The organism is Acetobacter oeni (genome assembly GCF_011516825.1).
Taxonomy (GTDB): Bacteria; Pseudomonadota; Alphaproteobacteria; order Acetobacterales; family Acetobacteraceae; genus Acetobacter; species Acetobacter oeni.
On record NZ_WOTA01000005.1, the window covers coordinates 1 to 57,498 of the forward strand.

Annotated in this window: 51 protein-coding genes, 2 tRNA genes and 1 pseudogene; 19 read left to right on the forward strand and 35 right to left on the reverse strand. The window is 58.0% G+C overall.

The window, feature by feature from the left end; all coding sequences use genetic code 11:
- Together GOB90_RS04615 and GOB90_RS04620 are read right to left on the reverse strand one after the other, a co-directional pair.
- Positions 1-135 (reverse strand): annotated as a pseudogene (locus GOB90_RS04615) (IS5/IS1182 family transposase); the annotation flags it as partial.
- 74 nt (positions 136-209) lie between these two features.
- Positions 210-1,382 carry an acyltransferase family protein gene (locus GOB90_RS04620; RefSeq protein WP_146886510.1) on the reverse strand — a complete coding sequence of 391 codons (1,173 nt, stop codon included), beginning with the start codon at positions 1,380-1,382 and terminating at the stop codon, positions 210-212.
- Between the two features lie 96 nt (positions 1,383-1,478).
- Between GOB90_RS04620 and GOB90_RS04625 the strand changes: the two genes are divergently transcribed.
- A complete protein-coding gene (locus tag GOB90_RS04625) occupies positions 1,479-1,946 on the forward strand; it encodes a DUF4112 domain-containing protein (RefSeq protein ID WP_242011798.1) in 468 nt (155 codons plus the stop codon).
- A 4-nt stretch (positions 1,947-1,950) separates the two neighbouring features.
- Here the strand turns inward: GOB90_RS04625 and uraH are convergent, their stop codons facing one another.
- The 16 genes from uraH to GOB90_RS04705 form a co-directional block, all read right to left on the reverse strand.
- Positions 1,951-2,304, reverse strand: coding sequence for a hydroxyisourate hydrolase (uraH, locus tag GOB90_RS04630; RefSeq protein WP_146886512.1), 354 nt, complete (start codon positions 2,302-2,304; stop codon positions 1,951-1,953).
- Positions 2,301-2,828, reverse strand: coding sequence for a 2-oxo-4-hydroxy-4-carboxy-5-ureidoimidazoline decarboxylase (gene uraD / locus GOB90_RS04635; protein WP_146886514.1), 528 nt, complete (start codon positions 2,826-2,828; stop codon positions 2,301-2,303). Before uraD ends, uraH begins: the two co-directional genes overlap by 4 nt.
- Positions 2,825-3,739: an allantoinase PuuE gene (puuE, locus tag GOB90_RS04640; RefSeq protein WP_146886516.1), complete on the reverse strand. Its 915-nt coding sequence runs from the start codon at positions 3,737-3,739 to the stop codon at positions 2,825-2,827. The genes uraD and puuE overlap by 4 nt, the downstream gene beginning before the upstream one ends.
- Complete coding sequence (locus GOB90_RS04645) at positions 3,736-4,992, reverse strand: pyridoxal-phosphate-dependent aminotransferase family protein (protein ID WP_146886518.1); 1,257 nt, start codon at positions 4,990-4,992, stop codon at positions 3,736-3,738. The genes puuE and GOB90_RS04645 overlap by 4 nt, the downstream gene beginning before the upstream one ends.
- Before the next feature lie 17 nt (positions 4,993-5,009).
- Positions 5,010-6,323 (reverse strand): allantoate amidohydrolase, encoded by a 1,314-nt coding sequence (locus tag GOB90_RS04650; RefSeq protein WP_146886520.1) that lies wholly within the window; start codon positions 6,321-6,323, stop codon positions 5,010-5,012.
- Positions 6,317-7,912, reverse strand: a complete 1,596-nt coding sequence (locus GOB90_RS04655) for a gamma-glutamyltransferase family protein (protein WP_146886661.1) — start codon at positions 7,910-7,912, stop codon at positions 6,317-6,319. Before GOB90_RS04655 ends, GOB90_RS04650 begins: the two co-directional genes overlap by 7 nt.
- 5 nt (positions 7,913-7,917) lie before the next feature.
- Positions 7,918-9,285, reverse strand: a complete 1,368-nt coding sequence (locus GOB90_RS04660; RefSeq protein WP_146886523.1) for an AtzE family amidohydrolase — start codon at positions 9,283-9,285, stop codon at positions 7,918-7,920.
- Entirely contained in the window at positions 9,282-9,503 is a 222-nt protein-coding gene (locus GOB90_RS04665; protein WP_242011799.1) for a DUF4089 domain-containing protein, read from the reverse strand. Before GOB90_RS04665 ends, GOB90_RS04660 begins: the two co-directional genes overlap by 4 nt.
- Positions 9,504-9,775: 272 nt before the next feature.
- Complete coding sequence (locus GOB90_RS04670; RefSeq protein ID WP_146886525.1) at positions 9,776-11,230, reverse strand: NAD(P)-binding domain-containing protein; 1,455 nt, start codon at positions 11,228-11,230, stop codon at positions 9,776-9,778.
- Between the two features lie 255 nt (positions 11,231-11,485).
- Positions 11,486-12,472, reverse strand: coding sequence for an aldo/keto reductase (locus tag GOB90_RS04675; RefSeq protein WP_146886527.1), 987 nt, complete (start codon positions 12,470-12,472; stop codon positions 11,486-11,488).
- Between the two features lie 233 nt (positions 12,473-12,705).
- Positions 12,706-13,485 carry a DNA polymerase beta superfamily protein gene (locus GOB90_RS04680; protein ID WP_173571929.1) on the reverse strand — a complete coding sequence of 260 codons (780 nt, stop codon included), beginning with the start codon at positions 13,483-13,485 and terminating at the stop codon, positions 12,706-12,708.
- A 162-nt stretch (positions 13,486-13,647) separates the two neighbouring features.
- Positions 13,648-14,664 carry a GTP 3',8-cyclase MoaA gene (gene moaA / locus GOB90_RS04685; protein WP_146886531.1) on the reverse strand — a complete coding sequence of 339 codons (1,017 nt, stop codon included), beginning with the start codon at positions 14,662-14,664 and terminating at the stop codon, positions 13,648-13,650.
- Positions 14,665-14,823: 159 nt separating this feature from the next.
- Positions 14,824-15,006: a DUF3553 domain-containing protein gene (locus GOB90_RS04690; RefSeq protein ID WP_260175819.1), complete on the reverse strand. Its 183-nt coding sequence runs from the start codon at positions 15,004-15,006 to the stop codon at positions 14,824-14,826.
- A gap of 25 nt (positions 15,007-15,031) precedes the next feature.
- Positions 15,032-16,441, reverse strand: a complete 1,410-nt coding sequence (pgmG, locus tag GOB90_RS04695) for a phosphoglucomutase/phosphomannomutase PgmG (protein ID WP_146886533.1) — start codon at positions 16,439-16,441, stop codon at positions 15,032-15,034.
- Positions 16,438-17,319, reverse strand: coding sequence for a UTP--glucose-1-phosphate uridylyltransferase GalU (gene galU, locus GOB90_RS04700; RefSeq protein ID WP_146886535.1), 882 nt, complete (start codon positions 17,317-17,319; stop codon positions 16,438-16,440). The genes pgmG and galU overlap by 4 nt, the downstream gene beginning before the upstream one ends.
- Before the next feature lie 240 nt (positions 17,320-17,559).
- A tRNA-Leu gene (locus GOB90_RS04705) sits at positions 17,560-17,645 on the reverse strand.
- A 56-nt stretch (positions 17,646-17,701) separates the two neighbouring features.
- Between GOB90_RS04705 and lipB the strand changes: the two genes are divergently transcribed.
- Positions 17,702-18,457 (forward strand): lipoyl(octanoyl) transferase LipB, encoded by a 756-nt coding sequence (lipB, locus tag GOB90_RS04710; RefSeq protein WP_146886537.1) that lies wholly within the window; start codon positions 17,702-17,704, stop codon positions 18,455-18,457.
- Positions 18,458-18,563: 106 nt separating this feature from the next.
- Here the strand turns inward: lipB and GOB90_RS04715 are convergent, their stop codons facing one another.
- Both GOB90_RS04715 and GOB90_RS04720 read right to left on the reverse strand, forming a co-directional pair.
- Entirely contained in the window at positions 18,564-19,754 is a 1,191-nt protein-coding gene (locus tag GOB90_RS04715) for a phosphoserine transaminase (protein ID WP_146886539.1), read from the reverse strand.
- A gap of 18 nt (positions 19,755-19,772) precedes the next feature.
- A tRNA-Leu gene (locus tag GOB90_RS04720) sits at positions 19,773-19,856 on the reverse strand.
- A 278-nt stretch (positions 19,857-20,134) separates the two neighbouring features.
- Here GOB90_RS04720 and GOB90_RS04725 point away from each other — a divergent pair.
- Positions 20,135-21,271 (forward strand): glycosyltransferase family 4 protein, encoded by a 1,137-nt coding sequence (locus tag GOB90_RS04725; protein WP_146886541.1) that lies wholly within the window; start codon positions 20,135-20,137, stop codon positions 21,269-21,271.
- Positions 21,272-21,286: 15 nt separating this feature from the next.
- Here the strand turns inward: GOB90_RS04725 and grxB are convergent, their stop codons facing one another.
- A complete protein-coding gene (gene grxB, locus GOB90_RS04730; protein ID WP_146886543.1) occupies positions 21,287-21,934 on the reverse strand; it encodes a glutaredoxin 2 in 648 nt (215 codons plus the stop codon).
- Between the two features lie 34 nt (positions 21,935-21,968).
- Complete coding sequence (argC, locus tag GOB90_RS04735; protein WP_146886545.1) at positions 21,969-22,910, reverse strand: N-acetyl-gamma-glutamyl-phosphate reductase; 942 nt, start codon at positions 22,908-22,910, stop codon at positions 21,969-21,971.
- 169 nt (positions 22,911-23,079) lie between these two features.
- Between argC and GOB90_RS04740 the strand changes: the two genes are divergently transcribed.
- From GOB90_RS04740 to GOB90_RS04750, 3 genes are all read left to right on the forward strand, one after another.
- On the forward strand, positions 23,080-24,459 hold the full coding sequence (locus GOB90_RS04740) for an amino acid permease (RefSeq protein WP_261765926.1): 1,380 nt from the start codon (positions 23,080-23,082) through the stop codon (positions 24,457-24,459).
- A gap of 504 nt (positions 24,460-24,963) precedes the next feature.
- Positions 24,964-25,764 (forward strand): dienelactone hydrolase family protein, encoded by an 801-nt coding sequence (locus GOB90_RS04745; protein WP_146886547.1) that lies wholly within the window; start codon positions 24,964-24,966, stop codon positions 25,762-25,764.
- 142 nt (positions 25,765-25,906) lie between these two features.
- Entirely contained in the window at positions 25,907-26,671 is a 765-nt protein-coding gene (locus tag GOB90_RS04750) for a hypothetical protein (protein WP_146886549.1), read from the forward strand.
- Positions 26,672-26,710: 39 nt separating this feature from the next.
- Here the strand turns inward: GOB90_RS04750 and GOB90_RS04755 are convergent, their stop codons facing one another.
- Positions 26,711-27,154: a MarR family winged helix-turn-helix transcriptional regulator gene (locus GOB90_RS04755; RefSeq protein WP_146886551.1), complete on the reverse strand. Its 444-nt coding sequence runs from the start codon at positions 27,152-27,154 to the stop codon at positions 26,711-26,713.
- 56 nt (positions 27,155-27,210) lie between these two features.
- On the opposite strand from GOB90_RS04755, the gene GOB90_RS04760 reads away from it, so the two are divergent.
- Together GOB90_RS04760 and GOB90_RS04765 are read left to right on the forward strand one after the other, a co-directional pair.
- Positions 27,211-28,326, forward strand: coding sequence for an FAD-dependent oxidoreductase (locus GOB90_RS04760; RefSeq protein WP_146886554.1), 1,116 nt, complete (start codon positions 27,211-27,213; stop codon positions 28,324-28,326).
- 114 nt (positions 28,327-28,440) lie between these two features.
- Positions 28,441-28,950: a hypothetical protein gene (locus GOB90_RS04765; protein WP_261765927.1), complete on the forward strand. Its 510-nt coding sequence runs from the start codon at positions 28,441-28,443 to the stop codon at positions 28,948-28,950.
- A gap of 248 nt (positions 28,951-29,198) precedes the next feature.
- Here the strand turns inward: GOB90_RS04765 and GOB90_RS04770 are convergent, their stop codons facing one another.
- From GOB90_RS04770 to GOB90_RS04780, 3 genes are read right to left on the reverse strand one after another with little or no spacing between them, the layout of a single operon-like run.
- Positions 29,199-30,767 carry an efflux transporter outer membrane subunit gene (locus tag GOB90_RS04770; RefSeq protein ID WP_146886672.1) on the reverse strand — a complete coding sequence of 523 codons (1,569 nt, stop codon included), beginning with the start codon at positions 30,765-30,767 and terminating at the stop codon, positions 29,199-29,201.
- A 38-nt stretch (positions 30,768-30,805) separates the two neighbouring features.
- Complete coding sequence (locus GOB90_RS04775; RefSeq protein ID WP_146886556.1) at positions 30,806-31,990, reverse strand: efflux RND transporter periplasmic adaptor subunit; 1,185 nt, start codon at positions 31,988-31,990, stop codon at positions 30,806-30,808.
- Positions 31,990-35,163 (reverse strand): efflux RND transporter permease subunit, encoded by a 3,174-nt coding sequence (locus tag GOB90_RS04780; protein ID WP_146886558.1) that lies wholly within the window; start codon positions 35,161-35,163, stop codon positions 31,990-31,992. Before GOB90_RS04780 ends, GOB90_RS04775 begins: the two co-directional genes overlap by 1 nt.
- 284 nt (positions 35,164-35,447) lie before the next feature.
- On the opposite strand from GOB90_RS04780, the gene GOB90_RS04785 reads away from it, so the two are divergent.
- From GOB90_RS04785 to GOB90_RS04800, 4 genes are read left to right on the forward strand one after another with little or no spacing between them, the layout of a single operon-like run.
- Positions 35,448-36,620, forward strand: coding sequence for an ABC transporter permease (locus GOB90_RS04785; RefSeq protein WP_146886560.1), 1,173 nt, complete (start codon positions 35,448-35,450; stop codon positions 36,618-36,620).
- 14 nt (positions 36,621-36,634) lie between these two features.
- The gene (locus GOB90_RS04790) at positions 36,635-37,495 is read left to right on the forward strand and encodes an ABC transporter ATP-binding protein (protein ID WP_146886674.1); all 861 of its coding nucleotides are present in this window, start codon (positions 36,635-36,637) and stop codon (positions 37,493-37,495) included.
- Complete coding sequence (locus GOB90_RS04795) at positions 37,485-38,471, forward strand: MlaD family protein (protein ID WP_146886562.1); 987 nt, start codon at positions 37,485-37,487, stop codon at positions 38,469-38,471. The genes GOB90_RS04790 and GOB90_RS04795 overlap by 11 nt, the downstream gene beginning before the upstream one ends.
- Before the next feature lie 53 nt (positions 38,472-38,524).
- A complete protein-coding gene (locus GOB90_RS04800) occupies positions 38,525-39,121 on the forward strand; it encodes a PqiC family protein (RefSeq protein ID WP_146886564.1) in 597 nt (198 codons plus the stop codon).
- A 17-nt stretch (positions 39,122-39,138) separates the two neighbouring features.
- On the opposite strand, the gene GOB90_RS04805 is transcribed toward GOB90_RS04800, so the two are convergent.
- A complete protein-coding gene (locus GOB90_RS04805) occupies positions 39,139-40,482 on the reverse strand; it encodes an NAD(P)/FAD-dependent oxidoreductase (protein ID WP_242011800.1) in 1,344 nt (447 codons plus the stop codon).
- A 259-nt stretch (positions 40,483-40,741) separates the two neighbouring features.
- Here GOB90_RS04805 and GOB90_RS04810 point away from each other — a divergent pair, with 259 nt between their 5' ends.
- Entirely contained in the window at positions 40,742-41,689 is a 948-nt protein-coding gene (locus tag GOB90_RS04810; protein WP_146886566.1) for a hypothetical protein, read from the forward strand.
- Positions 41,690-41,832: 143 nt separating this feature from the next.
- Positions 41,833-42,189 carry a hypothetical protein gene (locus tag GOB90_RS18950; RefSeq protein WP_146886568.1) on the forward strand — a complete coding sequence of 119 codons (357 nt, stop codon included), beginning with the start codon at positions 41,833-41,835 and terminating at the stop codon, positions 42,187-42,189.
- On the opposite strand, the gene GOB90_RS04815 is transcribed toward GOB90_RS18950, so the two are convergent.
- From GOB90_RS04815 to GOB90_RS04845, 7 genes are read right to left on the reverse strand one after another with little or no spacing between them, the layout of a single operon-like run.
- Positions 42,131-43,822 carry an ArnT family glycosyltransferase gene (locus GOB90_RS04815; protein WP_146886681.1) on the reverse strand — a complete coding sequence of 564 codons (1,692 nt, stop codon included), beginning with the start codon at positions 43,820-43,822 and terminating at the stop codon, positions 42,131-42,133. The two genes, GOB90_RS18950 and GOB90_RS04815, sit on opposite strands and share 59 nt — an antisense overlap.
- Positions 43,816-44,592: a glycosyltransferase family 2 protein gene (locus tag GOB90_RS04820; RefSeq protein ID WP_242011801.1), complete on the reverse strand. Its 777-nt coding sequence runs from the start codon at positions 44,590-44,592 to the stop codon at positions 43,816-43,818. The genes GOB90_RS04815 and GOB90_RS04820 overlap by 7 nt, the downstream gene beginning before the upstream one ends.
- A 14-nt stretch (positions 44,593-44,606) precedes the next feature.
- Entirely contained in the window at positions 44,607-45,110 is a 504-nt protein-coding gene (atpF, locus tag GOB90_RS04825) for a F0F1 ATP synthase subunit B (protein WP_146886570.1), read from the reverse strand.
- 41 nt (positions 45,111-45,151) lie between these two features.
- On the reverse strand, positions 45,152-45,751 hold the full coding sequence (locus GOB90_RS04830) for a F0F1 ATP synthase subunit B family protein (protein WP_146886572.1): 600 nt from the start codon (positions 45,749-45,751) through the stop codon (positions 45,152-45,154).
- A gap of 17 nt (positions 45,752-45,768) precedes the next feature.
- Positions 45,769-45,993 (reverse strand): ATP synthase subunit C family protein, encoded by a 225-nt coding sequence (locus GOB90_RS04835; RefSeq protein WP_146886574.1) that lies wholly within the window; start codon positions 45,991-45,993, stop codon positions 45,769-45,771.
- Between the two features lie 53 nt (positions 45,994-46,046).
- Complete coding sequence (locus GOB90_RS04840) at positions 46,047-46,796, reverse strand: F0F1 ATP synthase subunit A (protein ID WP_146886576.1); 750 nt, start codon at positions 46,794-46,796, stop codon at positions 46,047-46,049.
- 30 nt (positions 46,797-46,826) lie between these two features.
- The gene (locus GOB90_RS04845) at positions 46,827-47,132 is read right to left on the reverse strand and encodes an AtpZ/AtpI family protein (protein WP_146886579.1); all 306 of its coding nucleotides are present in this window, start codon (positions 47,130-47,132) and stop codon (positions 46,827-46,829) included.
- A gap of 325 nt (positions 47,133-47,457) precedes the next feature.
- Between GOB90_RS04845 and GOB90_RS04850 the strand changes: the two genes are divergently transcribed.
- Both GOB90_RS04850 and GOB90_RS04855 read left to right on the forward strand, forming a co-directional pair.
- Positions 47,458-50,763: a Hint domain-containing protein gene (locus GOB90_RS04850; RefSeq protein ID WP_146886581.1), complete on the forward strand. Its 3,306-nt coding sequence runs from the start codon at positions 47,458-47,460 to the stop codon at positions 50,761-50,763.
- 93 nt (positions 50,764-50,856) lie between these two features.
- Positions 50,857-52,869 (forward strand): glycosyltransferase, encoded by a 2,013-nt coding sequence (locus tag GOB90_RS04855; protein ID WP_146886583.1) that lies wholly within the window; start codon positions 50,857-50,859, stop codon positions 52,867-52,869.
- 242 nt (positions 52,870-53,111) lie between these two features.
- On the opposite strand, the gene GOB90_RS04860 is transcribed toward GOB90_RS04855, so the two are convergent.
- Positions 53,112-54,071 carry a lysophospholipid acyltransferase family protein gene (locus GOB90_RS04860; protein ID WP_242011802.1) on the reverse strand — a complete coding sequence of 320 codons (960 nt, stop codon included), beginning with the start codon at positions 54,069-54,071 and terminating at the stop codon, positions 53,112-53,114.
- Between the two features lie 347 nt (positions 54,072-54,418).
- On the opposite strand from GOB90_RS04860, the gene secD reads away from it, so the two are divergent.
- From secD to GOB90_RS04875, 3 genes are all read left to right on the forward strand, one after another.
- A complete protein-coding gene (gene secD / locus GOB90_RS04865) occupies positions 54,419-55,975 on the forward strand; it encodes a protein translocase subunit SecD (RefSeq protein WP_146886686.1) in 1,557 nt (518 codons plus the stop codon).
- A gap of 11 nt (positions 55,976-55,986) precedes the next feature.
- Complete coding sequence (secF, locus tag GOB90_RS04870; RefSeq protein ID WP_146886585.1) at positions 55,987-56,919, forward strand: protein translocase subunit SecF; 933 nt, start codon at positions 55,987-55,989, stop codon at positions 56,917-56,919.
- An 84-nt stretch (positions 56,920-57,003) separates the two neighbouring features.
- Positions 57,004-57,348 (forward strand): hypothetical protein, encoded by a 345-nt coding sequence (locus GOB90_RS04875; protein ID WP_146886588.1) that lies wholly within the window; start codon positions 57,004-57,006, stop codon positions 57,346-57,348.
- The last annotated feature ends 150 nt before the right edge of the window (positions 57,349-57,498 follow it).

Below are 57,498 nucleotides of genomic sequence, written 5' to 3' on the forward strand. Positions count from 1 at the left end.
AGCGCGATACCGATACAGCACCGCTTCCACAAACAGACGGTTATCCGCGGCCGTCCCGCCCACATGGCCTTCCCGGCCCGGAAGAAGATCCCTGATCTGCTCCCACTGACTCTCACTCAGAGCATACCGGCGCATCCACATATCCCCCCTGAAAACAGGAAGAAAACATCATGCATCGGACAAAAGTACAAGGCCCAGACCAGCAGGCGCTAACTGACGACACGCCCTAGTGCATGCCTGCGATTTTTCACCCTTTTTAATATCTCCCGCCCGATGCGATGCGATGGCCGTTCGACGAATGTGTAAAGCAAGAAGGCAACTAAAAAACAGAAAATTGTCACTACAGTAAGCAATACTATGCCCATAAATAAATTCTGATTCGGTAACCACGATAAGGTCGCCCAATAAATGAGTTGAATAACTATATAATGGATGATGTAGAACGAGAATGAAATGCGACCCATAAATAAAACTAAAGCTGAGGAAAGAAACCGACAGATTTCGCCCTTCTGATAATAGAGTCCAAAAATTAAAGCTGAAAAACTAAAGACCTCCAGCACTCCCAACACTGGAATAAAAATCGTTGCAATAAGAAAGCAGACCGCAGCCAGGTTAGTATATGAAGTCACTTTTGCTATGTCGTCGGGTAAAATACCACATGCTCTGTTGATTGTAATTCCTGCACAAAAACAAAAAAACATTCGAACAGCACCAAAGACCCCCGTCGGATTATTGTTTGCATGGTGCCCGAGAATAAGAAGGAAAGTCAGGATCGTAAGGCTTGTCACCGCTAGGAAAAGATTTGTTGTTGCAGATTTTATCTTGCTTGCAAGGTATGCAAGAGTTGGAAACATCAGATAACCGAGCACTTCAGCACTAAGCGTCCACGAAACGATATTCCATGTTCCCAGTTTAGCAAAAGTCCACGTCTGCACGAGCAGAAGTGTCTGGATGAACCCGAGCAATGAAAAACTATTCGCTTTATATGAAAAAGCAAAGTCCGTGTAAGAGCGTTCAAAAGAAACGTAACCCGGAAGAAGAATAACTATCGGAAGAAGACAAAAAAGAACAAACGTATTCAAAGGGTAAATGCGAAAAAATCGAGCAATAAAAAAATCCTCAATCGCACTACGATTTATTATTTCAAATTGTTTTTCATGAGCATGCATGAGAATGAAGCCGGACAGAACAAAAAAAAGATCAACAGCATGAAAGCCCAGAAAAAAAAAAAGATCAACAGCATGAAAGCCCAGAAAAAAAAATGAAGATCGTGCAACCCCATCACTATGCAGCGCAACAGCTGCCAGTTTCTGAATATGCGAAAGAAAAACCCAAAGCGCCGCAATGCCACGAACGCCGGTAAGTTCCGGAATATTCTTCATGAGCGTCGTCCGTGATAAAAATTGTCTGATAAAGACAATTTACTTACGATTTTTGTATTTATATTTAATTAACATATTTATGCCCTGCTGGCAAATTTGATCGAAGCGGATCGTATTGACCCAAGTGTCGGGAATGTTGCAATCACCTCGACTCATGCCCATTTCTGTCTTATGAGCACAAACGCTATATTTTCAGATGATGTTTTCCTGTCAATTGGCGCATCGCGCCTGTGCAGGCTCGAACGCCTGAAGCGTCTTGCCTGGCTATTAGACGCTTCATTCCAGATCCCAGGAACAAATTTCCGAATGGGCCTGGATGCTGTCATCGGCCTCGTGCCAGCCGGAGGCGCCGTTATCACGGCGCTGTTTTCACTCTATATCGTTTGGGAAGCTCGCGGGCTGGGCGCGCCCGTGTCCGTGCTTTTACGCATGCTCGCCAATGTCGCTGTTGAAACTGTTATAGATTGCATCCCCATCGCAGGTGATCTCGTCGACGCTGCCTTCAAGGCCAATCTACGTAACGTCGCCCTTCTCGAAGATTACCTGAACAGCAAATTACCCTGAACCATCAGCTGCCCCGATAGGTTGAGAACCCGAACGGCGAGACCAGCAGCGGCACGTGATAATGGCACCCCTCACCGTCGTCCGAAGATTCCGCAATACCGAATGCAATCGGAACCATATCCAGAAATGGCGGCTCACTCAGTGTTACATCCTGCGCCCGGAAATATGCCGCCACAGCGAACTCCAGCCTGTAAGCTCCGGCTTCGATTGATCCGATCTCTTTTAGTTCCGGGCATCGGCCATCATCATTCGTTACTCCGGAAAACAGAACAGTCTCACCGCGCCAGAGTGTAACCGCCACCCCCCTTGCAGGCTTACCGGAAACGAGATCAAGCACATGCGTCGACAGTGTACTCATGATTTGCTCTCCAGGTTCTTCAGCACATCAGTGCAGCGTAACGCTGCAATCTTATCAATCTCGGTCAGCGCCGTTCGCAACTCCGCTTCAGTTGTATTCTTTCCCCTTCGCGCCATCTCCGACAAAATCAGAGACTTATCGCTCCGGCGCACACAGATCACGAACGGCATCGCAAATCGCTCCCGGTAAGCATCGTTCAGCATATTGAACCGCACATATTCTTCTGGCGTCAGGCGATCCAGGCCAGCCGAAGCCTGTTCGGCCTGAGATGCCCGTGTGAGCGTTTCATCCACACCTGCCCGCCTTGCAAGTTCAGGGTGCTCCCTGACCAGAATAAACTGTTTTTCTTCCGGAGCTTCCGCAACAATTTGCCGGAATGCTGCCAGCAGCCTCGTTCGGTCGGTAAACGGTCCCTTGCTAAACGCCTCACGCGCAATCCATGGTGAGTGCTCATAAAGCATGCCAAAAGTCTGGATAAAGGAGACCTCATCCATCCTGTTTAAGGTAGCGAACACATCCGTCATGCCGGATGAACCTCCAGCCAGTGTCGTGCAATATCCAGCCGTGTCGCCACCCAGACCTGTTGTCGCGCCATTACATGATCCAGGAATCGCGCTACCGCTCGTGCCCGTCCCGGACGTCCTGCAATCCGGCAATGCAGTCCTACTGACATCATCCGGGGCTGTTCTTCACCTTCGTCCCACAGCTGATCAAACGTGTCCCGGAGATAGCGGTAAAACTGTTCCCCTTCCGTAAACCCGTTCAGCGCCACGATCTTCATATCGTTCGCATCCAGCGTATACGGCACGATCAGTTGCGCTCGGCCTGTTTTTGCCTGCCAGGTCCGGTCGTAATACGGCAAATCATCCGCATAAGAGTCGGCGTCATAAGTGAACCCTCCCTCTTCGGCGACCAGCCGCGCCGTATCAGGGCTTGTCCGTCCCTGGTACCAGCCCAGCGGACGTGTTCCGGTCAGCGCGGTCTGAATCGCTATGGCCTCGGCGATATGCTGTCGCTCCACGTCTGCCGGAACATCCTGATAGTCAATCCAGCGTAGCCCGTGGGATGCAATCTCCCATTCCGCCTTCATCATTGCATCGACAGCATCAGGGTTGCGCGCCAGCGCAAGTGCCACGCCGAATACTGTTACAGGCATCCGGCGCTCCGTAAATAAACGGTATAACCGCCAGAAACCGGCCCGCGAACCATATTCGTACAGGCTTTCCATCGCCATGGCCCGCACCCCGGGAATCGACCTCGCACCCACCATCTCGGAAAGAAATGCCTCGGACCCGACGTCGCCGTGCAGGACGCTGTTCTCGCCACCTTCCTCGTAATTGATGACAAACTGAACAGCGACACGAGCGGCGCCTGGCCACCGAGGTTGTGGCGGCAAAGCTCCGTAGCCGGTCATGTCACGAGGATAATCCTTCATTTCCGGATCGTCTCATCAGCTGCACCGGCATCCCACGCCATCAACGCCGCATCAACAGCCTCTCCACGCGGCATGGGATACCCCTGCCCGGCCAGAACCACCTCCAGCGCCCCCAATGTAATCAGCACTTTATGCTTCATAGCATTGTAGCCCATCGCTCCGATCCGCCAGATCTTCCCGATCAGTGGTCCGAATGCCGTGCCAATCTCAATTTCGAAGTCTTCGCGCATCCGCAGGCGTACCGCCTCGCCATCAACTCGATCTGGAATCCATACTCCTGTCACATTCGCCATGCGATACGCGTCATGACCGAATACCCGGAGCCCCATCGCCCGAAGCCCGGCCGTTACGGCAGCACCTGCCCTGCGATGCCGGTCAAACCGTGTCTCAAGCCCTTCCTCCAGCATGATCCGTGCGCATTCCCGTGCTCCGTAAAGCATTGTCGTCGCTTCGGTATGGTGATTCAGTCGTTTTTCGGACCAGTAGTCCATGACCATAGCCAGATCGAAATAATTTGACCCGATCCGTACGCCCTGCCCGTCCTGCGTCCCTGCTACCCGGATGCCCTGTTCGACATGGCGGCGCGAGAAAATGAACTCCGCCGCCTGCTCGGAAATCGTGATCGGCGCTGATCCCGGCGGTCCGCCCATACATTTCTGCAAGCCGGCCGAAACCACGTCGATCCCCCAGCCATCGACATCCACCGGATTGCCACCCAGCGTCGCCGTCGCATCCACATAGGACAACACGTCGTATTTCCGGCAGAGCGCGCCAACACCTTCCAAGGGTTGCGCCATTGTTGTCGAGGTGTCGCCATGGATACAGGCGAACACACGCGGACGATGCTCCTTTATCGCCGCTTCGATCTGCTCCAGGCTTGCTACCTCACCCCATTCCAGATCGATCGTGCGAATATCTGCCCCGATTCGCCCCGCGATCTCCGAAAGCAGCAGCCCGAAGCGACCCGCCCGGACAATCAGTATCCGTGTTCCCGGCTCCACCAGAGAAACCAGTGCTGCCTCAATCCCCGCGCGCGCCGTGCCGTCAATCAAAAATGTCCGACGATTATCTGTCATAAAAACCTGACGATACAACGCCATCGTTTCGTTCATGTAAGCCGTCATTTCCGGGTCAAACTGTCCCAGCATGTCCATGCTCATAGCCCGCAGGACACGCGGATACACGTTGATCGGGCCTGGTCCCATCAGAAGACGCTGCGGAGGATCAGTCGGCCCGAAAAAAGCTCCGGTCATTGTGTTTTTTCCTCTTCTCAGTCGGAGTGCTTTGAAACAGTGTCTGAGTTTTCCGCCGCAGCCAGACGTCTTACAAAATCAGTCAGCGCCCCAATGGCAATATCCACATCCTCCGCACGTACCGCCTCCGCCGGATTATGGCTGATGCCCCGCTCACACCGGATAAACAGCATCGCCATCGGGACCAGCCGCGCCATGATCATCGCATCATGGCCTGCTCCGCTCACCAGCACTCGCGCCGGGCTTCCGGTTACATCCGCTACCGCTGCCTCAAGCAACGCCAGGAGCCGTGGATCGCACGGCACACCCGCCAGATTTTCCCGAGGAATAATCTCCGCCCCGATCCCGCGCCTGTCTGCAATATGCCTGATCTGCTCAAGCACTGAATTGATCACGAGATCCCGGATCAATGCTGATCCGGCTCTTACATCAATCGTAAAAATCACATCGCCGGGCACAACATTGACCACATCTGGCCAGACCCGCAACGACCCGACCGTCGCCACAAGACAATCTCTGCCCTCGTACGCCCTTGCCGTCGCTTCGATCGCCAGCACCATTTCAGCGGCTGCCGCAAGAGCATCCTGTCGCAGCGCCATAGCCATGGTCCCGGCATGACCAGCCGTGCCATGCAGTTTCACCTCATACCGACGTTGTGCCGCGATCCCGCTGACGACCCCGATCGCGCGGCCTTCGGCCTCCAGCGCGGGCCCCTGTTCGATATGGGCTTCTACATAACCGATAAGTTCAGAGGCCTCCCGCCCCGCGCGCGCCATCCCTCGCGCCGTCAGCCCTGCCGCGTTGAGCGCCTGGGCGACTGTCACTCCGTCCACATCCTGCAGATCTGCAAAGGTTGTGCCGGGATCATCCTCTTCCAGGACGCCGGCCACAGCCCGCGTCGTTAGCATCGTGACCGGAAAGCGAGAGCCTTCCTCATCCCCGAAACCGATGATTTCCAGTGCAAAGGGAAACCGTTCGCCCCGCTCATGAAAAGAGGATACGACCTCGATCGCCGCGATCACGCCCAGAATCCCGTCATATCGCCCGCCATCACGCACGGAATCCAGATGGGAGCCGAACAGCAGCGCCGGCGCCCCGGGGATCAAACCCTCGTACCGCCCGATCATATTGGAGGCACTGTCCTGTCGGGCATCCATTCCCGCCTCGCGCATCCAGTCAGCAACTGTCTCGACTGTCGACTGAAAGCCTGGCCCCAGCCATGGCCGAAACAGCAGACCAGCTTCATCGCTGAACGGCTTATCACCCAGCCGGTCACAACGCGCCACAGCACGTTCGCCGCGCGACAAAAACTTCTGCTCTTCACTCACCATGCAGCAACACTCCCATCACTGCGCGGATCGCTCGCTCCCTCAATCACTCCGTCAATATGACTCACCAGCGCTCCGGCATGACCCATTATTGAGGTAAATGGTGCTACACGCTCCAGCGCGTGGCCCGCCGCCCCCAGATACCCGATCAGTTCCGATGCAAACCGATCCTCATATTTGAGTGTGACACTTTCATCACCCCAGGTCTTGCCAAGCAGCCAGCGCGGTGCCGTCACAGCCGTCTGCAATCCCATCCCGTACCGAGCGTAACGAGAGAACACAGCCGCCTGAGTCTGCGGTTGTCCCTCACCGCCCATCGTGCCGTAAACCATTACCCGCCCGTCATCGAACTTTGCCGCCGCCGGATTGAGAGTATGAAAAGGCTTCCGCCCCGGACGCAGTGCATTCCACCCATCTTCCGCCAGCCGGAAACCCGCTCCGCGATTCTGCCAGACAATCCCTGTCTGCGGCAGAACGATTCCTGAGCCAAACTCGAAATACGTGCTCTGAATCACTGAGACCGAAAGCCCGGACGCATCTGCAGCTCCGAGCCAGACTGTATCACCCACCTGAGACGGGTACGGCCAGGGCATTGCCCGTTCCGGATCGATCGAGGCTGTCATCGCGTCCAGTGCCGCCGGATCATCGAGAACGTGCTGCGCCTCAATACACATGTAAGCGGGATCACCCACATGTGTGTCCCGATACCGAAACGCCTGTTTTGTCGCCTCAATCAGTCCGTGAATATGCGCGAAACTCTCGCCCTCATCCGCCTTCAGCCGGTCGAACAACGCCAGGATCAGCAATGAAGCGACCCCCTGAGTCGGCGGTGCCATATTGAACAGTCTCGCGTTCCGCACCCGGACTGACAGCGGATCACGCAGTTGTGCTTTATGCCCGGCGAGATCCGCCGCACTCACCGGACTACCCGCCGTCGCCAGATCCTCCGCGATCCGCTTCGCCAGCACGCCCTCGTAAAAACCCGATAGTCCGCTGGAGGACAACTCCCGAAGCGTCACTCCAAGAGCTGGATTCCGCAGGATTTCACCTTCGACAAGAGGCCGTCCATCTGGCTCGAAAACCGATGCATAACCCGGCACCGTTTTGAGTTCTGCCGATTTCTCCCGCGCGATCGCCGCACCACCCGCCGTCATCGGCACACCCTCTTCCGCGTACCCGATCGCCTCGCCAAGAATCTGCGCCAGTGACAATGTTCCGCCGCGCTCAGCCTTCGCCCGCTCAAGCGCCAGCGCCCAGCCCGATACCGTACCTGCCACCGTATTCGCCGCCAGCGGTCCCCGCCAGGGCACGGCAGTCAGCCCCGCCCTGCGATATAGTGCCAGATCTGCAGCAGCAGCCGCTCCGCCGCAGGCGTCGATCGTCTCCACTCGTCCGTCCGGCCAGCAGATCAGCCAGAACCCGTCTCCGCCGATTGAGGTCATATGCGGATAAACGACAGCCAAGGTTGCCGCCGTAGCCACTGCGGCTTCGATCGCGGACCCGCCGGCCCGCAGCACTTGCAGTCCGGCCTGAGACGCAAGATGATGCGGCGCCGTTACCATACCGCGCAAAGACCGGGCCGTATGCAGCATCATCGTCAGTTCTCACCTTGTCCAGCAGCACCACGCACCGGATAACCAAGCAGCCCGGCATGTTCCAGAGCCGCTCCCAGTGTGAACAGCGCCTGTTCCTGCCCGGGGGCTGCAATAATCTGCACCCCGAGTGGCAGCTCCGCGACAGGTTCCGCACCCGGCGCTATCGGCGCGGCCAGGATCGGGAAACCCGCCAATGTCAGTGGCTGCGTAAACAACCCCAGATTGGCCCGTGCCGACACAGCCTCTCCACCCACCGTAATCGTCGGCTGATCGATCCGTGGCGCAGGTCCGACCGTTGCCGGTGCGATCAGAATGTCTGTTTCCCGAAATACCTCATGTAGATGCTCCCGAAACCAGTTCCGCAATCGATGCGCCTGAATGATTGGAGACGCCGGCAACAGCGCGCCGGCCATCAGCCTGTCCCGCGTCGCCGGATCGTATTCCGGTGCCTGGTGTCGCAGTCTCGGCAAATGCAGATTTCCTCCTTCAGAGGCTGTAATAATAAACGCTGCTGCCCGTGCCCGCGCTACCTCTGGCAACCCGACAGTTTTCGTGGAGGAAAGAAACCCCATAATCCGGTCAATGCCGTCGATCAGCCCGGGCGCCAGATCACGCTCGAACCAGCCGCCAAGACGTGCTACACGTAACGCTCCGACATCGGGCTCCTCGCCTCCGGCCTTGCCATCCATCGCCTCAAACGCAAGTTTCAGATCGGTGGAATTCCCGGCAAAAGGTCCGATGGTATCGAAACTTGCCGCAAACGGATAAATTCCTTCAAGCGGTAACCGTCCCTGAGTTGGTCGCAAACCCCAGACACCACACAGGGCCGCAGGAACCCGGATCGATCCGTTTGTATCCGATCCGAGCGTTACTGGCAGCATTCCCGCTGCCACCGCTGCCGCCGATCCACCTGAGGATCCGCCGGCCAGCCGTTCCGTATCGCGCGGATTTCTTGTCGTTCCGTAATGAGAATTTTCGGTCGCAAACCCGTATGCGAACTCATCCATGTTCAGCGTCGCGACCGGAATCGCTCCGGCCGCAACCAGCCGTCGGACCACCGCCGCGTCCCGCACTGCCGGAGGATTTTTCTTTAACACAGTGGAGCCCGCCGTCGTGACAATCCCCTCCATATCGAAAAGATCTTTCACTCCGAACGGTACCCCGACCAGCGGCCCTACCGGCTCACCATTCGCAATCCGTGCGTCAATCAACCCGGCTGCCCTCAACGCCCGATCCGCCAGAAGCCGCGTTACACAACCATAAGCCTGATCATGTGTTTCCAGCGTATGCAGCGTAGTCTCAATGACCTCCCGCGCCGTACGCAGGCCAAAACGAATATTGTCCGCCAGTGTAGCTGCGCTCAGCGTCATGGCACATATCCAAATGCAGGCTCGCAGTCATCCGGAAGAACCAGTCCGTCAACCAGCGCAACATAACCACGCAGAGTTTCGATGTTGAATATCACACCCGGCAGACAGTCATCAGGAATTACAAGATCAACCTGGCGCGCCAGAACAGCCACGTCCCGCGCCATCTCCAGAACTGCGGCGCGCTCCTTATCGTCATCGTCGGACCGGATTCCTGCCATGGTCTGCATCTCCCTGTGTCGGTGCTTTTTCCAATATAACGCAGCATCATGTCTCTCACGATCCCCGCTTTGGATCATCACATAAAACAGGTTCCCGGAAACTGTTTCAAAAGCATCTCTGTATGTAAACCAACGCGCTTTCTTGCACTTTAATGCTTACGCACGCTCGGGTCGTATTACCTCAAAACATAAAAATACGAGCAATGAGTTCTTCGTCCGCCGCAATACCTGAAACACTCCTTCAATCTTCAGAAGTCGAACTCTGATGATCATTATTCAACGGGTGGTTCAGTGCTCACAAGCTCAGGCGTATTATAGGCCAGCAAACTGTCGAGATGATACTGTCCATCCGTCACAAACAGATCCCGTGTCAGTCCGCGTACCAATCGCTCCACACCAAAGCGCATTCCGCTGATCGACGACCCGGACAGCCCCATGCTCGGCGTCGCCGAAAATGTGAAATTATGAATCGCTGCCAGCATTGGCGCCTTCGGATCAGAAGCTGTTTTGGGCAGAAACTGATAGACATCGCCAAGATAGGGGTGCGCGGCGATTGTCGCATGCCACTCGCCCTCCGGCGGTGCAAACCGATCTCTCCAGAGCGCGACAGAGGATGCAAAGGACGCTGTTTCCGGACGCTGCGCAAGATCAACCGTAAAGCCGGTACCGATGATCACAAAATCATATCGCTTCTGGCCCAGAGGCGTAGACACCACGATTTCGTCATCTTCCATCCGCACGGCATCCCAGGAACATCCTGTATGAAAAGTAAAATTCTTATGTCGTCGACAGCGCCAGAACGTATCCTGCGGCGGCGGCTGATTCAGATCATAGATATGCGCCATAAACCGCCAGCGCAGCAGATCCGGAAGTGCAGCGAACTGTGACAGAAAGCCTGTATTTTCCATCCAGCGATACGGATTAACTGACGGCACAACTTTGCGACGCAGACACAGATCGACCGACCCGACGCCCGCCTCAAGCGCAGTCGCCGCGTTGTCAAAAGCCGAAGCCCCCGCCCCCAGAACACCGATCCGCTTTCCACGCAGTGCTTCGAAATCAATTGCCTCTGACGTATGTGCGAAACGCTCACGCGGCAGCGCCTCCCGAATGAATGCCGGCGTGTTCCAGCATCCACCTCCGTCAATCCCGGTTGCTAGCACCAGTTTACGCGCATAACGCACAGCCTCATTCCCGGCTGAATCTGCAAAAGTCAGCTTCAGAACACCGTTTTCCCAGGCCACATGCTGAAAACTGCGATCATTCTCTACTGGCAGTCCGAGTGTGTCACGATACCAGTCAAGATAAGACTGCCAGTCATGCCGCGAGATTTTGTTCAGATCCTCCCATGCGTCATTCCCGTAACGTGCTTCAAACCACGCCCGCGGCGTCAGGCTGGGCACCCCAAGATCCGGACCCGTCACATATTTTGGTGTTCGTAGTGTAATCATGCGGGCAAATGTTACCCACGGCCCCTCGCCACCACGATGCGCCCGGTCAAATACGCAGACATTATCGATATTAAGCCGCTTAAGAGCAAAAGCCGCAGCCAGACCACCCTGGCCTGCTCCGATGATCGCAACATCCAGCACCGGCTGTCCGTTATGTTCCGTGCGCTTCATCCAGTCCGTCCGCGGATAGCGGATCAGATCAAGATCGCGTTTCGCCTTCTCTGCCAACGCCTTCAATCTGGTCTCATTATGTCGGGTTTCAGCAGGTCCGGCCATTTTTACACCCTCAGATCGTTCTGAATTCGCACCATACACAATTCACGGACGGCATGCTGCGTTTTGGAACGGATGGTCGCGCCCCCCGACGCGACCGAGTGATTCCCCCACTCGCACCATCCTGAGATCGAAACTAACGGCTTTCCCCAGTGCATCGTCCAGTACAATATTCTGACCAGACCGTTGTCATTTCAGCAACAGGCAGCTCATACGGAAGGCGTACCTCTCAAGGCACGCCGCCTTTCCGATTAACAATCAGACGTCCGGAGGCGCCATAAACTCAGGTCCCACCGGATCAGGAATATCCCGCGTCAGAATCTCGTCGATCTCACGCATATCCTGTTCACTCAGAGACCAGCCCGATGCCTCGTCGACACCGCTGATCTGGGCCGGACGTCGTGCGCCCCACAAAGCAATTGTCGGCCCCCGATCCAGAATCCATCGGATCGCAAGCGCCAGAAGTGATTTTCCATGACGATCTGCAACTGTCTTCAGATCATCAACGGCTTTCAGATACTGACCAAATCGTGGCTGCTGAAACTTCGGATCAGAACTTCTCAGATCATCCTTTCCGAATTTTGAATCAGCATTCATCTTCCCGGAAAGTAATCCACGACACAGCGGGCCATAGGCCAGAGCCACAAGATCATGCTTCTTTGCGTAAGGGAGAATGTCTTTCTCAATCTCACGTTCGAAAAGATTATACGGCGGCTGAATTGCCGCCAGCGGCGCCTCAGCACGGAATTCGTCAAGCTGAGCCACAGAGAAATTACTTACTCCCAGCGCCAGAACCTTGCCCTCTTTCCGCAGGGCCTCAAGTATTTTCGCAACCTCGCCTATGCTCACCTTCGGATCCGGCCAGTGGACCTGGATCAGATCAATGCGATCCGTTCGCAGACGCTTCAGCGAGTCTTCAACTTCCTGCCGAAGCCGCTCCGGATGACTATCCCGGAAAACCTTTCCGTCTTTCCAGTTCAGTCCCAGCTTCGTAGCCAGCAGCACTTTGTTACGCCGTCCTTCGACAGCTTTACCTACAACCTCTTCTGAATGACCAAACCCATAAACCGGCGCCGTATCAATCAGGTTAATCCCGAGATCCAGTGCCTCATGCACCGTTTTTATGGCGTTATCATCATCCGGCCCTCCCCACATCCAGCCGCCAATAGCCCAGGTGCCCAACGCAATACGTGAAGCCGGAAAAGGCAATCCCGGGATAGAGATGCTTTCAATACTCTCCGCCATCAGAATATCCTTCTTTTAGCTGTGTTTACTCGTAAACGGCCTTAAACACCCCGAGTGGTGAAACGCCTGCACGTCCCGTTTATTCCGCATAGCCTCCGAACCGGAAATGATCTGGAGTATGGAAAAGGCAGATTATCATAGCTGCATTATTCAGGCGGGAATCAGACACGCCATGTCAGTAATTCCGCTCTTCTGAATCTATTTCCAAAGGCAGCGGAAAACGGGCAGATATTTCAACCGAACCGACGTATCAGTTCAGCATAAAAGTGGTCAAATGGAGGTAACTCCATCTGTTCGCTTTCTTCAATGTCAACGTTCCTGAGACGCTGAAGTTCTGCAAGAAAAAACACCTGAGATCTCGGTGACGGCGGAACAGGCGCTCCTTTTGGAGCCGCCGCATTCGCATCAATCAAAACATCAATCTCCGAGCACAGATCTTCATCCAGCCCGTCACAAAGCATGCTGAAATCACCCGGAACAACACCGCGTTTGTCAGCAATCCAGCGTGCGGCCAATATTGCCCGCATAGCGTCGATAAACTCAGCGCTCGTTGTCGTGCTGCCCAGTTTCCATCCACCGAGAAGCTTCTGAGCGAGATCGAGTTCACGCAGGTAGTCAGATGCCGGACGCATACTTCGTACCGAAAAACTGCGCAGGCGTGTCAATACGTCTGTATCGACACGATATGTCACAGCACTTCGGAGCCACGAGGTCTTTTCTGCATCCTCGTTTTTCATTGTTTTCAAGAGCCGCCCGATATCCCATCCGGTCAGCGTAAAATCATCTGATACAGGAAGTTCAACCAGATCCGCTCCTGGTATCAGCTGCAAATACCAGTCAAGACGATGAACATACACAAACTGAACCCGATGCGGGCTGTCCAGACAGGGCGCGCCGCCGCCACGAGGTCCGGAATCCAGGGCCAGAATAATCCGGGAATCAAGCGATTCTTCAATCTGTTCGAGAGAGCGTTCAATAATCTCCATAATTTCCGAACTTACTTTATTGATCACGCTCATTCCTGGCCTCGTTACGCACGCCAGCCGGATCAGACACGAGACTCCTTAAAAAACGGAGAATCCCCGGCTCCGGCAATTTACAGAAACAATGTCATTTCCAGGAAACAAAGCGTCAACTCTCAACCACCTCTGACAGAAGATGTTTACGCGATAAAATCAGCCACCTGTGACGCTCATATGACGTGCCGGCCCCTGCACAGCCCCATTCCCGCCTGAAATAAGAAAATCGTGACGCATCGGCTTATGAGTAAGTGCATCATTGATTGCAGCAAGAATATCCTCATCCGAACCACCAGCCCGCATGATGCCACGCAGATCAGTCGCGCCTTCAGAGCCAAGGCATGTATAAAGCTGTCCCGTACAGGAGAGCCGTACTCTGTTACAGGTGTCGCAGAAATTATGGCTCATCGGTGTAATAAACCCCAGTCTGCGCCCCGTCTCAGCAATCCGGACATAACGTGCCGGACCGGCCACACCTGCAGGCTGCCCCTCCAGCGTCCAGCGTCGCTCAATATCACGTCGAACATCAGACAGCGGCAGATAATGCTCGCGGCGATCCTCTCCCGTCTCGCCCATGGGCATCGTCTCAATCAGGCACAAATCCGCACCGATTTCGCCACACCACCGAATCAGATCATCAAACTCATCATCATTTACCCCGGCCATCGCCACGGTGTTGATTCTCACTGCCAGGCCGGCTTTCCTGGCCACCCCCACTCCACGCAATGTCTGATCCAGCCGACCGCGACGCGTAATCTTTTCGAAACGATCATCCCGAAGCGTATCAAGACTAACATTGATCCGTCTGATTCCCGCCTCAGCCAGCGCCGAGGCATGTGTGGAAAGCTGACTTCCATTTGTCGTCAGAGTCAGTTCATCCAGACGCCCTGGTGCATGTTCTGACCATAGCCAGCGACCGATCCGGCCAATAAACCCGTCAATTCCCCGTCGAACCAGAGGCTCACCGCCAGTCAGCCTGATGCGTTTCACTCCCCGATTGATAAAAATCGCGCACAGCCGCTCCATCTCGTCAAAGTCGAGAACATCCTGACGCGGTAAAAAAACCATATCTTCCGCCATGCAATACACACAGCGCATATCGCACCGATCCGTCACCGAAACGCGGAGATAAGAAATGTGTCTGCCATAACTATCAATGAAACTGGACTGCATCGGTCCTGTATACCGCAAAACCACTCTGCCGGTGAAGCCTTGCTGCTGCAAGGCACGCCTGCCAGAAAGCAGCGGGACAACCACCTCAAAACTACTGCGCTAAAAAATTATCTTTTAAAATAAACAGGCTAAAATCTGTCTGGATTCAATATTTAACTGTTAAATAACAACAAGTTCAATGATTCTCGCGTCTAACATAATCTTCCCGACATGTTCAAAATTCACCGTCACGCGCGAGCCAATAGCTGACTGAACCTGTCCCGGCCCCCATTCGGGATGGTCAGGGTGCATGACCCACTGTCCAGGCTCCAGAAAGGAACGGAAGGCGCTCTGATCGGACAAGACACCTCCCGTTTCCACGGATCACTCAGTGACCGGCATTCTCACCTGAAAAATCAGGCTTCTCAAGCCCGGACTTCTCAAGCTGAACAGTCAGCGCCTGTTTCAGATTCTCCAGTCCCTGCGCGCTCTTGCCTTCAGCGCGAGCCACAAGCACAGCCTGAGTATTGGATGCACGCAGCAGCCACCAGCCGTCTGGCGTGTTCACGCGAACACCATCGATCTCGGAGACATTCGCGCCATCTTTGCGAAGCCGTTCCGCGACTTCCTCAATCACCTTGAACTTACGATGATCGTCGCAATCAAAGCGGATCTCCGGTGTAGAAATCGTCGCAGGAAGCGCCTCCCGGAATGAAGACAGCGGCTTATCCATCCGTGCGACAATCCCGAGCACGCGGATCGCTGCGTAGATCGCATCATCAAAACCATACCATTTATCGGCAAAGAAGATGTGCCCGGACATTTCACCAGCAAGTGGCGACTTCGTCTCAGCCATTTTCGACTTAATCAGCGAATGTCCCGTACGCCACATCAGTGGCTCACCACCAGCCTTTTTCACCTCGTCAAACAACACCTGGCTGGCTTTGACATCGGCAATGATCGTACCACCGGGATGCTGCTTTAACACATCACGAGCCAGCAGAACCAGGATTTGATCGCCCCAGAGAATTTCGCCTTTGTCGTCAATCAGACCGATACGATCCGCATCACCGTCAAAAGCAATCCCCAGATCAGCCTTATCTTTTTTCACAGCGTCAATCAGCTGTGTCAGATTACTGGCTACCGTAGGATCAGGGTGATGCGCCGGGAAATTTCCGTCGACCTCACCGTTCAGAACAATGTGTTCACCTGGCAGTCTGACCAGCAGATCCTTCAGAATGTCACCGGCAACACTGTTGCCATTATCCCAGACAACTTTCAGCTTACGATCACCACCATCGTAGTCCTTGAGCAGTCGGGTAATATACTGCTCTTTGATATCGATGGTCCTGACCGTACCTTTCGCTTCAGGAACGACTTCACCGGTATGTGACAGATGCCCCAGATGCTTGATCTGCTCACCAAAGAATGGCTTACCGGCCAGCATCATCTTAAATCCGTTATAATTCGCCGGATTATGGCTACCTGTGACCATAATGGCCCCGTCTGCTTTCAGCGTAACGGATCCAAAATACAGCATCGGCGTTGGCCCGCGTCCGATGCGAATCACATCTGCACCGGAAGCCACTGCCCCGTTTACGAGCGCCTCTTCAAGAGAGGGTGACGACAAGCGCCCATCATAGCCGATTACAACGGTCTTACCGCCATTCCCGATCACAATACTGGCAAAAGTGCGCCCGATCGCATAGGCATCCTCAACAGTCAGTGTCTTCCCGACGATACCGCGGATGTCATATTCACGGAGACTCGTCGGTTCGAATGTATGTTTAAAACTCATGCTGCCGCTCCGTTATATTTCTTAAGAAACGTACGGACATCTCCGGCAAGTTCAGGTCGCTCCAGCGCAAAGGCAATTTGCGCCTCAAGGAAACCGATCTTGTTGCCGCAATCGAACCGCTTGCCTTCATAACGCAAACCATGGAATGGCGTTTTTCCGATTGTCTTTGCCATCGCATCTGTAAGCTGAACTTCGCCACCAGCTCCTTTTTCAAGCAGCGCCAGGAACGGCATGATCTCAGGAGTCAGCACGTAACGTCCGATGATGGACAGGTTTGAAGGCGCATCTTCGGGCTTCGGTTTCTCAACCAGCCCTGTGATCTCGACGAGCTTACCATCGTCCTTGCCAGGTTTCAGGATTCCGTAGCGGTTTGTCTGCTCCCGAGGCACCTCCTCAACCGCAACCACACTGCCACCCGTTTCATAATAAGCATCAGCAAGCTGCTTCAGGCATGGAACACCGGACTGAACGATGTCATCAGGCAGCAAAATGGCGAACGGATCGTCGCCGATAAAGCTGCGGGCGCACCAGATCGCGTGTCCCAGCCCCATAGGCTCCTGCTGACGGACCGCAACGAGCGAACCCGCTTCAATGCTGCTGGGCTCCAGTGCCTTAAGCGCCTCAATCTTGTTCCGTGCCCGCAGTGTATGTTCAAGCTCGAAAGCAACATCGAAATAATCAATCAGAGAATCTTTGCCGCGGCCCGTAATCAGGCAAATTTCCTCGATTCCTGCCGCGCGAGCTTCGTCAACAGCGTACTGTATCAGAGGCTTATCTACGACGGGCAGCATTTCCTTCGGCATGGCCTTTGTGGCGGGAAGAAACCGGGTGCCCAGCCCGGCAACAGGCAGGACGGCTTTACGTAAAGGCTTTGTCACGAAATGATACCTTCATCCATGATGCGGCAGACAGAGCACGCGGTCAGCGCGCACCCCGAGCGGATACGCGACTGTAGATCGGTCTTAACCATTCATTCTAGTGCTGAAGGACGTTAAAAACGCAGCAAATGCGCGACATAATGTTGATCACGTCGATCTGATCTGCAGTCAGGACATCCCGGCCCCGCCCGCATCACAGACTGCTACTCTAAATATTAGATTTTATTCTGAAAAAATCACTGGTGCGGCCGAGAAGACTCGAACTTCCACAGGGTTTCCCCCACAAGCACCTCAAGCTTGCGCGTCTACCATTCCGCCACGGCCGCCCGTGACAACCGGCACTAACTAAGTGATACCGGAGGAGTGGAGGGGCGTATAACCTATGACTGACCAGGCTGCAACGGCAGAACAAACGATTCGCGAAGAAGATTTTATTCCGGTCTTACGGGAGGAAGTGAATGGCGGTGGGAAACCGCTCTTGTGGGAGCGATCCGGTAAGCTTATCCCCTATCCGGTTGCTATCGCCCGGATGGAAAAAACCGTTCATAATATTCGCTGCGAGAATGCTGAAGAGCGAATCTGGCTCCTTGAACACCCATCTCTCTTCACTGCAGGCACATCGGCAAAAGAAGCCGATCTCTTCAATCCACGTAGTTACCCCACATATCCGGCCGGACGTGGCGGCCAGTGGACTTATCACGGACCCGGTCAGCGCGTGGCTTATCTGATGCTTGATCTTCAGCGCCAGCACGGCCCGGTCCCGGCCCGGGATCTCCGCGCCTATGTGTGCTTTCTCGAAGGCTGGCTCATTGCTACTCTTGCTCGCTTCAACGTTAAAGGCGAACGCCGCGATGGTCGTGTCGGCGTCTGGGTCATTGATCCGCACACGGGCATCGAAGCTAAAATTGCCGCACTCGGAGTCAGAGTCACACGCTGGGTCAGCTGGCACGGAATCTCGCTTAACGTCGATCCGGATCTTTCAGCTTTCGAAGGTATCGTCCCCTGCGGAATCAGTGATTACGGCGTAACAAGTCTCCGCCACCTTGGAATCGACGCCGACATGGCTGCAGTAGATACCATTCTGCGGGAAGAATGGTGCCGACTGATTAGCAATGAACCGATCTCCTGTCTTCTCTGACAGATAATCACAGCGAAACGAGGAGCGCACATCACACCTCTCTGCTTGTGGTCGTTTGATGACGGCAAGAGCTCCCATCCGGAGAAAGCTAACGCCTGCCAATTTCTCAATCAGTAAACCCGGCCCGAACCACAGCCTCCGCCCAGTCCAGCCACGGCAGCAACGCCTCCACATCGCTCACCTCGATCGTCGCCCCGCACCAGATCCGTAAACCCGGTGGCGCATCACGATAACTCGCAATATCGAACGCCACGCCCTCATCGTTCAGCAGCCTGGCAATTTGCTTCGCTGCCTTCATACGCGTGTCGGGCTCCAGCGCCACAAACCATGGCGCCGTAATCCGGAAACAAACTGATGTACCTGAACGAATATCCGCATTCTCTGCCAGGAATGTTGCCCAGTCAGATGCGGCCTCCCATTTCGTCAGCACCGCAAGATTTGCCTGACTCCGCGCCTTCAGTGCTGCCAGACCGCCCACATTTTCAGCCCATTTCAGGGAATCAGTCGCATCCTCAACACATAGCATCGAAGGCGTGTTGATCGTGTCACCCTTAAAAATACCTTCAATGAGCTTTTCTTTCGAAGTCAGCCGAAACACTTTCGGTAACGGGCGCGGCGCCGGACCCGATTCAAGTCGCGCCACCGCCCGTGGTGACAATGCCAGCATCCCGTGCGCCGCTTCGCCACCCAGAGCCTTCTGCCAGGACCAGGTCACAACGTCGAGTTTCCCCCACGGAAGATCCATCGCAAACGCCGCTGACGTTGCGTCGCAGATCACCAGTCCGTCATGTTCAGTCGGAATGGCCGCATCATCCGGAAACCGCACACCTGATGTCGTCCCGTTCCACGCCAACACTACATCCCGCGACCAGTCCACAGCAGCAAGATCCGGCAACTGCCCGTAATCTGCTGTCAAAACCCGGGCATCAACCCCGAGTTGCGCCGTAATATCGTTCGCCCATGTCGCTGAAAAACTTTCAAACGCCAAAACATCCACAGGGCATGATCCAAGCAGGGACCACAGAGCCATTTCCACCGCACCGGTATCCGATCCCGGAACAATCCCAAGCCGCCAGTTTTCTGGCATTTCCAGTACCCGTGCCGATCGGTCGATCACTTCTTTCAGCCGCTCGCGTCCTTCCGGCGAACGATGCGACCGACCCAGCAACGCTCCTGAGAGCACTTCAATCGTCCACCCTGGTCGTTTGGCACAAGGGCCGGACGAGAAATTCGGGTTCGCCGGACGAATATCGGGCTTACGAAGAGAAAAGGAAGCGGGAACTACAGTGGATGTCATAACCTGTCCGGGACTGATTGGTGCGAAAGGGGGGATTCGAACCCCCATGCCTTGCGGCGGTCGATTTTGAGTCGACTGCGTCTACCGTTCCGCCACTCTCGCAACGGGATGCTTTCTATCAGCAACGGCGTTTCGGGGAAAGAGACCTGTGCAATCAAGTCAAACACTCCGCGTCACTTGTTATGTTATGCCGGGGTTACAGTTCGATGCCGAAATGCATTATTTCCCCATCATTCCGCCGCGATACTCGACAGGCACAGATGCACCCTCAGATATTTCCTGATGGCGCCTTATATTTCATGCTGCCATTTCCTCTCGTCCTTTCGTGTACGCACGTCACAATAAAGCCACGTCGATACAGGGTGGCGGAGCCCCGGCCCATGCGCATCGCTTACATAATTAATTCGCTTGAAGGAGGAGGCGCAGCAACTGGCCTCAGGCCCGTCGTTTCTTTCCTCCGCGACGCTGGTCACTCTGTCACCATTTTTGCTCTGACCCCCCGGGATCGCCGGGCAGAAAGCTGGTTTATTGCTGAAGGCTTCGAAGTCCGGACCCGGGAGGGCGGCGAAAAAGATCATCGTGCCGCTTTCACTTGGCTCAGCCAGGAGGTCGCTGACCTTGATCCCACTCATATCTGGACCTCGCTTACTCGCGCCACCCTGCTCGGACAACTCGTCGGACAGCGTCATCGCATTCCGGTGGTAAGCTGGCAGCACAATGCCTGGCTGAAATGGGACAACCGCATTCTGCTGCGTCTGATGCGGCGCCTCTCCTGCCACTGGATTGCTGATTCTGCTTTCGTGGCCGACCTGACCCGACAACGTCTTGACCTCTCCGACGAGCGGGTCAGTTCATGGCCGATTTTCTCAGCCTCTCCTGAAACAGCCCAGGCCCGCCCCTGGTGCCGGGGCGAAACCATTCGGATTGGTTCCCTCGGCCGGCTTCATACCGCCAAAGGCTACGACATCCTCTGCGCCGCCCTGCGTCTTCTACCTCAGGAAGGACTGCCGGATTTTAAAATTTCCATTGGCGGGAAAGGAAAAGAAGAAGCTAACCTTCAGTCCGGGATCAGTGAAGCAAACCTGAACTGCATCCGACTGGAGGGCTTTGTCGGCAACACGCAGGCTTTCCTCGCAGGTCAGCATCTCTACATACAGCCATCGCGGCGTGAAGGATTTTGCATCGCCGCTCACGAAGCCATGCAGGCCGGTCTGGGGGTCATTGCCTCATCCGTTGGCGAACTTTCCCATTCCGTGAAAAATAACGTCACAGGCTGGCAGGTTCCGCCCGAAAACCCTCAGGCTCTGGCAGATGTACTTGTCACAGCCCTGAGAAATCCTGAACGTCTTGAAGCCATCGGAACCGCCGCCCGGGCTCACGTCCTGAAAATGTTCGGTCCTGCCCGCTTTCATGCTGCCGGTCAGCGGGTCATGGACAGCATTCCGGGCGCTGTCGCTGACAGCCGGAAATCGATCATCGAAAACGTCCTGGTTTCACCTCTCCCGGATGCGGCCTGAAAAACCGGAACGCTCTCAGGCCGCATCATTATCCAGCAACGGTACGCCCGACATCCGTGACATCGTCTGCCGGTATGCATCAACTGCCGGCGGATAAATAATTCCGGCAATAAGCGACAGACTGTGTAACTGCGCAAACAGATGAATGTCATCTGTCGATAACAGCCCGTTCACAGCCTCCGGCGATCTGATCAGCGGTGCCAGCACCTGAAGCTGACTGTTCAGCGCCGCGATCAGATCTGAGCGATCACCCAGCAGATCGCTGAATGGCCCAACAGACGGTTCCTTCTTCCGTACGAAATAAGCTCGTGCCGCTGTCGTGGCAAATTCCGGAAACGGCGCACATGCCGCACGCGGCAGAAACAGCCGGTAAAGTGGTCCGCTACTGCCATTCAGCCATGGCCCGATTTCCGGGGAAACCGGCCCTGTCAGCACGGGCGCCCCGTCCATCTCATCAATACGTGTGACGATATCCATGCTCTCACCCATGAATCGTCCGTCTTCTTCAAGGATGGGCAACAGCTTTTTACCGATCATCCTGATTGGCGTGGCTTCGTCATCGTTCAGAAGAATAACCGGCTCGTAAGCAATGTCTCTGAGACCGAAAATCATCCGTGCTTTCACGCAGAATGGACAATGATCATAAACGTATAGTTTCAGCATCTTATCTTTTCTCCGATCATATCGGACACCCGGCTCACAGAATGCTCACTTCAGGAGAAATTCCGAGCATAAGAGCAATATTCTGAATGGCCGCCCCGGATGCGCCTTTACCGAGATTATCCAGTCTTGCTGTCAGAACGACATGCCGCTGATCCGCATCGGAATGGACCCGGAGTTCCATTCTGTCTGACCCGGCCAGAGCATCCGCCGTCAGTGTCTGCTCTGCCTTGCACACACTGACAAAGCCCGAAGTCACATAATGTTCCTCAAGTACCTGCCGCAGCTCTGCCGCATGCACCTTCCGGTTCAGACGATCCAGGTGCAGCGGAACAGATACAATCATTCCCCGTGGAAAATGACCTACCGAAGGCACGAAGATCGGTTGCCGCGTCAGACGCGTGTGTTCCGTAATCTCCGGAATATGCTTATGTCCGAGCCCCAGCCCATATAACAGAAACGGTGGTCCCCCGTTCCGCTCCTGCGCCTCAATCATGTTTCGGCCGCCACCGGTGTAGCCACTCACTGCGTTGATCGAAATCGGGAAGTCCGCCGGAAGCACGCCCGCATCGATAAGCGGTCGCAGCAGAGCGATCGCTCCTGTCGGATAACATCCCGGATTGGAAACACGGCTGGCGTTACGAATGAGTTCAGGCTGATCTGATGACAGTTCGGGGAAACCGTAAACCCAGTCGGGGGCGGTTCGAAATGCTGTGCTGGCATCAAGAATCTTCGGTGCCCGGCCGCCGGATGTGGCGATATGCCCAACCATTCCGACTGCCTCGCGCGAGGCATCGTCCGGCAGGCACAGCACCACCAGATCGCTGGCTGCCATCGCTTCCATCCGTGCCTCGGGATCTTTGCGCCGCGCAGGGTCGATCGAATGGATCCGCACTGGCAGAGACAACAGACGCTCACGTATCCCAAGCCCTGTCGTGCCGGCTTCTCCATCAATAAAGACTGTCGGTTCCTGTATCATCAGCCTGTCTCCCGCCCTGCAATCCTTTCAGCTTTATAACCATGCAGACCATCCCGCGCGAATCAGGCTGTCTGTCTCGCTGGCGAAACATGTTGCGCCTGCCCTTCCCCTTCGGCAGTCTGCCCCGAAGACAGATCACAACGAACAGGGTCAGCGAGGTTCCCGCAGCGTGTATCCAGCCAGTCCGTCATCCGCCGCTCCGGCCAGCCCTCCACGTGATTCCGTCAGCCAGCTCAAAACCCGTCACATTGCCATGATCGCCCTTGGGGGGGTCATCGGCGCAGGTCTCTTTGTTGGCAGCAGTGCTGCCATTGCCAGCGCCGGACCGGGGGTTCTTCTTACCTTCGCGTTCACCGGAGCGCTTGTTGTTACCGTCATGCGGGTACTTGGCGAGATGCTTATCGCCCGCCCCGGGCTGGGCTCTTTTGTCGATTATATCCGTGCCGGATGCGGCTCCTGCGCCGGCTTCGTTTCCGGCTGGCTGTACTGGGGATTCTGGGTTGTCACGGTGGGCAGCGAATCAATTGCCGGGGCCATTCTTCTCCAGGACTGGATACATCTTCCGGTCTGGATCATGGCCACGACGCTTGTCATTCTGGTCGCTCTCGTCAATCTCACGGCTGTCGGTGTCTTTGGTGAGTTTGAATTCTGGCTCTCTCTGGTCAAAGTCTCCTGCATCGCTGGCTTCTGCGCCCTTGGTGGTCTTTATCTTACCGGTTTGCTGGGCGGACATCCCGCGCCGCTCGTCACGCTCACCGGGCATGGTGGTTTTCTGCCGCACGGCATCGGTGCGCTTGCCGCTGTTCTGCCGACCGTCCTGTTCTCGATGATGGGGTCTGAAATTGCGACTGTCGCCGCGGCGGAATCCAGTGACGCGCCCCGCAACCTCGCCCGGGTGACACGCACCATCGGCACCAGGATCACGGTTTTCTTCATAGCTTCGATCCTGCTTATTCTCTGTATCAAGCCATGGGATGATATCTATCCCGGTCAGTCTCCCTTTGTTCTGGCCATGGATGTTATCGGTGTTCCGGGTGCGGCTTTTCTCGTGCGGCTTGTCGTTCTGAGCGCTGTCATTTCCTGCCTGAACTCCGCTCTTTTCGTCACGGCCCGGACGCTGCGCAATCTTGCCCGGCAGAACGAAGCGCCGGCGGCGTTTGCGCGTGCGTCCCGGACCGGCGCTCCTCGCGCGGCCGTGGCTTTTTCCGGTGTCGTTGGTCTTTTCGTGGCCTTTTCCTCCGTGCTGGCACCGGGAACCGTGTTTGCGTTCCTTCTGGGTGCCACCGGGGCTGTCATTCTGTTTATCTATCTGCTGATTGTCGTCGCGCATTTGCGGATGCGGCGCGGCATGGAGGCTTCCGGCGAGGTCTGGGCTTTCAGTTCCGTTCCGTTCTTTCCGCTGGCCAACTATCTGACCATGGGGGCGGTCATGGTTGTTGTCGTGGGCATGGTGATCGATCCCGCCCAGCGTATGACTCTGATCGCCAGTGTGGGCTCCACTCTTTTCGCAGTAGTGGCATGGCGGCTTTCGCGGAAAAAAGCCGTTTAGGGGCGCTGCCGGCGAGCGTTTTTCGGGCTGAGTTTTCCAGATGGGGTGGGAGTATTTTCGTCCGGCGTCACGGATTGTTTCGATGGCAGGCTGCGGGTGGGACGGGCTGGTGTGGGGCATGGATCGGGCTGACGTGAAGTAAGAGTGGTGGCGGGATGGCACGGGAGAGGCTCCTGCCCGGGAGGACCTGGGAGCGTGTTTGTCTCCGGTGGGGATGTGAGGGATTTATTTTTCCGGGTGGGGGTTGGCGCGCCTGGGGACGAGGGCGGATTCCAGAGAGTTATGGATGTTTTTGTTGTAATTCCGGAATGTTTTGTGGGGACACTGGTCTGCTTTGGGGGAAAACAGAAGGTCCGGTTTTGGGAACGAGACTGAAAAAGTGGTCATTCTGGCTCGTCATTCCGATTTCGTGACAGCTTCACTTCGTCGTGGTTGAGAGCGAAATAGCCTATGCGGTAGTCTGGCTTACCTCTCGCATCTCTACTCCCCGGATGAAAAACGCCGATGATTCGCTTGTGCTGCATCTTCCTCGCCATTGCTGCGTGGCCGTTTCTCATTGCCGGGCACGCGAGCGCTCACATGGTCGCCAGGCCGGTCTCGTGGATATTCGAAGGTGCGCGCTATGACAGCGTCCTCGTCTATGACGACGCGACGACCGCGCGGCGGCCGGGTCTTCTGATGGTCCCCGCGTGGTTCGGCGTCAACGAGAATGCGATCCGCAAGGCCGAGGGCATCGCGGGGCAGCGTTACGTGATACTGCTGACGGACATGTATGGCGCCACGATCCGTCCGAAGGACACCGCTGGAGCGCGCGCCGCTGTGTCCCCGCTTCTCGCTGACCGTCCTATGATGCGCCGCCGTGTTGCTTCTGCCCTGGCGCAGCTCAGGTCTCTCGTGGCGCAGGCACCGATCGACACGACCCGTCTCGCCGCCATCGGCTATTGCTTCGGCGGTGCGGCGGTCCTTGATCTTGCTCGGTCCGGTGCGGAAATCGCCGCCGTGGTCGCGTTCCATGGCAATCTCTCGACGGACGATCCCTCCCTGGCGCATGCGATCCGGGCGCGTGTTCTCGTCATGAACGGGGCGGACGACACCACGACCAGTCCCCAGTTTGACGGCTTTCTTGCTGAAATGCGCGGCAGCCCCGCCCCGTGGCAGTTTCTCGCCATCGGCCACGCTGTCCATTGCTTCACCGAAAAGGAAGCAACCACTTCATCCGGTCTGTGCCGTTACGACGCGCAGGCGGATGCCTGGTCGTCCAGGATGATGAGCACCTGGCTCGATGAAAGTTTCCTCGCGCATTAGATGGTCTGAGGCAAGCGTCCGGATACAGTCCAGACAGGCCGGGAGAGCGGGAGGTCACCTTTCAAGATTTAACTTTAAGAAAACCAGTTTTAAAATATACTTGCAGGCTTGTAATACTCGAATCCCAGTAAGGGATCAGATTATGCGCAGAGCACTCAGTAGAAGGCTCCTGGCTGGGGGAATTTTCGCTATTGGAACCCCTTCACCTCTCTGGAGCGTGCCATTAACAAAAAACGTGGCTGTCATGGTGCTTCCCGTTCTCCATAATCTGCATAGAGCCAACAGTCATTACAGCTACGAGGACATATATCGGCTTGTCGCAACCTTTCGGCCTGACCAAGTCGGGGTGGAAATTCGCCAAGAAGATTTAACATTTGATAATAGGTATCTTACCAATAATTATCCAACAGAGATGGTCCATCTGGCTCATCAATATAGTTCACATACGTTCGGTTTTGACTGGTTAGGTAACGAAATTGCAGGCCGCCCCATCCCCGATGACTGGTGGGCAAAGCACAGCAGAATCAAATCACTGGAGCGATCATTCGATCAGGTCTTGAGTAAGACGGTTCGCGATAAAAAACTACTGTCCAAGGTAAATGAACTTTCTACGGAACAGATGAAGATCGCAAAAACTGCGACCGCAGCTCAACTTGCAGATGGTCGCTACGATCGTGTGTGTGCAGATTACTATACGGCTTTAGATAAACTGACGCGCAATACGCAATATTCGGAATTGCCTAGGTTTTATTCGGATCGAGACCGACACTTGGCAATGAACGTTATTCAGCATTTGAAGAATTACCCTGGCAACAGGATTGTCGTTGTGACGGGAGCAGATCATCATGGACCGATGGTGAGAACATTGGCTGCCGTGAGCTACGTTAATCTTGTTCCTGTTCCGTGAATGAGATGAAGGCGTAAGCGGAATGTCTACGAAGCCCTGCTATTCCAGAGCCTCGACATTGGTTAATACCCGCCTTAGCAACGATACAAGTATGTCGATCTCTTCGGGAGTCAGTCCCCTGGTCATATCATCATTCCCTTGACGTAATATCGCGCGGCCAGCAGGCAAATGCTCAAGCGCCTTTTTTGTCAGTGATATCAGGCTTGAACGCTTGTCGCCCGGATCGGGTATGCGTCTGATCAGGCCGTCGCGCTCCATCCGGGCGAGCATTTGCGCCATAGTCGGTTGCTCGACCTTCGCCCAGCGAGCCAGCTCTGCCTGTGATAGCTGTGCACCGTCTTTGAGCGCTGTCAGAACCGGTAGTTGCGCAGTGGCAAATCCCAGTTCACGCAGCCGCGTATCGCCGACACGGCTGAGGCCTCGAGCAATACGACTGAAATAATGACCTGGATGCCGTAAGGGATCCCATTCATCTGAATTCATTGCATAGGTTCCTATGTTTATATATATAGGAACCTATGTATTTGAAGGGGCATAACATGGCAATGGACCGGATCGCGATTGTCGGAGGTGGCCCAGGCGGATTGATACTGGCGCGATTATTGCAACTGCGGGGTCTTTCGCCCGTCGTTTTCGAGCGGGATACCCACCCCGAAGAGCGCCCTCAAGGTGGCTCGCTCGACCTGCACAGCGAGACCGGTCAGTGCGCGATGAAGCAGGCGGGTCTTGAAACCGAGTTTGCCGCCGCCTCACGGCCTGAGGACCAGGGGGACCGGCTCTATGACATCGATGGTACGCTCCTGTTCGATTGTAATGAACCGACTGATAATCGGCCCGAAATCGATCGAACGGTGCTCCGCCGGATTCTTCTGGATTCCCTTTCGCCCGATACGGTCCGATGGGGCTGCCGCATTGCTAAGGTCACTTCTGCTGACAAGGGTTTTGTAATAGTTGGCGATGAACGGGATGAACACTTCGATGTGATCGTAGGTGCAGATGGTGCCTGGTCGTACGTTCGACGGCTGCTCGATGATGCCATACCGGTCTATGAAGGTGTCACGCTGGTCGAACTGGGCTTCGACGTTGAGCGACATCCTGCGATCGACAGGTTGACCGGCAGCGGGAAGATGTTTGCGGCTGGCGACAACTGCGCCCTGATCACGCAGCGGAACGGGCATAATCACATCCGTGGATATGCGGGCCTGCGTCTGACCGAGGACGAAGCGAAGCAATGGCAGACCTTGTCCCCGGAACAAGTGCGTCTGGCACTGCAAAAGGCATTTGCAGGATGGGCCCCGATGTTAACGGACATTATCGAAACGGATGAAATCATCGGAGTCCGTCCGCTCTATGCGTTACCTGTCGGGTACCGATGGAAAAGTCGGGAAGGTCTTACGTTGCTGGGGGATGCGGCACATCTGATGTCCCCCTTCTCAGGTGAAGGCGTCAATCTTGCACTCACCGACGCGGTTGACCTTGCTGAGGCATTGACCTCAGGCGGCGGCTGGACGGCCGTCACCCGATGTGAAGAGAAGATCTCTGCTCGTGCCGCAACGGCAGCCGAAGGTGCGGCTCGAGGCTTGAACGGCGCGTTCTCGTCCGAGGGAGTCACTCCGCTTCTGGAACATTATCGCGCGCGGAGGCTTGGTAACTGAGAAGAAAACCGGCTCAGGCGATATCCGCTTTCCGGAAATGAAATCGACACGCTGTGTGGCCGACATGATGGCGTAAGCAGTCGATCAGCTTCCTGTCTTTTCCGAAGCCGGACTGTGATTGAGCATCAGAAAATCGACACTGGCCGGGTGCTTCGTTATAGGGGCGACATTCATCGCGTGATCTTCAGGGAGCAGCTTGTGCAGTGCGAATGGCGTCGATCTTACGACAGACTGGTTCCGATGCTGATCAAAGAACACTTCGGTGATCCAGGCGTGCTGACGCGGCAGTTTCCTTGTATGAAATCGACGTTCGTATGGAAGGGCGATGACTTTATCATCAGTGCTGAGGCACTCGCCAACCCGAACAACGAGTATCACGGGCTTGAGCGGCTTGCGGCGAAGTCTCATCAGGCCGGTTCCTGGCAACTTGCCGGTGAATACTGGCTGATCGCGGCCGGCTGGCGTCGCAACACGATGGATGCTGAGAACGAGCGCCATGTGGAAGCACTGCAATTCGTCCTGCGTCATGTCGAATACAACAGGGCGCTGGCGGAGTGGAAAAAGAAAAAACGGGGCAGAAACGCGATGCCGTATCCCGGTCAGTTCGGGCTTTCCGACGACTGAAGATCGAAAATTTCAACGACGGACCGGCATAGTACAGACGGCCGACGTTCAGGGGCCTGGAAAGTGCTCTGTATACCGCTTCTGAGGGCAGAAGCTGTCATGTCAGCCATCGGTGTCGTCGGCAAAAGACGGGAGCCGGGGTTATCCGGCATCATGGGTCAGGCTCGCGCTGTTTTCGGACGTGGAAATTTCTTATCGGAGCGAGGCTGCGTGGTGTGGCGCATCCCGGGGGGATGCGCCACGTCTGTTTAAGGCTGTGTTGTTCTGTTTGTCTGTATTCCGGGGGATGAAGTTCCGGTCACGAGGTTTTCGAACTGTTCGGGGTTTTGGGATTCGATTCCGCCGGAGGGTTTTGGTGTGTCGATGCCGCCGTATTGCAGGGGGCTGAAGGTCATTGTCTGGTCTGGGGTTGGGAGCTGCGTCTGAGTCCAGCCGCCGCCGAGGGCGCGGATGAGGGCGACTGTCGCCTGTACGGAGCGGGCGGCGACCTGGACTTCCGTGATCCGGGAGTCGAGGGCGGCTTCCTGTGCCACGATGGCGCCGAGGTAATCGGAGAGGCCGCCTTTGTAGAGGGTCATTGTCATGTCCTGCATGTCCAGCGCCGTGCCGACGGCCTGTTTCAGGCGGGCGTCTTCCGCGCGCAGCAGTCTTGTCCGGGAGAGTTCATCCTCGACTTCCCGGAAGGCGGACAGGACTGTCGAGCGGTAGTCGTCCCGGGTCTCGCGGTAGGCTGACCAGGAGTATTGCAGGGAAGCACGCCTGAGGCCGCCTTCGAAGATCGGCATTGAGGCTGTTGCGCCGTAGGACCACATGCTGTTGGCCAGTTTAGCCAGGTCGAAGCCGTTGGCGTGGAAACCTCCGTCCGCGTTCAGGGAGATATGTGGATAGAATGCGGCGCGGGCCACGCCGATCGACCTGTTTGCCTGTGCCATGACGCGCTCGGCGGAGGCGATATCGGGTCGCCGCTGCAACAGTTCGGAGGGCATACCGCCCGGCACGGTTATATCGCGGAACGAGAAGTCGTCGCGGGGTTCGATGTGGAAGCTTTCCGGGGCTGTGTTGGTCAGGATTGCGATGGCGTGTTCGGTGACTTCGCGCTGTGCCCGCAGGTCCAGCTCGGCGGCCTGGGTTATGTAAAGCTGGTTCTGTGCGCGGGCGAGATCCAGTTTCGGGGCGGCCTGGTTGACGAGCTGTGTATGCGTCATGTCCACGGCTTTCTGAAAGTAGGCGATGGAGCGGCGATAGATCGCTTCCTGGGCGTCGTAGCCGCGCAGGGCGACATAGTCGCTGGCCAGGTCGGCTTCGATGCTGAGGCGCGCGCCGGCGAAATCGGCTGCTTTTTCCTGTGCGGCGTATTTGCTCATGCGGACCTGGTTACGGATTTCCGACCAGAAATCGGGTTCCCACGATGCCAGGCCGCCATAAAATTCGTCTGTCTGCGTGATGGCACCTTTATAGCGGAACAGGGCGTCCGCGGACTGTTTGTTGTCGGAGGCGCCGAATGCCATGCCGAAATGGGGCAGCAGGTCGGCGCGGGCTTTCATGACCAGCGAGCGGGCCTGCGTAAACCGTTCGGCGGCGGCCTGAAGATCCGCGTTCTGCGCGATGGCTTTTTCTTCCAGCGCGTCCAGTTCCGGATCGCCGAAGAGCCGCCACCAGTCCGCCGGCAGCTGCGTGTCCGCCGGGGTTGCTTTCGCGAACGGCTCCTGTCCGCTCCAGCTGTCCGGCACGATGAAATGCGGGGCCTGATAGGCTGGTGCGAGGTCGCATCCCGAGAGCGACAGCATTCCCGTCAGGCCGACAGCGGCGGCGACCATGCGGCCGCCCTGTCGTCCCGCAACTCTGTGCAGCGTCATCACCCCTCGATCTCCTGATCGTTCTGCTCGTATCCCTTCGCGGGCACCACGACGCGAACTTCCTGACCGTCCAGCAGATCGGCTGGCGGATTGCGGATGATCCGGTCTCCGGGTTCGATTCCGGAGATGACATCCGTGCGTGTATCCGCCATCCGGCCGACCTGAATGTTACGGAAATGCACATGGTTTGTGTTGTCCACGATGGCGACCTGCATTCCCTTTTCCTCGAACACGAGGGTTGAGGTTGGTATCCGCTGGATGCCGCCTTCGGCGGGGGCTGTGAGGTGGACGGAGGCGAAGGTTCCCGGCCAGAGCAGGTGGTCGGGGTTTTCGATCGTAAATTCCGTGACAGCGGTTCGGGTGTTCGGGTCGTAGCCTTTTGCGACCGTGAGGAATTTTGCTTCGAAGGTACGATTGGGGAACTGCGGGACGGAGATTGTCGCTGTCATGCCCGGTTTGAGAATATATGAGAATATTTCGGGAACGGACACGAAGAGCCGCATGCGGTGCATATCGGCGACGACGAAGACCTGGTTCGCCTCCCCTGTTTCGCTGTGCTCGCCACCGCCGGCACTGACGTAATCGCCGACGTTGATGTCACGGGATGTCACGACGCCATCGAAAGGCGCTACGATTGTCTTGAACTTTTCCAGGGCTGTGAAGCGGTCCACATTATGCTGGGCGGCTTCCATCTCGGCATAGCCTGATTTTCTGTTGGCATCGGCCACGGAAACGGACTGTCCGGACACGGCCTGCGACTGTGCCATGGCGTGCCAGCGGGCGGCGCTGACGACTGTCAGGTTGTACTTTGCCGCCGTGGCATCGAAATCGGCTTTTGCCTGCTGATACTGGGCGTCCAGGCCTGGCGCGTTCACGTCGGCCAGCACGTCTCCGGCTTTTACCTCCGCGCCGAAATCCTTATACCACATCTTCACATAACCTGATGCCTGCGGATAGATCGGCGCCTGGTACCAGGCGTCGACGGTTCCCGGGAGGGTCAGGGTCAGGGTTTTGGCTCCGGGCTGCGACGTGATGACCTCCACATCGGGGATGGCGTTATGCGCGGTCAGCTCGCGCAGGTCTTTTGATTCATGGATACGCGAGATCACGATCCAGCCGGAGGCGAGTGCGAGGACGCACACGCCAGCGAGCAGGACGGGATGACGACCGGTTGAGCGCGCCATCAGACTGTCTCCTTACGGGAAGATTTGCGGCTGTAGAAAATTGCGTAAACGCAGGGAACGAACAGGAGGGTTGAGATTGTGGCCACGATCAGGCCGCCGATGACGGCTTTGCCCAGCGGTGCGTTCTGCGAGTTGCTGATCGACATCGGCACCATGCCGACGATCATTGCGCTGGCTGTCATGATGACCGGGCGGATACGTCCGTAACCGGCTTCCAGCGCGGCGCGCAGGGGTTCACCGTGAATTTCCAGCCGTTCGCGGGCATAGGACACGACCAGGATCGAGTTTGCCGTTGCCGTGCCCATGCACATGATTGCCCCCGTCAGCGCCGGCACGGAGAGATGTGTGCGCGTCAGGAACAGGGACCAGGCGATCCCGGCGAGGGCGCCCGGCAGTGCGGAGATGATGATGAACGGATCGAGCCAGGACTGAAAGTTGACGACGATCAGCAGGTAGATCAGCACGATTGACACCATGAGTCCGCCGAGCAGTTCGGCATAGGCGCTGCTCATGGTTGTCGCCTGCCCTTCGATATCGACGGCCGCGCCGCGTGGCACGTCTTTAGCCGTTGCGCTGACCTCACGCTGCACGCCTTTCAGGACCGTGCCGAGATCGGTGCCTTCGGCGGACACGTAGATGTCGAAGGCCGGCATGGAGTTGTAATGCGAGACTTCACCGGGCGTGCCTGTCGCTTTGATCCGGCTCATCGCGCCCAGAAGCTGCTCCGACTTTCCTGACGGATCGCCGTCGCCTTTATCGACCGGGATGGTCAGCAGGTCATTGTAATGCGTGAGCTGATCCTGGGAGACGTAGGTATTGAGCGTGAACGTCACACCCATTTTCGGGTCGTACCAGTATTGCGGATCGACCTGTGAGCTGCCTGCGAGTGTCATCAGTTCGTTGTCTGCGAGATCTCCTTCCGTGACGCCTGTGGCCTGCTCGAAGCTGCGGTCGCCTTCCACGAACAGTGTTGGTGTTTTCATGGTCTGTTGCAGAGACACGTCGGCGGCGCCGGTGACTTTCCGCAGGCGGTTCACGAGTTCCAGCGCGTATTTGTAGCTTTCGTCCAGATCCGGGCCGCCGATTTTCACATCGATTGGCGAGGGTGAGCCAAAGTTCAGAATCTTCGCCGTCAGATCGGCCGGCTGGAAGGTGAACACGGTTCCGGGGAAGCTTGCCGAGAGGCCTTTTCTGAGGATGGCGCGGTAATCCCAGACGGGGGAGGCCTCGTCATTCAGGGTGATGGTCAGATCGCAATCCTGCGTGCCGAGTGTCGGGGTCGGGATAAAGGCCTGGTTATGCGGTCCTTCCGGAAGGCCGCAGTTGGCGACGACATCGTGCACTTTACCAGGCAGCAGGGCGTCCACCCGGTCCGCTGTCAGTGCGGCGATCCGGTCGGCGACTTCGATACGGGCTCCCAGGGGGGCGCGCATGTGCATCTGCAGCTGGTCGGATTTGATTTCCGGAAAGAAATCCCGTCCGGACACGAAGTATAATCCGCAGGAGAGGACTGAAATCCCGAGAAAGACGCTTACGAAAGCCAGACGCCGCTCGATGAGGCGGGACAGCAGTCCGCGATAGCGCTCGCGGAACAGCGTGAACCGGTGTTCGAAGCCTTTCTGGAAGCGTGTGAAGGCGTTCTTTCCGTGTGGGAGGGCTTCGTGTTCCTCGCCATGCAGTCCGGGCTGGATGTGGCCGGCCAGGAGGAATTTCGCCATGGTCGGGACCAGGGTTCGCGACAGGATGAAGGAGGCGATCATCGCGAAGATGATGGCTTCGGCCATTGGCATGAACAGCCAGCCTGCCACGCCGCTGAGACCGAACAGGGGCAGCCAGACGATGCAGATGCAGGTCGTGGACACGAAGGTCGGGATGACGATCTGGTTGGCGGCGTCGATAATCGCGAGCTCCAGTTCCTTTCCTTCCTCGAGATGCGTGTCGATATTTTCGATCATGACCGTGGCGTCATCGACGAGGATACCGACCGCCAGTGCGAGGCCGCCGAGTGTCATCACGTTGATCGTCTGCCCTGCCCAGCCGAGGGCGATCAGGGAGCAGAGGATGGCGAGCGGGATGGAGGTTGCGATGATGACCGTTGAGCGCCACGATCCGAGGAAGAGCAGCACCACGAGGCCGGTCAGCGCGGCGGCCGTGGCCATTTCCCGCATGACGTCGTGAATTGAGTCGATCACGAATCCGGACGCGTCGTTCAGGATGCTCAGATGCACCGTGGAGGGCAGCACGGCCTGGAGGCGCGGCATCATTTTCTTGACGCCGTTCACGACATCCAGCGTGGAGGCCTCGCCGCTTTTCATCACGACCATGATGACGGCCTGCTTGCCCTTGACGATCACGCTGTTGGTCTGCGGGTGGCCACCGCGATAGACATCGCCGACATCGTGGATATAGACGACCGCGTTGTTCACGCGTTTGATCGGGATGTCCGCGATGTCCTCGAGCGTTCGCGGCGTGGCGTTGGTCTGCACCATCCAGTCGGTGGGTCCGATCTTCTGATCGCCTGCCGGGCGCACCACGTTCTGCGTATCGAGGGCGTTCTGCACGTCCATCGCCGAGAGGTGGTGCGCCTGGAGTTCTTTCTGGTTCAGCGCGATCATCACGAAGCTGTCCATGCCGCCGTAAGGGTGCGGCACGACCGCGCCCGGAATGGTGACCAGGAGGGAGCGCATCCGGATGAAGGCCAGTTTGAACAGATCCGAGGGTGTCATCGTGTCCGAGGTGAGCTGCAATGAGATCACCGGAACGGAGGAGGCTTCCAGCCGCATGATCATCGGGGCGGCGATATGTTCGGGCAGCTGTTGCAGCACGGTTTGTGAGATGGCCGTCACATCTGCCTCGGCAGCCCCGAGCTCAGTGCCTGGCTGGAAATATATTTTCACAATTCCACGACCGTAGAAGGAATCCGCCTCCATATGGTCGATCCCCTCCACGGTGGAGGTCACGCCCTGTTCGAAGTTGTACATGATGCGTCCGGCGAACTCATCGGGCAGCATCCCGGAGTAGCTCCAGACAACCGCGATCGCGGGGATGCGGATATTGGGAAATACGTCTGCCGGTGTCTTTCTGATCGAAAGAAAACCCATCATGACAATGAGAATTGAAAGGACGACAAACGTATAGGGGCGCTTAAGCGCGGTGACGACTATGGCATTCATGGATCTGCCTTACCCCGTGAATTCATTGCGACGCCGCCATCCAGGACAGGTGCAGGAGGCTGCGTTCATGTCCGGAGCATGCGCATGACGGCATGACATAAAAGTAATATACATATGCACTCACCGCATTGCTGGACATTTTTTGACATATATTTGGAAACATAATCTGTCATATAAATTAGCGTTTAACTGTTCCGCCCGGCGTCCGAAAAAGCCGTCTCCGGTCCGCGTTCTGGCGCCATGCTGGCCAACGGAGCCCGTCTGCCGTAAGAGCTATCCGGCAAATGACGGAACACGAGCACAACAGAACGCCGGCGGGTGCGGACAGCACGGCTTCCCGCCCGGAATGGAAGGTTCAGTCTTCTCCGACTGACACGACGCTTGTCGTAAGCGGGGACTGGACGATTGATGACGGTGCTGCCCTTGCGATTCCGTCCGATGCTCTGAAGACATCAGGCACGGCGCGGACACTGCATGTGGATGTGAGCCATCTCGGGCAGTGGGATTCGTCGCTCGTTTCGTTTCTCTGGACCGTGAAGCAGGTGGCGGCCCGGACGAAGCTGAGTCTGGATCTTGCTCAGTTGCCGGACGGTGTGCAGCGTCTCTTTGCCCTGCTCCCCACCGAGCCTGTGCCTCCGGCGCAACATCCACATCATCCGTTTGCGCCGCTTCAGGCTACCGGGGCTGTCACGCTTGACACGCTGAAGGAAGTCGGCGCGCTGACCGAACTCGGTGCTGATACGGCCCGGGGTTCTGTTAAAGCGCTTTCCGGCCATGGCGGCATGCGTCTGCGCGATCTGCTGGTGAACATTTTCGACGCCGGGCCGTCCGCGCTGCTGATCGTGAGCGTCGTCAACTTTCTGATCGGGGCCATTCTGGCCTTTGTCGGTTCGGTTCAGCTTCAGAAATTTTCCGCTGACATGTATGTTGCCAACCTTGTTGGCATTGCCTGCGTTCGCGAGCTTTCGGCTGTCATGACCGCCATTATCATGGCCGGGCGCACGGGCGGTGCTTATGCGGCCCGGATTGCCACCATGCTTGGCAACGAGGAAATAGACGCGCTGAAGGTCTTTGGCATTCCCATCTCCAGCTATATTCTGCTGCCGTCGATCCTGTCGCTCATGCTGATGATGCCGCTGCTTTACCTCTATGGCTGCGTCATGAGCGTCATCGGTGGCTATGTGGTTGCCACCGGCATGCTTCCCGATGTGACCGGCGCCGGTTATTTCAATCAGACGATCGGGGCCATTGATCTGCATCAGTTCGAATTCGGCTTTGTGAAATCGATTGTTTTTGCTGTCATGATCGGACTGACATCCTGCCAGATCGGGCTCAGCGCGGGTCGCAGCGCCGCGGATGTTGGCACCGCCGCTACGCGCGCTGTTGTGGTTGGTATCGTTGGCGTCATTGCGCTTGATGCCATCTTCGCCATTATCGCCAACATACTGGATATCTGATGCCGGTCAGCACGATGCCAGCCGCGCCGCCGGGAGAGGCCGCGCATAAACCGGATGATAGCGAGACGCTGCTCTCTCTGCGTGACATTACCATTGGGTACGGCACGAAGGTTATTCAGAGCGATGTTTCGCTGGATGTCCGGCGGGGCTCGATTTTCGCAATCATGGGGGGCTCGGGCTGCGGGAAAAGCACCATTCTGCGCAGCATGGTCGGGCTGCTTCGCCCGATGTCGGGGAAATATACGGTCGATGGTGACGACTACTGGTCCGGTCCGGACAGCCATCGTACCGCGCTGAACCGCCGTTTTGGTGTACTGTTTCAGAGCGGCGCGCTGTGGAGTTCCATGACGGTCGGGGCAAATGTCTCTCTTCCGCTGGAGATGTTCACCCGTCTTGGGAAGGACATGATCCGCCATCTTGTCGAGATGAAGCTCGGCCTGGTTGGTCTCTCCCATGCGATCGATCTCTACCCGTCGGAGATTTCAGGCGGTATGTGCAAACGCGCCGGTCTTGCCCGCGCCATGGCTCTCGACCCTGATGTTCTGTTCTTTGACGAGCCGTCAGCCGGTCTCGATCCGATCACGTCGGCGCGGCTCGACGATCTGATTCTGACGCTTCGGGACGGTCTGGGCGCCACCATTGTGGTTGTCAGCCATGAGTTGCCCAGCCTGTTTGCCATAGCCGATGACGGGATTTTCCTTGATGCCCAGACGAAAAAACCCATTGCGCATGGTTCGCCCCGGGATCTGCGCGATCACAGCACCGACCCGCAGGTCCATGCTTTCATGAACCGCGAAGCCAGAACAGAACCGGCCACAAACGGGCCGGGCGGGGCAGATACAGCCAGAAAGGGTCAGAACGCCAGTGGCAAATGAATCAGGGATCGGCAAACAGACTGTTGTCGGCGCTTTCGTGGTCGGTGGCCTTGCCCTTGCTCTCGGCGCTATCATCTTCTTTGGCAATGTCAGCCTGTTTTCAAAAAGCAGTCGTGCCGTAATCGTATTCCAGGATTCAGTCAGCGGCCTGTCGGTCGGCGCACCCGTTACGTTTCGCGGGGTCCGGGTCGGTTCTGTCGACAGCCTGACGCTGCGTTATGATCCGGCCTCGCTGCATGCCTACATCCCCGTAAATATCAGCCTCGATCCGAAACAGGTCCACATGATGCAGGAGGCTGGTTCGTCATCGCACGGGCTTGATCTGACTGATGCCATTGCACATGGTCTTCGCGCCGAGCAGAATGTCCAGAGTTTCGTGACCGGCACGGTCAATATCAATCTGGACTTCTATCCCGGCTCGCCGGCTGTCCTGCATCCGCATGTGAGTGATCTGACCGAGATCCCGACTCATGTGTCCGCTATTCAGAAGATCAAGGAGAGTCTCCAGGATCTGCCGCTGAAGGAGCTTTCGGACAACGCGAATGAGGCTGTTCTTTCCATCCGCGAGGTCGCTCAGAAACTCGATGTCGATGTGCCGCCGCTTGTGGCAAGTCTCCGTCAGTCGTCACAGGATTCCCAGGAGACGCTGAGAGCCGCCACGCGTGCCATCAACGATTTGCAGGGCAAGCTCGACACCACGCTCGTCAACATGGACAGGCTGATGCGCACCAGCAACGCCCAGCTTGAGGCTCGCGGCGCCGATCTGCATCAGACCCTGAGCAGTGCCACCAACGCCACCGATCAGGCCCGGAAGACTCTGGAGAGCGTGCAGGGCATGCTGTCTCCGCGTTCGTCCGATCGGGACAATCTCGATTCCGCACTTCGTGACATTGCTGCTGCCGCTGCCTCACTGCGTGGCTTTGCCAGCGACGTCGAACGCAATCCGCAACTTCTCCTGATGGGACGTCAACGATGATCCGACAGACACCGGGCGCAACCGGACATTCTTTGTCGATTCGGGAAACAGGCATGTCCTTACGTAAAAAATCCGGTTTTGCTGCCGCTGCGTTGCTACTCTCTGTCAGCCTTTCCGCCTGCGCCGGTCCGGCGCTGCAACTCTATACGCTGGGCGGCCCGGCGACCGGTTCCGCGCCGGTTCAGGGCGCGGTGGCTCCGGGAACACCGATTCTGGAGATTCGCCGGGCCTCTCTGCCGGATTATCTCGACACGCAGGACATTGTCGTGCGGCAGGGGACGTCTATCCAGCGCAGCGCCAATGGTCGCTGGGCCGAGCGTCTTTCCGATGGCATCACCGATTTTGTCGCGGCCAGGATTGGGGCTGCCCGGCCCGATCTGTTCGTGACCGATCAGTCGCTGTCTGTTCCGGCCACGGCGCGGCTTGCCATCAATATCACTCGTCTTGATATTCCGACGTCCGGGACTGCCACGCTTGAGGCCAGCTGGAGCCTTATTCCTGTCGATGCGAGCAAGCCGGAGCAGCTCCAGCGAGGCACTGTCACGGCATCAGGTTCAGCGGCAAAAGACGCCGACGCCGTGACGCTTGCCGACACCCTTGTCAGCCAGCTCAGTGATCGTATCGTCCGGAGTCTGCCTCAGGGGCTGTGAAGCGCCAGGCGGGCGGTCTATCCCGCGTCCATTGCTCGCCGGTCGCGCCATTGTCCCAGAGCGACGCGCGCCGCAACCCCGGTTTTCCAGAAACGGTGAAGCGATATCGGCCTGATGGCCGTCGCCGGGAGCAACAGCTCTTCCGCGGGCGCGCCTTCGGCCCGTCGCGCGATGTCATGTCCGAGCAGCGTTGCCATTGCCACGCCCCGGCCGTTGTACCCCAGGCACGCGATGATCCCCGGCGCCGGCTCATGCCAGTGCGGGTAGTGATCCGATGTCATCGCTAGCTGTCCGTTCCAGCCATGTGTCCAGGTTGTCCCGGCCAGTCCTGGCCAGAGGCGATGCGCGAGGTGACGCAATGTCGGGAAAGCGGCCTCGCCGGATAAAGGACGCGATGCGGACCGTCCGCCGATCAGAAGCCGCCCTGCCCCGTCCACACGGTAATAGACCGTGATCTCGCCGAGCTCGTACAAAACTTCCCGGCTTGTCAGAACGGCGTTTCTTAGTCGCTCCGGCAAGGGTTCTGTCGCAATGATCGCGCTGTAAACGGGGACAATGCTGGTGCTCAGACCGGGGCAGAGGCTGTCCGTGTAGCCGTTTGTTCCCAGCACGACGGTCTTTGCCCGGATCGTGCGCCCCCCGTTCGTCGTTGCGACCCAGATTCCGCCTTCGCGGGCGAGGGCCGTGATCCGTGTGCCGGAATAAATGCGTGCCCCGCGCTTTGCGGCGGCGCTGGCGAGGCCGCGCACATACAGCAACGGGTTGAGCTGCCCGCCCCGCCGGTCGATCATGCCGCCGCAGTATCGGCCGGTCCCGGTCCGGGCTGTCATCTGACTGCGGTTGAGCCACTCCGCCTCCCCGCCCCGCGCCCGACATTCATCGGTGAGGCGTTCAAGCGCCGGGAGCTGAGAGGCCGCTGTGGCGGCGCGGATCGTGCCGCCCCGGGCCGCGTCACAGGCAATTTTGTGCTTTTCGATCAGGGCGAACACAAGATCGGGTGCGTTCCATGCTGCTACGCTGAGGCGGCGGCCCCGTTCGGGGCCGAAATGGTGCTCCACCTGTGATGGCAGCATTTTCAGGCCTGGATTGACCTGGCCACCGTTTCGTCCGGACGCGCCCCAGCCAACTGTTTCCGCATCGACAATCGTTACGTCATGGCCGGAGCCGGCGAGCCACAATCCGGCGGAAACTCCGGTAATTCCGGCGCCGACGATCAGGGTACCGGTTTCGATATCCTGAGTGGGGGAACTTGTTACGGGTCCGGGTCCGGCTGTGTCTGCATACAGAGAGCCGGTTGCCAGGAGGGGATCGGGTTTCGCAACAGATTCTGGCCCTGATCCGGATGAACCTGACATACTCATCGGCCTCTCTCTGCAAAAACATTCATATCAGACGCAGGTGAAGGAGCATTTTGCTGGTGACATCACGACTCCTTTCCTGTGGCAGATAACCGTCTTATGGGGCCGCGTTCTTTTGACCGGGTCAACCCGCTCTCCCGGATGTTATTCACCGGCGACCTTCTGTACGGACAGAATGATGGACGTCTCCGGACCAGAGGCGCAGAACGGGGCACGAAGTCGTCATCAAGTCCGCACGGCCAGTCACAGGAGCTTGCGCCCGATGAAATATGCTGCGTTTTTTTCCGTTCTGGCCTTTTGTGCCGGAACATCTGTTGCCCGGGCTGATGACAGCGGCAGCGTTCAGGCTTTACTGGACGCGTGTTATGCCGGGAAAAAGAGCTGTGCCATCGATCTTCAGGGTGCGACAAAAACGCTCACAAAAACGCTGCGGATCGATCCGGATTTTGTCACGCTCCGCAACGCTACATTCGATTGCCGGATGACATCAGGAACCTGTCTGTATATTTCCCAGGACGGCTTCCCGCATCGTGACAGAATCTCCATCAACAGGCTTGAGGGGATTACGTTGTACGGCAACAAATCCATTGATGGCATCACGATGAATTATACGGACAACACGACAATGGTTGTCGATGCCAACATGACTCTGGTTAACGTTTCAGTTCAGGGCTTCAACCACGGGATTACTCTGGGCAACAATGTCTGGGGCGTCGATATGTTCAATGTTATTATCGGCAATGGAAATACGGGCATCTACACCCTGCCCCATCCGCACAATGCCGGTGAGCGCTCTACTTTTGCCGGGGGCACCATCTACAACAATGCGGTTGCCGGTATTGATGAAGACTCCTGCTGGGAGTTTGATTTTCAGGGCACCAGCTTCGACTTCAACGCGCAGCAGATGATCCTGCGTGGTCCCACGTCTTTCACCGGGCACATTGAAAACACCGATACTGGAAAAGCGGAAATCGTTCTCGGCGCGCTCATCGGCGTTCCGGCGGGTTCGATTTACATGAGTGCCGGTTCAACCATTACGGTTGACGGGTGGGACCCCGGCAAACCCAAACAACGTTGTTATGTTGAAACGAGTCTGCCTTATAACAATATCAAAGTGCCGGCGACACTTTACGGATTTGGTGGCAAAGAGGGAGCGGTTTGCGGACCTGGTAAAGTTGTTACGTGGGATGGCCAGCCTCTGAGCAAATAATCGGCTTCCGATGGCGCCGGACTTCCTGAAGGTGTTAATTTTTGGCTTTAGTCTGCCGATTTTAACGATTTAGCAAACTTCTGCCGACAATCATGCTGTCGGCCCCGGAAAACCAGGGCGACGACAGAAGATGGAGGCAGGCCATGCGTGTTACGGAAGCAGCAAGACTGATTGTCACAGGGAATCTGAGCCCGGATATTCTGTGGCAGATGACGACCCTTGCCGAGCGGGTCACCATCTCTCTGCTGGTTGGCCGGCCCGACTATCTCCCGGCCGGCGCGAGCACACCCAGCGCCGCCTGGGATACTCTGGACGCACGATACCGGGCTCTCGTCATGCGTCGCGCACCGGTTAAAATCCGAAAGAGGCTTCCCGGATACACCAGCGCGCCCCGTCCGTTCTCAATGACATCGGGAAACAGTTCTGCTGCCCGTCATGCTCTTATGGCGACAGCGCGCCGTAAAGCCCCAGATCAAGCCATTTCCCTGTTGAGTAATTGAAGCCCGTCACCCGGCCGTATTCCAGCGACTTAACACCGTTGCTGGTCAATCCGTTCTGAAACGCAGGAAAGTCGCGACGATCGACGAGGACCAGGCCACAGCCGGGATTACGCTTCAGCATCGCGCTGCCTTCGGCCGCGTTTCGGAGTTCCACGTCACCATGCATGAGGAACACGAGGCTTGGTTCGGAAAATGAGCTGGAAACGACTTCCGTTTCCGGACACGGACGATATTCGTCCACGAGTTCTGCCACCCGGGGGGCGAGCCAGATTGCTTTCAGGTTCGGAATGACACCGAGGAACAGGCCCATATAGATGATGACAGCTGCGGCCGTCGAGCACATGGCCGACTGCCAGAGACGTGCCTTCAGGACTTCTCTGAAAGCCAGCCCGAGCAATGGCAGGCTGCCTGCGGCGGCGAGCCAGGCGGAAACGGGGATCTGTCCTTCAAGCACTTTGCTCAGGGCGATGCCGGCGACTGATAAGGCAATTCCGAAAATGGCCCAGACGATTCCGTAGAAGCCGAGCAGGAAACGCGCCCACAGGGTGCGGGGCCATGCTTTCCATGTGTCGCCGGATGCCTGGAGGGCACTCGCTGTCAGAATCGCAATCGCCGGATAAGTGGGGAGCACGTAATGCGGGAGCTTGGTCGCGATCAGCTCGAACACCAGCCAGTGCGGGATAATCCAGCACAGCAGAAACCGTATTTTCCAGGATGCGCGCCATGACCAGATAACCGGTATTGCCGCCGCCGCGAAAAAAGAACCCGGCCAGAATGCGATGGCGAAAACGGCAAGATGGTATCCGGGGAATGCTCCGTGCGCTTCCTGTCCGTGCCCGATCTTACCAAGGAAGTTCCGTCCGACTGCCCGCTGGAAAAACTCTCCGTGGCTGACGACGCCGATCGCGATGCACCAGGGCAGGACCACGGCCAGCATCACCAGCCATCCCCAGGCCGGACGAAGTCGTTTCAGCCAGAGCCAGTCCCGCTCGACGAACGAGAAAGCCAGTGGCGTGGCAAGACCCGGTATCAGGACGACCGGTCCTTTGAGCATCAGCCCGCAGCCAAGCGCGCCCCAGAACAGAAGTGCTGTCCGGACACGAGTTGGCCGGCCTGCGATCCGATCCTGCAGCACCCGCAGCAGCACTGCCTGAGTCAGCACGACGATAAGCAGCAGCGTGCTGTCGATCGTCGCCATCCGTCCTTCGGCGGTCACCAGAACCGAGGTTCCGAGAAGAGCTCCTGCCATCAGCCCTGCGGCAGGGTTGAAAAGCACCGCTCCCATCCGGGCCGTCAGCACGACCGATGCTGTCATGGCCAGGAGGGATGGCACACGATATGCCCAGGCTTCCCGCTGTCTGAACGTGCCCGACAGTGAGACGGCGGCGGCTTCCAGCCAGTAAATACCGGCGGGCTGGAGATAGCGGGGTTTGTCCTGAAACCGGACGTCAACGAAATTGCCGGTTTCCAGCATCTGCGACGTAGCCTGCATGTAGCGTGGCTCGTCGCGATCGAAGGGCGGGATGCTGGCCCGGCCGGGAAGAAGCAGAAAGAAAATACAGAATGCCAGCAGGCCGAGCTGTACGACGAGAGAATGTTGCGGAGAAGGCTTTCTGCCGCGCTCCCTCAGCATTCTCTGACTGACGATGGCAGTCTTGTACGGTTTCGCAGCCACATCACGCCAAGAAGGTCACGTACACCCACGACCGCGCGGCCGAAATTCGTATATTTCGATTCCCCGTGAAGCCGCAGACGGTGGTGAACCGGCTTGCAAAGGAGCGGTGTGCCATAACTCTTCATGAGGGCCGGCATAAAGCGGTGCTGTCCCTCGAAATAGGGCAGATCGAGAAAATCCGTGCGGCGAAAGACTTTCATCGGGGCGCCGGTATCGGGGCACCCGTCGTTCAGCAATCTCTGACGCAGACCGTTCGCCAGCCGCGTGGCGATCCGCCGCCACACGGTATCGCTCCGTTTCGGTCGCGTTCCGACGACGAGCGGCGCCCGCCCCTTCTGTGCCGCGTCAAGCGCCAGGGCCAGAAGCCCCCGAATCTCGGCCGGGTCGTCCTGTCCGTCTCCGTCGATCGTCGCGATCCATGTTCCGCGCGCGTTCCGGATACCGGTGCGCATGGCGCCCGATTTTCCGCATCTGCGATCGTGAACAAGAATACGGAGGTTTTTGAGACCGGGGATATGGCGCGCCTCCGTCAGAGCCAGCACCGTTCCGTCAGTGCTGCCGTCATCCACAAAGACGACTTCGGCGGAGGGCAATGATGACAGAACGCCCGCTATTTCGGCGCAGACCGAGGCAATGTTGGGCTGTTCGTTGAGCACGGCAACCACAATGCTCACCACCGGGGCGCCGTCAGATGAGGGTGTCCCTGTGGTTGTCAGCTGATCGGGCAACGTGATGTCGACCCTCAGGCAGCGCGTGGGGAAAGAGCTGTCGGCAGCCCGGCGATCGCACTGTCAACCAGATCCGTAGAAGTCTGTGCGGGGATGGATTGCTGCATCACCAGACGGGCGCCTTCGAAAGCGGCGTCGACTGCTGCCGCGCGAACATCTTCAAGCGCCGTGCGCTCGGCGGCCGCGATACGATCCTTCGCCATCTGTTCCCGGCGACGCAGCATATCCTCGGCGTCGAGACGGGCTTTGTTGGCGAGATCTTCGGCCTGCTTCCGCGACTGCTCGATCAGAGCGCTGGCTTCAGCATACGCCTGCTCACGCTCGCGCGTGGCATCCTCAAGCATCTGCTCGGCCTCACGGCGCAGACGGGCGGCCTCATCCAGTTCCACCCGGATCTGATCCGCCCGCGCATCCAGCATTCCTGCCAGCGGCTTCCAGATTTTCGGTCCAAAAATAACGAAAAACAGGACGAATGAGACAGCGAACCAGAAAACCGGCTCAAGTAAAAGATTAGACACCGACGTTATCTCCTCGTCACGTCTCAGTTCGTCGAGTCAGATTAGTGTGCGGACTGAACGGAGGCCCGGGCAATCGCAGCATCAACCGATGCACGGTCCGGAGCCTGTCCCGTAAGCCGCTGAATCAGCGATTCAGCAACATCCGACGCGATGGGACGAAGCGATTCCATTGCGCGTTTCCGCTCGGCGGCGACATTCGCTTCCGCCGAGGCGATCTCGGTTTCAAGCTTTGCGTTAATCTCGGCCAGGCGCTGCGCCGAAGCTGCGTGCTCCTGTGCGAGGACGCTGTCCAGATGCGCCTGGGCCTGAGCGGCCGCTGCTTTCTTTGTCTCATTTAGCTCCCGGACAGCCTTATCGGCCTCCATTTTCGCTTCATGAGCCTGATCCAGGTCTCCGGTGATCCGCTCGTGACGGTTACTGAGAACCGTCTCGACTTTGGGCAGAGCCCAGTTGCGGAGCGCCAGATAGAAAAACAGAAAGATGATGCCGCCCCAGATGACCTGACCGGTCACAAGCGGATTTTTGAAATCCAGCTGGGGCATGCCTGCCGCGTACGCGCCAGGCGCAGCCGCCACGATGAGCGGCAGACCCGAGACCCCTGCCAGCAGGGAACGTCGAATCAGAGAGACTGGTAAGCGCACGAGACGTTCCTCCGTCCTCAGACGAACAGGATAAGGAAGGCGATCAGCAGAGCAAAGAGAGCAACGGCTTCCGTCAGCGCGAAGCCAAGCATACCAAGGCCGAACACATGCGGGCGGGCCGCAGGGTTACGAGCGATGCTGCTGACAAGCGTCGAGAAGATGTTGCCAAGCCCGATGCCGACACCGGCAAGAGCAATCACGGCGATACCGGCACCGATTTCACGGGCTGCAGCGATGTCCATTGTTGTTTACTTCCCTGATTGACGAAAACGTATTGACCGACAGGAGGACCGCCTCAGTGAGCGACGGCCTCTCGCAGATAGATGCAGGTGAGAATTGCAAACACGTAGGCCTGCAAAACACCGACCAGCAATTCAAGCCCGATCAGCGCGATGTTGATCGCGATCGGACCCACCGCCAGCACGTCACCGATAAAGCCGAGACCGGCCAGCATGATGACAAAGCTTGCGAAGATATCGAACATCACATGCCCGGCCACCATATTGGCGAACAGCCGGATCGACAGACTGACGGGACGTGACAGAAACGAAAGAATTTCAATCGGCACCAGCAGCGGAGCGAGCGCGACGGGCGCCCCCGCCGGCATGAAATGCGCGAAGAATTTTAAGCCCTGTACCTTCAGCGAGACGATGATGGAGAGCACGAAGACCATGATCGCCAGCGCAAAAGTCACCGCAATATGACTGGTGAAGGTAAAGGAATGCGGGACCAGGCCGAGGTAATTACCGGCCAGGATGAAGAAGAACAGGGCGAAGATGAACGGGAAAAACGACGTCCCTTCCGGCCCGATTGTATCGACCGCCAGGTTTCGCACGAATTCGTAACAGATTTCTGCCGCTGCCTGAAAGCGCCCGGGCACGACCGAAGCGGGTTTCATGCCGTAAAACATGAACGCAAGCACCAGAGCACAGGCGATAACCATATAGACAGGAGACTGACTGAGGCGGATTGCCTCTCCCAGACCACCGAGTACCGGATGCAGTTCGAACTGCCCGAGCACGTCGATACTTGAACCGCTCGCCAACGCCTTACTCTCCCAGGCCTGAGATCTCTCTCAGGATTCTTTCCCGTTGATGTCGGGTGGCTTTACCAGCCGCCAGACATTCATGATACCCGCACAGCCACCCGCGAGCGCGAACAGAACGAGGAACAGAGCGCGGAAATGGAGCCATCGGTCCAGTCCCCACCCGACAAGAACGCCAACGACGAGACCACCAAGCATTTCACTGCCTGCCCGGGCTGCCAGTGCCAGGATTGATTTATCCTCGCGGTCGGGCTGTTCGGTTTCAGGCGGCTTACCGGCAACGCGTGTCTGCGCGGCGCGGAGGCGTTCGTCAAAAGATGTTTTGTCCTCGGTCATCCGCACCTCAGGTTCGGGTGCATCGGCTTGCTAACGACACGGCTTTTCCGTGTCAAGCAACCGACGCGTCTCTGGCAACACTTCGGCACGGTATCGAAGATGAATGAAGCATTATTTCATGGTCGGACCGGCATAAAAACGTCCCGTTAATAAAATAACGACAGTCTTTTAACGGTGATTTCCGAGCTTTTAACGCGTGGACCAGTCGAAAAAATGAGACAGTGCATCCGTCGCTGACAATTTGTGCCAGCGCGAATCAGATGCAGTCGGGTTCTGACCGGGCGCGCATCCCGGCCAGCCGGAAACGACAACGGAAACAGACCCGATGACGAGCGCTTCAACCGATGCCACCTCCCGGACCAGCTCCGGCGGCTATATTGTCAGCGGGCAGACGCTGATTATCCTGTCCGGCGACACCGTGGAGAACGCCACCGTTGTCGGTGGCGGCACGCTTGTTGTCAGCGGCACGGCCAGCGAGACCACACTTCAGGGCACCGCCACGGGCGGCGGTGCGACTGAAATCGTTGCGGACGGAGGCACTGAAACTGCTGCCGTGGTGACATCCGGCACTCTTTCCGCGACGTCCGGCGGAACGGTGACGGACGCGACTATTCTTTCGGGCGGGCGAATCACGCTGGCCTCCGGCGCGGTAGCCGGAACGGTTTCTGCCGGCCAGGGCGCCACCGTGACCATTTCAGCCGCTCAGGTTGAGACGCTCATGCTCAGCGGCGACAGCACGGCGACCATTACTTCGGCGGCGGTTCCGCTCTCCTCGTTCTCGGATGCGGAGCTTACCCTTGGTTACGGGACCAGCGCGAACGGGCTGACGGTCGGGTCGGGCGCGACGTTGCAGATGAATGGCGGCACGGCTGTCGGGACCACTGTGAGCGGCACGTCGGCGGTGGAGCGTCTTCTTGCAGCACCCCTGTCGGGTGGTCCCGCCGATACCGGATTCGACATTCTCAGCAGCGGTTCGCAGACGGTTTATTTCGGTGTCAGCGTCGCGAGTGGCACTGTTGATGACGGTGGCACACAGTATCTCATGTCCACGGCCTCCGCCGACCATGTGATCATTGCTTCCGGCGGCGGGCAGTTTCTCTCGTCAGGCGCTGTTGCCACGGATGATCTGGTCGAGGCCGGTGCGTCCGTTGTCGATAACGGCACGCTTATCTTCGACGGACAGAGCACGATACAGGGTCAGATCAGCGGCTCCGGCACGATCGGACAGACGGGGGATTACGATACGCTGCGCTTTGCCTCGGGCGCGCTAGCGGCGTTTTCCGGCACCATTGATATGGCGGGGGGCGCGGTTGTCGTTGCCGACGGGCAGGAGGCCGCGAACATCACCTTCGATTTTACCGCATCCGGCGCCGGAACCCTGACTCTTGGCGACACGCTTCCCTCCTCTGTTACCGTGTCCGGATTCGCGTCCGGCGACAGGATCGTTCTCTCCGGTGTCACCTCTGGCGCGACGCTGGAAGTCAGCAGCGGGTCTCAGATTCTGCTCGAATCGGGTGGAGCCGTCATTGAGACCATCCACCTGAACAGTGGTCTTGATTACAGCGCCGCCGGGCTGACGCTGACCGAACAGGCGGATGGCGAGACTGCTGTTCTGACGATCGGGGGCACCGCTTCAAATTATGTGGACACGGTCGTCACGTCCCAAACCGTTTCGGCCATTGTGTCATCCGGCGAGGGCGCGGTGATTTCCGCTGGTACCACCGCTATCGGGACGACGGTCGATTCCGGCGGGCGTCTCTATGTCGACGGGACCGGTATTCAGGGGATCGTGTCGAGTGGCGGAAGCGAGACCGTGCGGTCCGGGGGCGCCACAAGCCAGACCACGGTGCGGGCCGGGGGTGAGACCATCGTTGAAGCCGGCGGAACGGCGGACGGGACGACCGTTGATGGCGGAACGCAGGACGTTTCCGGTGGAACGGTCACTGACGCCGTGATCCTCGGGGGCTTCGGTGACACGCTTTACGATCCGACATCTCCCGGGGTGCAGATGATTGGCAGCGGGGGCGTTGCCAGCGGCACGCTTGTCGAGGTCGGGTCCGCCACCAATTACACGCTGCTGGATTCTCCGCTCTACTCCGACGTCTCGCAGGATGTCGCAGCCGGGGGGACTGTCATCGACACGACGCTCACCGGCGGACGTTATGCGTGGCAGTATCACTTCACGTTGCAGTGGAGCTACGGGACGGCCACCGAAACCGTTGAGTCCGGCGGCACGGCAGTTCATACGACGGTCAATGTCGGCGCTGTAATGGTTGTCGAGACCGGTGGCGCCGCGTCGAATGTCGTTCTCGACGGCGGATCGCTGACCCTGGCGGGCGGCGCGCTTTATTCCGGGGTTCTGACCTTCGCGCCGATTACCGCGACCAGTTCGTCACCTGATCCGACGGGGTCCGCCCTGGTTCTTACGACATCGCAGATTTCAGGCATGACGATTGCGGGCTTCGACGTGATCGGCACCACGACCACGGTGGGTTATGGGTATGTCGGCAGCACTACGATCAACACAATCAACAGTATTGTCATTACCGATTTAACTTTTGCCGGGACCAGTGGTGAAGTCGATACGGCCATGATTGGCGCGGACGATCTTCTGACCGTTACTGAGGGCAATGAAACGGTCACGCTGCAACTCAGCGGCACGTTCGGATCGGATTTCTATTTTCAGGCCGCGCCCGGCGGGGGAACGGAGATTACCTACGGCGTGCCCTGCTACTGCCCGGGCACGCTCATTGCCACGCCGGAGGGGCAGCGTCCGATCGAGGATCTTGTGGTCGGGGATCTCATTCTCACGGCCTCGGGTGGCGCGCGTCCGATCCGCTGGATTGGTCGCCGGAGCTATGACGGCCGCTTTGCCCGTGGGAATCCGGATATCATGCCGGTTATTTTCCGGCCCGGTTCGCTTGGAAGCGATGCATCGGGCGAGACGGTTCCCCGGCGCAGGCTGGTTGTTTCTCCGCTCCATGCGATGGCGCTGGACGGCTGTCTCGTTCCGGCGCGGCTGCTTCTGAACGGCACATCCATTGTGCAGATGCAGCAGACCGACCGTGTCGATTACATCCATATCGAACTTGATACGCACGATATTCTTCTGGCTGAGGGCGCGGCGTCGGAGACTTTTGTGGACGATGGAAGTCGCGGCATGTTCCACAATGCCGGGGAGTTCGACGCGCTTTATCCGGATGCGCTTCCGGCTGAGAGCAGCGGGCGTTCCGGTCTCTTCTGTCTTCCCCGGATTGAAGACGGTCCTGCGCTGGAAGCTCTGCGCACCCGGCTGGCCGGTCAGGGCAAGGCTCTTGCGGAACGTTGGGGGATCAGGGGTTTCATTGATGTGATCAGTGCCCGCACGATTGAGGGCTGGGCGCGTTGCGATGCTTTTCCTGACGAGCCACGCACGCTGAGTGTCCGGTGTGACAATATTGAGACTGGTCGTGTCACAGCCGACCGGTTCCGCGCTGATCTGACCGAAAACGGGCGCTTCAGCGGAAAATCAGGCTTTGTGCTGCGGCTGGATCAACCGGTTTCCGGCGCGCTGATTACCGTGACCGATCTTGAGACGGGAACTCCGCTTCTCCGTGCCGTTCAGGATGGGTGCCGGGCGGATGCCGCCTGAGCGGAACAGGGCTTCCGTGCCTGCGGCCCGTGATGGTCGCGGGCGGGCGCGGCGTTGGGAAAACGTTCAGTCTTTTCTGCGACTCTGCGTGCCATGTCCGCAGAATCCTTCCCGCCAGCCACATTTCCGGTCAGCGACAAATCCGGCCAAAGCGCCGTTACCGGATTTATCGACACGATCACGCATATCCCGGGACAGGGCTGGCACCTGGCGGGCTGGGCCAGGGATACGTCCGGCCGGAACGCCGTCGTCACCGTCGCCGTGCTCTGGCATGGCGAGCCGGTTGCGGAAGGACCGGCCATTGCATTTCGTGAGGACCTCGTTGTGCCCGGGCAGGCGGACGGGTGCCATGCTTTTGAATTTCTGATCCCGGAAGCGACCGCACCGGCGACGAGTCCGGCGGCTTTCGATGTTGTCACCCTGCCCGACCGCACGCCTCTGGCGAGGTCGGCGGACCAGCCCCGGATAAAGCCGGTTTCGCTCCGCAGTTCGGTGGATGTTATCGGGCGGGATCGCGTGGCCGGCTGGGTGCGCGATGACGGGGCTCCGGAAAGCAGGCTGGGAATTGTTGTCACTGTCGATGGTGCTCTGGTCCGGCGTGTGCTTGCCAACAAGTTGCGGGCCGATCTGCGCGATAACGGGTTCGGCGACGGGCGCTATGGGTTCGACCTGCCTCTGGCGCCGCCTTTGTCCGCTGACACGGACCATACCGTTGCTGTCATCTGTGCTGAGACCGGCGAGGATCTGCCCGGGTCTCCGTTCCATTTCGCGGCGACGAGGCGGTTCAATGAGACCTTCCGCCAGCATGTTCGCCAGACGCTGAGCGGGCTTACGTCCGGTGCTCACCGTGAACAGGCCCTGCAATTTCTCTCCGCTGAACTGACAGGGCTTCGCCGGCAGCAGGGCCGTGACGATGCCCGTCTTCTGGCTACGGAACTCCATCGGGAGGCCAGGCGGTCGGGCGGGAAAGAGGTCGGGCCGACGTCGGACCGCATTCTCTTTATTGACGATCGCGCGCCCGATCCGACGCGGGATGCCGGCTCCTGCGCACTTCTGTCCCATATGCAGGCGGCCCGGGCGCTGGGCTATGATGTGTGTTTTATCGCGTCTGTTATCGATGCGACCCGGGCGTCGGCCCGTGAGCTTGAAAAGCTTGGGATCACCTGTTTTCATCCGCCGACCTGGCCCGATGTGGAAATGCTTCTCCGGGCGCAGGCGGGTTCGTTCGACGCGATCTATTTTCATCGCCTTTCGAATGCGTCCCGCTATCTCTCTCTTGCCCGGCACTACATACCGGGCGCCCGGCTGATCTCCGGCGTTGCCGATCTCGCTTATCTCAGGATCGAGCGCCAGGCTATGATCGAGGGACGTCCCGAACTCCGGATTCTCGCCGGTCAGGAGCGTGTTCGGGAACATATGGCGACCTGGGCGTCCCACGCCGTTATCACCCATTCTTCCGTTGAGGCGACGCTCCTCGGGCGGGCTGTTCCGACCGCGCATATTCATGTCGTGCCCTGGCACATTCCCGAAAAGCCGGCGCCCCTGCCCTTTCCTGACCGGCATGGGATCGCCTTTGTCGCCCATTACGGACATGCGCCTAATCTCGATGCCGCCAAATGGCTTTCCGAGGACATTTTCCCTCTTATCCGCGAAGAGTTTCCGGAGGCCGAACTTCTGCTGATCGGCAGCGCGATGCCTGACGTTATCGTCCGCATGGGGGACCTGCCGGGCATTCGCGTTCTGGGGCATGTTTCGGATCTTACGGGGCTGCTGCGGACCGTGCGCGTCACCATTGCGCCGCTGCGTTTTGGTGCCGGCATTAAAAGCAAGGTTCTCGAAAGCTGGGCAGCGGGGCTTCCCTGCGTCGCGACGCCTATGGCTGTTGAGGGGCTGGAGCTTCCGCCTGCTCTTTCGGGTTGCGTTGCCAGCAGCGCGGAGGCGCTTGCCGCGCTTACGGTCATGCTCTGCCGGGATCGGGCGAAAGCGGAGGCGGTCTCGGAGGCGGGGTTTGATTACGTCAGATCGCACCTGAATGCAGACGTGGTCAGAACGAGTCTTGGGAGAGCGCTGGGGACTCTTTCACATGATCGGGCGGCGGATCGGTGATCCGGCGCTGTGGATTGTGACGGCGAGGTTCGGGACTCTGCGGGCCTTAACTGTTGATGCGTGATGTTTGCACCGCCAGAGCTTTGCGGGGACTGTCATGCGAAGGCGCGCCATGCCGGCGGTCTCTGCACGCCGAATAGTTTATAAAACCGGTTCCCAAAGGCCCCGGCCTTTGGTGGATTTCAGGACAAAGCCCTGAGAAAAGCAGCAACACTTAACGCCCACAGAGCCACGTTCAACGATCAGGCCATGGCGGCCTGGGCAATGACGGTGTCCGGCTGCATGGATTTCGGCCAGCGCCGATGCAGCCAGAGCCATGACCCCGGACGTTCCCTGACCCAGCGCCCGAGCGTGTCGTTCATGGCCATGCAGATCGCCTTCAGATCGCTCTGACGCTCTCCGGTGAGAGACACGTCGAGAGGGGCTTCGCAAACAAGCCGGAAGCGGGCGGGTCCGAGGCGCACGACGTAAACCGGCACAACCGGCAGGCTGAATCGCAGGGCCATCTGGGCCACGGCGGGCGCGGTCATGGCCTCCCGGCCCATGAACGGGATGGACAGTCCGTCATTCATCTTCTGATCGATGAGAAATCCGAGAGAGCCGCCCGCGCGGAGATGAGCGAGCGCCAGACGCGCGCCTCTGGCGCCCTTTGGGAACATTTTGCTTCCCGTGCCAAGCGCCCGCTGGCGCAATGCCTGGGTCGTGCGGTCGATCACCGGATTTGAGCTGGCGCGGTAAAAGCCGGATACCTCAAACCCGAGACTGCCGGCGATCGGCAGGATCATTTCCCAGTTGCCGCAATGTCCGGAGAAAAAAAGCGCCTGACTGCCGCTGTTTCTGAGGGCTTCAAGATGCTCTTCGCCCTCCACCTCCCAGCCGGGACCGGACACCGTGCGGCCGAACCGGTGCAGGTAGGGCAATTCCGCGACATTTCGCCCCAGATTGTCCCATACGTCCCGAATAATGCGCTGCCGTTGCGCACTGTCCAGTTCGGGCATGATGCAGCGAAGATTTTTATCCGCCACGCCGGAGGCCGACAGCCTCATGCCGATGCGACGTGTCAGATAGCCCCCCACATTGGAGGCGTAGCGGGGGCCGGGGAGCCGAAGCAGGGCGATGATCTGCCAGAGAGCATACATCTGGACGAACTGAAAAACGCGCCGCAGCGTGAACAGAATGAATGTCATGAGTGTGCATGGCATTGAATCCGCTCCGGCGGAAAAACGAAATGTGACGAAACCCGCCGGATGGAGACGGTTTCGTAACACCGGGTCCGGGCTGGCAGTGCCTCACCTGTTGTCTCTGTTCATGCCGGAATCCGGAGGGCGGAATCCGGAGCAGAGTTCCCGCTGACCGGCGCCGTCGCTGACCGGTCCGACAGGGATGGTATAACGACGCCCGTTCATCGCTCGCTGCGGTTGCATTCCGGGCCGATGCCCTGCATGTTCCCGCCGCCATAAACTTACCGGCAAGAAGAGGCATCCGTGGCCGCCCACAAACAGCACAACAGCGCCTGTCCACATGACAGAGAACGGTCTTTCACACGATGATGTATTACAGCCGGATTAAACTGTTATCCGTCATTTCAGTCTGTCTGATCGGCCTGCTGCTGTGCGTTCCCAATTTTGTCCGCAAGCCGGCTGTCTCCATTCCCTGGCCGCAGATTCATCTTGGTCTGGATCTGCGTGGCGGGTCGTATCTGCTGATGCAGGTTGATCTGTCGTCTCTGACGCATGATCGGCTTCAGAGTCTCTCGGAGGCCGCGCGGCAGTCCCTTCTGGTCGCGGGTCTCGGTTACAGAGACATCAACACTGACACAAAACAGGGTGTTTTCTCTTTTCATCCCCGCGATCCATCCGAGAAGGACCGTGATCTTAAAGTTGTCAGCGACATGCCCCGCGCTGTTGCCGACGAATTTTCCGTCTCGGCCCGGCCGGACGGCAGTATTGCTCTGACGCTTTCGCAGGAAGCCATGAGGGCGCGGGCGCGCGATGCCGTCACGCAGGCGATTGAGATCGTCCGGCGCCGGATCGACGCCACGGGCGCGGTCGATCCGGAAATCACCCGCCAGGGCGAAGACCGGATTATCGTCGAGTTGCCGGGGATCAGTGATCCGGAGCGGATCAAGGCTCTGCTGGGCACGACGGCGCGGATGACGTTCCGGCTGGTGGACGAGTTGCCGGCGGGAAGTTCGGTGGCGCCTCCGGGGGATACGCTTCTTCCGAGCACGGAGATGCCCGGGCAGATGCTTGCGGTGCGCGATCATATCGACGTCGATGGCGCGGATCTGGTGAATGCCGGTGCGACGACGGACGAGCAGACGGGTGGCTGGGCGGTGAATTTCACGCTCAATTCGGTCGGGACGCGGGCGTTTTCGGCGGTGACTCAGGCCAATGTCGGACGGCGCTTTGCCATCGTGCTTGATAACAAGGTTATTGAAGCGCCGGTCATCCGCTCCGCCATCACGGGTGGCAGCGGCATTATCACCGGTAATTTCGATGCCCGGAAGGCGACCGATCTGGGGCTGCTGCTCCGCGCGGGTGCGCTGCCGGTGCCGCTGACGGTGATTGAGGAGCGTTCGATTGGTCCGTCGCTTGGTGCCGATTCGATCCGTGCGGGCGCGCTCAGTCTTCTTTCGGGCTTCCTGCTGGTTATTGTGTTTATGGCGCTGTTCTATGGCCGCTTCGGCTGGTACGCGAACATTGCGCTGTTCGCGAACCTGACCCTGATGCTTGCCATTCTCTCGCTTTTTGGCGCGACGCTTACGCTGCCGGGGATGGCCGGCATGCTGCTGACCCTCGGCATGGCCGTGGACGCCAACATCCTTATTGTTGAGCGTATCCGCGAAGAACTGAAACGGGGGCGCACGCCTCTTGCCGCCATGCAGGCGGGTTTCGAGCGTGCCACCTCCACTATTCTGGACAGTAATGCGACGGCTTTTCTGGCTCATGTCATGCTGTTTGTATTTGGCACCGGCCCCGTGCGGGGTTTTGCGCTCACGATTACGATCGGCATCGCGACAACGCTGTTCACGACGCTGTTTCTCTCCCGCCTTCTGATGGTGCGCTGGTACGCCCTTGCCCGCCCCTCCACCCTTCCCGTTTAGGCCGAAGCGTTATGTCTGGACGTCCTCTGCTGCGTTTCGTCCGCGGCGACACACACATCAACTTCATGCGCGGCCGTTTTCTCGGTCTTGCAACCTCGGCCATTCTGTCGCTGGCGTCGCTGGTGCTGTTCTTCCATCCGGGGCTGACGCTGGGGCTGGATTTCAAGGGCGGGATCGTTGTGGAGGCCCGGACGGACGGGCCGGCTGACTTTGGCAAGATTCGTGGGGCGCTGGCGGCGCATCACATCGAGGCCGCGGGTGTGCAGGCGTTTGGCGGGAACAATGATGTTCTGATCCGGCTCGGTGCTGACGAGAACACCAACACCAATGCGGTTATTGACCAGGTGCGTCATGCCATAGCCGAGGCGCAGCCGGGGGCGACGGTGCTTCGGGCGGATGCGGTGGGGGCGTCGGTTTCGGCGGAGCTGCTGCGCAACGGTCTGCTGGCTCTCGGGCTCAGTCTGGTGATGATTCTGGCTTATATCTGGTTCCGGTTCGAATGGGAGTTCGCGCTCAGCGCGGTCGTGACGCTGGTTCTCGATCTGACGAAGACCGTCGGGTTTCTGGTTCTCACTCATTTTGAGTTTGATCTGGTGATGGTGGCGGCGATTCTGACGATCCTTGGTTATTCCACGAACGATAAGGTCGTGGTGTATGACCGGGTGCGTGAGAATCTGCGTCGGTACCGGACGATGCCGTTGCGGGAACTGATTGATCTGTCGATCAATGAGACTCTGAACCGGACGCTGGGCACATCGACGACAGTGTTTCTGGCGGCGTTGCCGCTGGCGATCTTCGGGGGGAGCAGTCTGTCCGGGTTTGCCTGGGTGATGCTGTTTGGGATCGTGGTTGGCACGTCGTCTTCGATCTTTATTGCGGCGCCGCTTCTGCTGCTGCTGGGTGAGAAGCGGCTGCGGAAGGATACGAAGCCGGTTACGAGGTAAGGCGGTCCCTGCCCTGTTGATGCCGGGTCCGGGCAACGCGGGGTGGCGGGTTCTGGTTTCAGGACAGGATATTCGGAGGGCGGCATGCGGGCATGGATGATTGTTGCGGGGCTTCTGGCGGGTGGCCCGGCGCTGGCTCAGGATTGCGTGCTGGCTTCGACCGAGGTGCTTTATGAGCCTCAGAAGGGCGTGGGACAGTGTTTCGAGCTGATCCTGAAGCCGTCTTATCTGGCGTCTGAACGGATCGGGGCGGATACGATTGCCGTCACCGATAACGATCGGGTGCTTGCTGTTTATCATCATGCCGATGAATCGAAATTCGGGCAGTGGGCGCGGGTGATGAAGAATCCGGCGGCGGCAGTGAATGGGCAGAAGGTGCCGGCTTTTACTGTGACCGGGTATCCGAAGACGGGGTCTTCTTCGCGCTGAGAGGCTGCGATGTTCTGCTTTCGGCGCGCGGGGTTTCGGTATTTTGCGGTCCTGCGTGCCGGACGATGCGTTTTTCGCTTCTTTCGCGGTGGACGTGACGGAATTATCTGCTTCCGGCGTAAGCATTCCCTGTAGAATGTACCGGCCAGA

What these genes read in the sequence shown, in the direction of transcription:
- GOB90_RS04620 (WP_146886510.1), bottom strand. Translation starts at nt 1,382, where the DNA reads ATGAAGAATATTCCGGAACTTACCGGCGTTCGTGGCATTGCGGCGCTT.
- uraH (WP_146886512.1), bottom strand. Translation starts at nt 2,304, where the DNA reads ATGAGTACACTGTCGACGCATGTGCTTGATCTCGTTTCCGGTAAGCCT.
- uraD (WP_146886514.1), bottom strand. Translation starts at nt 2,828, where the DNA reads ATGACGGATGTGTTCGCTACCTTAAACAGGATGGATGAGGTCTCCTTT.
- puuE (WP_146886516.1), bottom strand. Translation starts at nt 3,739, where the DNA reads ATGAAGGATTATCCTCGTGACATGACCGGCTACGGAGCTTTGCCGCCA.
- GOB90_RS04645 (WP_146886518.1), bottom strand. Translation starts at nt 4,992, where the DNA reads ATGACCGGAGCTTTTTTCGGGCCGACTGATCCTCCGCAGCGTCTTCTG.
- GOB90_RS04650 (WP_146886520.1), bottom strand. Translation starts at nt 6,323, where the DNA reads ATGGTGAGTGAAGAGCAGAAGTTTTTGTCGCGCGGCGAACGTGCTGTG.
- GOB90_RS04655 (WP_146886661.1), bottom strand. Translation starts at nt 7,912, where the DNA reads ATGCTGCATACGGCCCGGTCTTTGCGCGGTATGGTAACGGCGCCGCAT.
- GOB90_RS04660 (WP_146886523.1), bottom strand. Translation starts at nt 9,285, where the DNA reads ATGACGCTGAGCGCAGCTACACTGGCGGACAATATTCGTTTTGGCCTG.
- GOB90_RS04665 (WP_242011799.1), bottom strand. Translation starts at nt 9,503, where the DNA reads ATGGCAGGAATCCGGTCCGACGATGACGATAAGGAGCGCGCCGCAGTT.
- GOB90_RS04670 (WP_146886525.1), bottom strand. Translation starts at nt 11,230, where the DNA reads ATGGCCGGACCTGCTGAAACCCGACATAATGAGACCAGATTGAAGGCG.
- GOB90_RS04675 (WP_146886527.1), bottom strand. Translation starts at nt 12,472, where the DNA reads ATGGCGGAGAGTATTGAAAGCATCTCTATCCCGGGATTGCCTTTTCCG.
- moaA (WP_146886531.1), bottom strand. Translation starts at nt 14,664, where the DNA reads ATGCAGTCCAGTTTCATTGATAGTTATGGCAGACACATTTCTTATCTC.
- pgmG (WP_146886533.1), bottom strand. Translation starts at nt 16,441, where the DNA reads ATGAGTTTTAAACATACATTCGAACCGACGAGTCTCCGTGAATATGAC.
- lipB (WP_146886537.1), top strand. Translation starts at nt 17,702, where the DNA reads ATGACTGACCAGGCTGCAACGGCAGAACAAACGATTCGCGAAGAAGAT.
- GOB90_RS04715 (WP_146886539.1), bottom strand. Translation starts at nt 19,754, where the DNA reads ATGACATCCACTGTAGTTCCCGCTTCCTTTTCTCTTCGTAAGCCCGAT.
- GOB90_RS04725 (WP_146886541.1), top strand. Translation starts at nt 20,135, where the DNA reads ATGCGCATCGCTTACATAATTAATTCGCTTGAAGGAGGAGGCGCAGCA.
- grxB (WP_146886543.1), bottom strand. Translation starts at nt 21,934, where the DNA reads ATGCTGAAACTATACGTTTATGATCATTGTCCATTCTGCGTGAAAGCA.
- argC (WP_146886545.1), bottom strand. Translation starts at nt 22,910, where the DNA reads ATGATACAGGAACCGACAGTCTTTATTGATGGAGAAGCCGGCACGACA.
- GOB90_RS04745 (WP_146886547.1), top strand. Translation starts at nt 24,964, where the DNA reads ATGATTCGCTTGTGCTGCATCTTCCTCGCCATTGCTGCGTGGCCGTTT.
- GOB90_RS04750 (WP_146886549.1), top strand. Translation starts at nt 25,907, where the DNA reads ATGCGCAGAGCACTCAGTAGAAGGCTCCTGGCTGGGGGAATTTTCGCT.
- GOB90_RS04755 (WP_146886551.1), bottom strand. Translation starts at nt 27,154, where the DNA reads ATGAATTCAGATGAATGGGATCCCTTACGGCATCCAGGTCATTATTTC.
- GOB90_RS04760 (WP_146886554.1), top strand. Translation starts at nt 27,211, where the DNA reads ATGGCAATGGACCGGATCGCGATTGTCGGAGGTGGCCCAGGCGGATTG.
- GOB90_RS04770 (WP_146886672.1), bottom strand. Translation starts at nt 30,767, where the DNA reads ATGGTCGCCGCCGCTGTCGGCCTGACGGGAATGCTGTCGCTCTCGGGA.
- GOB90_RS04775 (WP_146886556.1), bottom strand. Translation starts at nt 31,990, where the DNA reads ATGGCGCGCTCAACCGGTCGTCATCCCGTCCTGCTCGCTGGCGTGTGC.
- GOB90_RS04780 (WP_146886558.1), bottom strand. Translation starts at nt 35,163, where the DNA reads ATGAATGCCATAGTCGTCACCGCGCTTAAGCGCCCCTATACGTTTGTC.
- GOB90_RS04785 (WP_146886560.1), top strand. Translation starts at nt 35,448, where the DNA reads ATGACGGAACACGAGCACAACAGAACGCCGGCGGGTGCGGACAGCACG.
- GOB90_RS04790 (WP_146886674.1), top strand. Translation starts at nt 36,635, where the DNA reads ATGCCAGCCGCGCCGCCGGGAGAGGCCGCGCATAAACCGGATGATAGC.
- GOB90_RS04800 (WP_146886564.1), top strand. Translation starts at nt 38,525, where the DNA reads ATGTCCTTACGTAAAAAATCCGGTTTTGCTGCCGCTGCGTTGCTACTC.
- GOB90_RS04805 (WP_242011800.1), bottom strand. Translation starts at nt 40,482, where the DNA reads ATGAGTATGTCAGGTTCATCCGGATCAGGGCCAGAATCTGTTGCGAAA.
- GOB90_RS04810 (WP_146886566.1), top strand. Translation starts at nt 40,742, where the DNA reads ATGAAATATGCTGCGTTTTTTTCCGTTCTGGCCTTTTGTGCCGGAACA.
- GOB90_RS18950 (WP_146886568.1), top strand. Translation starts at nt 41,833, where the DNA reads ATGCGTGTTACGGAAGCAGCAAGACTGATTGTCACAGGGAATCTGAGC.
- GOB90_RS04815 (WP_146886681.1), bottom strand. Translation starts at nt 43,822, where the DNA reads ATGCTGAGGGAGCGCGGCAGAAAGCCTTCTCCGCAACATTCTCTCGTC.
- GOB90_RS04835 (WP_146886574.1), bottom strand. Translation starts at nt 45,993, where the DNA reads ATGGACATCGCTGCAGCCCGTGAAATCGGTGCCGGTATCGCCGTGATT.
- GOB90_RS04845 (WP_146886579.1), bottom strand. Translation starts at nt 47,132, where the DNA reads ATGACCGAGGACAAAACATCTTTTGACGAACGCCTCCGCGCCGCGCAG.
- GOB90_RS04850 (WP_146886581.1), top strand. Translation starts at nt 47,458, where the DNA reads ATGACGAGCGCTTCAACCGATGCCACCTCCCGGACCAGCTCCGGCGGC.
- GOB90_RS04855 (WP_146886583.1), top strand. Translation starts at nt 50,857, where the DNA reads ATGTCCGCAGAATCCTTCCCGCCAGCCACATTTCCGGTCAGCGACAAA.
- GOB90_RS04860 (WP_242011802.1), bottom strand. Translation starts at nt 54,071, where the DNA reads ATGCCATGCACACTCATGACATTCATTCTGTTCACGCTGCGGCGCGTT.
- secD (WP_146886686.1), top strand. Translation starts at nt 54,419, where the DNA reads ATGTATTACAGCCGGATTAAACTGTTATCCGTCATTTCAGTCTGTCTG.
- secF (WP_146886585.1), top strand. Translation starts at nt 55,987, where the DNA reads ATGTCTGGACGTCCTCTGCTGCGTTTCGTCCGCGGCGACACACACATC.
- GOB90_RS04875 (WP_146886588.1), top strand. Translation starts at nt 57,004, where the DNA reads ATGCGGGCATGGATGATTGTTGCGGGGCTTCTGGCGGGTGGCCCGGCG.